The organism is Stenotrophomonas sp. G106K1 (assembly GCF_037969685.1).
Classification (GTDB): Bacteria; Pseudomonadota; Gammaproteobacteria; order Xanthomonadales; family Xanthomonadaceae; genus Stenotrophomonas; species Stenotrophomonas lactitubi.
Window position 1 is genome coordinate 1 of the sequence record NZ_JBBPFR010000029.1, and the last position, 54678, is coordinate 54678.

The 54678-nt window shown below is 67.4% G+C and carries 54 protein-coding genes and 1 riboswitch (1 of these 55 only partly in view); of the genes, 28 read left to right on the plus strand and 26 right to left on the minus strand.

What is annotated here, in order from left to right; translation table 11 throughout:
- The first annotated feature begins 230 nt into the window (after positions 1 to 230).
- From WKB25_RS18970 to WKB25_RS18985, 4 genes are all read left to right on the plus strand, one after another.
- A complete protein-coding gene (locus WKB25_RS18970) occupies positions 231 to 1880 on the plus strand; it encodes a M28 family metallopeptidase (RefSeq protein ID WP_340572361.1) in 1650 nt (549 codons plus the stop codon).
- A 161-nt stretch (positions 1881 to 2041) separates the two neighbouring features.
- Positions 2042 to 3301: a histidine kinase gene (locus tag WKB25_RS18975; RefSeq protein ID WP_340572364.1), complete on the plus strand. Its 1260-nt coding sequence runs from the start codon at positions 2042 to 2044 to the stop codon at positions 3299 to 3301.
- Positions 3291 to 4061, plus strand: coding sequence for a LytTR family DNA-binding domain-containing protein (locus WKB25_RS18980; protein ID WP_100554617.1), 771 nt, complete (start codon positions 3291 to 3293; stop codon positions 4059 to 4061). Before WKB25_RS18975 ends, WKB25_RS18980 begins: the two co-directional genes overlap by 11 nt.
- 32 nt (positions 4062 to 4093) lie before the next feature.
- Positions 4094 to 4438: a hypothetical protein gene (locus WKB25_RS18985; RefSeq protein WP_100554618.1), complete on the plus strand. Its 345-nt coding sequence runs from the start codon at positions 4094 to 4096 to the stop codon at positions 4436 to 4438.
- Between the two features lie 39 nt (positions 4439 to 4477).
- Here WKB25_RS18985 and WKB25_RS18990 read toward each other — a convergent pair whose 3' ends face one another.
- The gene (locus WKB25_RS18990; RefSeq protein ID WP_025878393.1) at positions 4478 to 5092 is read right to left on the minus strand and encodes a hypothetical protein; all 615 of its coding nucleotides are present in this window, start codon (positions 5090 to 5092) and stop codon (positions 4478 to 4480) included.
- Positions 5093 to 5401: 309 nt separating this feature from the next.
- Between WKB25_RS18990 and WKB25_RS18995 the strand changes: the two genes are divergently transcribed.
- Entirely contained in the window at positions 5402 to 6331 is a 930-nt protein-coding gene (locus WKB25_RS18995; RefSeq protein ID WP_340572369.1) for an oxygenase MpaB family protein, read from the plus strand.
- 452 nt (positions 6332 to 6783) lie between these two features.
- On the opposite strand, the gene WKB25_RS19000 is transcribed toward WKB25_RS18995, so the two are convergent.
- Positions 6784 to 8895, minus strand: coding sequence for a M13 family metallopeptidase (locus tag WKB25_RS19000; protein ID WP_340572371.1), 2112 nt, complete (start codon positions 8893 to 8895; stop codon positions 6784 to 6786).
- Positions 8896 to 9069: 174 nt separating this feature from the next.
- Here WKB25_RS19000 and WKB25_RS19005 point away from each other — a divergent pair, with 174 nt between their 5' ends.
- Entirely contained in the window at positions 9070 to 12132 is a 3063-nt protein-coding gene (locus WKB25_RS19005; RefSeq protein ID WP_340572373.1) for an EAL domain-containing protein, read from the plus strand.
- A 68-nt stretch (positions 12133 to 12200) separates the two neighbouring features.
- Here WKB25_RS19005 and WKB25_RS19010 read toward each other — a convergent pair whose 3' ends face one another.
- The gene (locus WKB25_RS19010) at positions 12201 to 13082 is read right to left on the minus strand and encodes a LysR family transcriptional regulator (protein ID WP_340572375.1); all 882 of its coding nucleotides are present in this window, start codon (positions 13080 to 13082) and stop codon (positions 12201 to 12203) included.
- A 94-nt stretch (positions 13083 to 13176) separates the two neighbouring features.
- Here WKB25_RS19010 and WKB25_RS19015 point away from each other — a divergent pair, with 94 nt between their 5' ends.
- From WKB25_RS19015 to WKB25_RS19030, 4 genes are all read left to right on the plus strand, one after another.
- Positions 13177 to 13587, plus strand: a complete 411-nt coding sequence (locus WKB25_RS19015; RefSeq protein ID WP_340572377.1) for a DoxX family protein — start codon at positions 13177 to 13179, stop codon at positions 13585 to 13587.
- Between the two features lie 43 nt (positions 13588 to 13630).
- Complete coding sequence (locus tag WKB25_RS19020; protein ID WP_340572380.1) at positions 13631 to 14440, plus strand: class III extradiol ring-cleavage dioxygenase; 810 nt, start codon at positions 13631 to 13633, stop codon at positions 14438 to 14440.
- A complete protein-coding gene (locus tag WKB25_RS19025; protein ID WP_340572383.1) occupies positions 14437 to 14568 on the plus strand; it encodes a hypothetical protein in 132 nt (43 codons plus the stop codon). Before WKB25_RS19020 ends, WKB25_RS19025 begins: the two co-directional genes overlap by 4 nt.
- Positions 14569 to 14678: 110 nt before the next feature.
- On the plus strand, positions 14679 to 16322 hold the full coding sequence (locus WKB25_RS19030; protein ID WP_100554629.1) for a Na+/H+ antiporter: 1644 nt from the start codon (positions 14679 to 14681) through the stop codon (positions 16320 to 16322).
- Between the two features lie 110 nt (positions 16323 to 16432).
- Here the strand turns inward: WKB25_RS19030 and WKB25_RS19035 are convergent, their stop codons facing one another.
- On the minus strand, positions 16433 to 16684 hold the full coding sequence (locus tag WKB25_RS19035) for a DUF3297 family protein (RefSeq protein ID WP_049466119.1): 252 nt from the start codon (positions 16682 to 16684) through the stop codon (positions 16433 to 16435).
- A 90-nt stretch (positions 16685 to 16774) separates the two neighbouring features.
- Here WKB25_RS19035 and WKB25_RS19040 point away from each other — a divergent pair, with 90 nt between their 5' ends.
- Positions 16775 to 17317, plus strand: coding sequence for a hypothetical protein (locus WKB25_RS19040; protein ID WP_089238429.1), 543 nt, complete (start codon positions 16775 to 16777; stop codon positions 17315 to 17317).
- Between the two features lie 16 nt (positions 17318 to 17333).
- Here the strand turns inward: WKB25_RS19040 and WKB25_RS19045 are convergent, their stop codons facing one another.
- From WKB25_RS19045 to msrB (WKB25_RS19065), 5 genes are all read right to left on the minus strand, one after another.
- Positions 17334 to 17609, minus strand: coding sequence for a DUF4031 domain-containing protein (locus WKB25_RS19045; RefSeq protein WP_089238431.1), 276 nt, complete (start codon positions 17607 to 17609; stop codon positions 17334 to 17336).
- A 13-nt stretch (positions 17610 to 17622) separates the two neighbouring features.
- Positions 17623 to 18132: a hypothetical protein gene (locus WKB25_RS19050; protein ID WP_340572390.1), complete on the minus strand. Its 510-nt coding sequence runs from the start codon at positions 18130 to 18132 to the stop codon at positions 17623 to 17625.
- Positions 18133 to 18265: 133 nt separating this feature from the next.
- Entirely contained in the window at positions 18266 to 19204 is a 939-nt protein-coding gene (gene motB / locus WKB25_RS19055) for a flagellar motor protein MotB (RefSeq protein ID WP_340572392.1), read from the minus strand.
- Between the two features lie 3 nt (positions 19205 to 19207).
- Entirely contained in the window at positions 19208 to 20062 is an 855-nt protein-coding gene (gene motA, locus WKB25_RS19060; protein WP_012509934.1) for a flagellar motor stator protein MotA, read from the minus strand.
- Positions 20063 to 20163: 101 nt separating this feature from the next.
- On the minus strand, positions 20164 to 20631 hold the full coding sequence (gene msrB, locus WKB25_RS19065; RefSeq protein ID WP_089238439.1) for a peptide-methionine (R)-S-oxide reductase MsrB: 468 nt from the start codon (positions 20629 to 20631) through the stop codon (positions 20164 to 20166).
- 137 nt (positions 20632 to 20768) lie between these two features.
- Here msrB (WKB25_RS19065) and WKB25_RS19070 point away from each other — a divergent pair, with 137 nt between their 5' ends.
- Positions 20769 to 21143 carry a classical arabinogalactan protein 4 gene (locus WKB25_RS19070; protein ID WP_340572395.1) on the plus strand — a complete coding sequence of 125 codons (375 nt, stop codon included), beginning with the start codon at positions 20769 to 20771 and terminating at the stop codon, positions 21141 to 21143.
- A 514-nt stretch (positions 21144 to 21657) separates the two neighbouring features.
- Positions 21658 to 21816, plus strand: a complete 159-nt coding sequence (locus WKB25_RS19075) for a lana protein (RefSeq protein ID WP_340572397.1) — start codon at positions 21658 to 21660, stop codon at positions 21814 to 21816.
- 57 nt (positions 21817 to 21873) lie between these two features.
- On the opposite strand, the gene WKB25_RS19080 is transcribed toward WKB25_RS19075, so the two are convergent.
- The gene (locus WKB25_RS19080) at positions 21874 to 22353 is read right to left on the minus strand and encodes an Lrp/AsnC ligand binding domain-containing protein (RefSeq protein WP_340572399.1); all 480 of its coding nucleotides are present in this window, start codon (positions 22351 to 22353) and stop codon (positions 21874 to 21876) included.
- 149 nt (positions 22354 to 22502) lie between these two features.
- Here WKB25_RS19080 and WKB25_RS19085 point away from each other — a divergent pair, with 149 nt between their 5' ends.
- Both WKB25_RS19085 and alr read left to right on the plus strand, forming a co-directional pair.
- Positions 22503 to 23807, plus strand: a complete 1305-nt coding sequence (locus tag WKB25_RS19085) for a D-amino acid dehydrogenase (RefSeq protein ID WP_340572401.1) — start codon at positions 22503 to 22505, stop codon at positions 23805 to 23807.
- Complete coding sequence (gene alr / locus WKB25_RS19090; protein WP_340572403.1) at positions 23786 to 24856, plus strand: alanine racemase; 1071 nt, start codon at positions 23786 to 23788, stop codon at positions 24854 to 24856. Before WKB25_RS19085 ends, alr begins: the two co-directional genes overlap by 22 nt.
- Positions 24857 to 24918: 62 nt before the next feature.
- Here the strand turns inward: alr and WKB25_RS19095 are convergent, their stop codons facing one another.
- On the minus strand, positions 24919 to 25485 hold the full coding sequence (locus WKB25_RS19095; RefSeq protein WP_340572404.1) for a DUF3016 domain-containing protein: 567 nt from the start codon (positions 25483 to 25485) through the stop codon (positions 24919 to 24921).
- Positions 25486 to 25732: 247 nt separating this feature from the next.
- Between WKB25_RS19095 and WKB25_RS19100 the strand changes: the two genes are divergently transcribed.
- Positions 25733 to 27718, plus strand: a complete 1986-nt coding sequence (locus tag WKB25_RS19100; protein ID WP_340572406.1) for an ATP-binding protein — start codon at positions 25733 to 25735, stop codon at positions 27716 to 27718.
- 51 nt (positions 27719 to 27769) lie between these two features.
- The gene (locus WKB25_RS19105) at positions 27770 to 28060 is read left to right on the plus strand and encodes a DUF3247 family protein (protein ID WP_340572409.1); all 291 of its coding nucleotides are present in this window, start codon (positions 27770 to 27772) and stop codon (positions 28058 to 28060) included.
- A 106-nt stretch (positions 28061 to 28166) separates the two neighbouring features.
- On the opposite strand, the gene WKB25_RS19110 is transcribed toward WKB25_RS19105, so the two are convergent.
- The gene (locus WKB25_RS19110) at positions 28167 to 28430 is read right to left on the minus strand and encodes a hypothetical protein (protein WP_049466447.1); all 264 of its coding nucleotides are present in this window, start codon (positions 28428 to 28430) and stop codon (positions 28167 to 28169) included.
- A gap of 156 nt (positions 28431 to 28586) precedes the next feature.
- Between WKB25_RS19110 and WKB25_RS19115 the strand changes: the two genes are divergently transcribed.
- Genes WKB25_RS19115 through WKB25_RS19125 form a run of 3 tightly spaced genes read left to right on the plus strand, consistent with a single transcriptional unit; the run spans position 28587 to position 31035 of the window.
- Positions 28587 to 29657, plus strand: coding sequence for a class I SAM-dependent methyltransferase (locus WKB25_RS19115; protein ID WP_340572413.1), 1071 nt, complete (start codon positions 28587 to 28589; stop codon positions 29655 to 29657).
- Positions 29654 to 30355 carry a 16S rRNA pseudouridine(516) synthase gene (locus tag WKB25_RS19120; RefSeq protein ID WP_340572415.1) on the plus strand — a complete coding sequence of 234 codons (702 nt, stop codon included), beginning with the start codon at positions 29654 to 29656 and terminating at the stop codon, positions 30353 to 30355. Before WKB25_RS19115 ends, WKB25_RS19120 begins: the two co-directional genes overlap by 4 nt.
- Positions 30352 to 31035 (plus strand): HAD family phosphatase, encoded by a 684-nt coding sequence (locus WKB25_RS19125; protein WP_340572418.1) that lies wholly within the window; start codon positions 30352 to 30354, stop codon positions 31033 to 31035. The genes WKB25_RS19120 and WKB25_RS19125 overlap by 4 nt, the downstream gene beginning before the upstream one ends.
- Positions 31036 to 31133: 98 nt before the next feature.
- Here the strand turns inward: WKB25_RS19125 and fabB are convergent, their stop codons facing one another.
- Complete coding sequence (gene fabB, locus WKB25_RS19130) at positions 31134 to 32342, minus strand: beta-ketoacyl-ACP synthase I (RefSeq protein ID WP_089238458.1); 1209 nt, start codon at positions 32340 to 32342, stop codon at positions 31134 to 31136.
- Complete coding sequence (gene fabA, locus WKB25_RS19135; protein ID WP_165376167.1) at positions 32342 to 32857, minus strand: 3-hydroxyacyl-[acyl-carrier-protein] dehydratase FabA; 516 nt, start codon at positions 32855 to 32857, stop codon at positions 32342 to 32344. The genes fabB and fabA overlap by 1 nt, the downstream gene beginning before the upstream one ends.
- Before the next feature lie 191 nt (positions 32858 to 33048).
- Here fabA and dinB point away from each other — a divergent pair, with 191 nt between their 5' ends.
- The gene (dinB, locus tag WKB25_RS19140) at positions 33049 to 34137 is read left to right on the plus strand and encodes a DNA polymerase IV (protein WP_340572425.1); all 1089 of its coding nucleotides are present in this window, start codon (positions 33049 to 33051) and stop codon (positions 34135 to 34137) included.
- Positions 34138 to 34339: 202 nt separating this feature from the next.
- Here dinB and WKB25_RS19145 read toward each other — a convergent pair whose 3' ends face one another.
- Positions 34340 to 35251 (minus strand): MBL fold metallo-hydrolase, encoded by a 912-nt coding sequence (locus WKB25_RS19145; protein WP_340572427.1) that lies wholly within the window; start codon positions 35249 to 35251, stop codon positions 34340 to 34342.
- Positions 35252 to 35349: 98 nt separating this feature from the next.
- Positions 35350 to 35988, minus strand: coding sequence for an NAD(P)H-binding protein (locus WKB25_RS19150; protein ID WP_340572430.1), 639 nt, complete (start codon positions 35986 to 35988; stop codon positions 35350 to 35352).
- Positions 35989 to 36093: 105 nt separating this feature from the next.
- Between WKB25_RS19150 and WKB25_RS19155 the strand changes: the two genes are divergently transcribed.
- Positions 36094 to 37023: a LysR family transcriptional regulator gene (locus tag WKB25_RS19155; protein ID WP_340572432.1), complete on the plus strand. Its 930-nt coding sequence runs from the start codon at positions 36094 to 36096 to the stop codon at positions 37021 to 37023.
- A 127-nt stretch (positions 37024 to 37150) separates the two neighbouring features.
- Positions 37151 to 37819: a phosphoglycolate phosphatase gene (gene gph / locus WKB25_RS19160; protein WP_340572461.1), complete on the plus strand. Its 669-nt coding sequence runs from the start codon at positions 37151 to 37153 to the stop codon at positions 37817 to 37819.
- Positions 37820 to 37906: 87 nt separating this feature from the next.
- On the opposite strand, the gene btuB is transcribed toward gph, so the two are convergent.
- Positions 37907 to 39748: a TonB-dependent vitamin B12 receptor gene (btuB, locus tag WKB25_RS19165; protein WP_340572434.1), complete on the minus strand. Its 1842-nt coding sequence runs from the start codon at positions 39746 to 39748 to the stop codon at positions 37907 to 37909.
- Positions 39749 to 39865: 117 nt separating this feature from the next.
- Positions 39866 to 40087, minus strand: a riboswitch (cobalamin riboswitch).
- Positions 40088 to 40263: 176 nt separating this feature from the next.
- Between btuB and WKB25_RS19170 the strand changes: the two genes are divergently transcribed.
- Positions 40264 to 40842, plus strand: coding sequence for a histidine phosphatase family protein (locus WKB25_RS19170; protein ID WP_340572437.1), 579 nt, complete (start codon positions 40264 to 40266; stop codon positions 40840 to 40842).
- Between the two features lie 84 nt (positions 40843 to 40926).
- On the opposite strand, the gene WKB25_RS19175 is transcribed toward WKB25_RS19170, so the two are convergent.
- Together WKB25_RS19175 and WKB25_RS19180 are read right to left on the minus strand one after the other, a co-directional pair.
- The gene (locus WKB25_RS19175) at positions 40927 to 41289 is read right to left on the minus strand and encodes a TfoX/Sxy family protein (RefSeq protein ID WP_340572439.1); all 363 of its coding nucleotides are present in this window, start codon (positions 41287 to 41289) and stop codon (positions 40927 to 40929) included.
- A complete protein-coding gene (locus WKB25_RS19180; RefSeq protein ID WP_340572441.1) occupies positions 41286 to 41768 on the minus strand; it encodes a GAF domain-containing protein in 483 nt (160 codons plus the stop codon). The genes WKB25_RS19175 and WKB25_RS19180 overlap by 4 nt, the downstream gene beginning before the upstream one ends.
- Before the next feature lie 67 nt (positions 41769 to 41835).
- Between WKB25_RS19180 and bioD the strand changes: the two genes are divergently transcribed.
- A complete protein-coding gene (gene bioD, locus WKB25_RS19185) occupies positions 41836 to 42522 on the plus strand; it encodes a dethiobiotin synthase (RefSeq protein ID WP_340572443.1) in 687 nt (228 codons plus the stop codon).
- Positions 42523 to 42604: 82 nt separating this feature from the next.
- On the opposite strand, the gene WKB25_RS19190 is transcribed toward bioD, so the two are convergent.
- From WKB25_RS19190 to msrB (WKB25_RS19205), 4 genes are all read right to left on the minus strand, one after another.
- A complete protein-coding gene (locus tag WKB25_RS19190; RefSeq protein ID WP_340572445.1) occupies positions 42605 to 44047 on the minus strand; it encodes a PLP-dependent aminotransferase family protein in 1443 nt (480 codons plus the stop codon).
- A gap of 213 nt (positions 44048 to 44260) precedes the next feature.
- Positions 44261 to 44998 carry a peptide-methionine (S)-S-oxide reductase MsrA gene (gene msrA, locus WKB25_RS19195; RefSeq protein ID WP_340572448.1) on the minus strand — a complete coding sequence of 246 codons (738 nt, stop codon included), beginning with the start codon at positions 44996 to 44998 and terminating at the stop codon, positions 44261 to 44263.
- Positions 44999 to 45012: 14 nt separating this feature from the next.
- Positions 45013 to 46776 carry a cytochrome c biogenesis protein DipZ gene (locus WKB25_RS19200; protein ID WP_340572449.1) on the minus strand — a complete coding sequence of 588 codons (1764 nt, stop codon included), beginning with the start codon at positions 46774 to 46776 and terminating at the stop codon, positions 45013 to 45015.
- A gap of 2 nt (positions 46777 to 46778) precedes the next feature.
- Positions 46779 to 47354, minus strand: coding sequence for a peptide-methionine (R)-S-oxide reductase MsrB (gene msrB / locus WKB25_RS19205; RefSeq protein ID WP_340572450.1), 576 nt, complete (start codon positions 47352 to 47354; stop codon positions 46779 to 46781).
- 144 nt (positions 47355 to 47498) lie between these two features.
- Between msrB (WKB25_RS19205) and WKB25_RS19210 the strand changes: the two genes are divergently transcribed.
- Positions 47499 to 48218 carry a response regulator transcription factor gene (locus WKB25_RS19210; protein WP_032976390.1) on the plus strand — a complete coding sequence of 240 codons (720 nt, stop codon included), beginning with the start codon at positions 47499 to 47501 and terminating at the stop codon, positions 48216 to 48218.
- The gene (locus WKB25_RS19215) at positions 48215 to 49687 is read left to right on the plus strand and encodes a HAMP domain-containing sensor histidine kinase (protein ID WP_340572451.1); all 1473 of its coding nucleotides are present in this window, start codon (positions 48215 to 48217) and stop codon (positions 49685 to 49687) included. Before WKB25_RS19210 ends, WKB25_RS19215 begins: the two co-directional genes overlap by 4 nt.
- Here WKB25_RS19215 and WKB25_RS19220 read toward each other — a convergent pair.
- The gene (locus WKB25_RS19220; RefSeq protein WP_340572453.1) at positions 49684 to 51039 is read right to left on the minus strand and encodes an ATP-binding protein; all 1356 of its coding nucleotides are present in this window, start codon (positions 51037 to 51039) and stop codon (positions 49684 to 49686) included. The genes WKB25_RS19215 and WKB25_RS19220 overlap by 4 nt on opposite strands.
- Complete coding sequence (locus WKB25_RS19225) at positions 51036 to 51725, minus strand: winged helix-turn-helix domain-containing protein (RefSeq protein ID WP_340572455.1); 690 nt, start codon at positions 51723 to 51725, stop codon at positions 51036 to 51038. The genes WKB25_RS19220 and WKB25_RS19225 overlap by 4 nt, the downstream gene beginning before the upstream one ends.
- A 346-nt stretch (positions 51726 to 52071) precedes the next feature.
- Here WKB25_RS19225 and asnB point away from each other — a divergent pair, with 346 nt between their 5' ends.
- A complete protein-coding gene (gene asnB / locus WKB25_RS19230; protein WP_340572456.1) occupies positions 52072 to 53973 on the plus strand; it encodes an asparagine synthase (glutamine-hydrolyzing) in 1902 nt (633 codons plus the stop codon).
- 577 nt (positions 53974 to 54550) lie between these two features.
- Here the strand turns inward: asnB and queD are convergent.
- Positions 54551 to 54678: the 3' end of a 6-carboxytetrahydropterin synthase QueD gene (gene queD / locus WKB25_RS19235; RefSeq protein WP_025878441.1), read on the minus strand. The gene runs 235 nt beyond the window's last position; the window shows 128 of its 363 coding nt (coding positions 236-363); the start codon falls outside the window, past its right edge — the gene reads right to left on this strand; its stop codon occupies positions 54551 to 54553.

The window sequence follows — 54678 nt, forward strand, 5'->3', positions numbered from 1 at the left end:
GGGCAGCGTGCGGGGGCGTGAGCCGCATGGATGCGGCGACCGAGCTTACATGGACGTACTTGCAGCGGCCCCCGCACGCTGCCCCACCCCGCCTACCCTCAGGAAACCAGCTTCTGCTGTTGCTTCGGCTGTTGCCGTTGCTTCGGCTGTCGCCGTTGTTTCGGCGGGTCCCGGGCGCCGCCCGGGCGAACCCCTTACACTCCAGAACGATTTCCCTGCTGGAGAGAGCAATGAAGCGAGTAGTACTGGGCGTGCTGGCCCTGTCGGTGTCGAGCGCACTGATGGCGGCCACCCCGAAATTCGATGGCGCGCGGATCTCTGCCGACGTCAAGGAACTGGCCTCCGACGCCTACGAAGGCCGCTCACCGGCCACCGCCGGCGAAGAAAAGACCATCGCCTTCCTCAGCAAGCAGTTCGCCGATGCCGGCCTGCAGCCCGGCGGAGACCTGAAGGACGGCAAACGCCTGTGGACCCAGGCCGTGCCGCTGCGCAAGGGCGACATCGTCGGCAGCCCGCAGCTGTCGCTGCAGCAGGGCAGCAAGACCATCACGCTGGAGCAGGGCAAGCAGATTGCCGTGCGTGCAGCCATGAACGGCGCCACCAACGTGGATATCAGCAAGGCACCGCTGGTGTTCCTCGGCTATGGCGTAAAGGCGCCGGAGCGCAACTGGGACGACTTCAAGGGCGTGGACCTGAAGGGCAAGATCGCCGTCGTGCTGATCAACGACCCGGACTTCGAGACCGGCAAGGGCGATTTCGACGGCAAGGGCATGACCTGGTATGGCCGTTGGCCGTACAAGTACGAAGAAGGCGCACGCCAGGGCGCACTCGGCGTGCTGATCGTGCATGAGACCGCACCGGCTTCGTACGGCTGGGCCACGGTGGCCGGTTCCAACACCAACACCATGTTCGACGTGGTGCGCGACAACCCGGCCGACAGCCACCCGCTGCTGGAAGGCTGGATCCAGCGCGATCTGGCCGTGGAACTGTTCCGCGCGGCCGGGCAGGATTTCGAAGCCTTGAAGAAGAAGGCGCAGCAGCGCGACTTCACTCCGGTAACGCTGACCGGTGCCAGTCTGGATGCGAAGTACGCGGTGAAGACCGAAGTGATCACCTCGCACAATGTGGCCGCGCGCCTGGAAGGCAGCACGCATGCGGACGAGACCATCCTCTACAGCGCGCACTGGGATCACATCGGCGTGGGCGAACCGGATGCACGCGGCGACCGCATCTTCAACGGCGCGCTGGACAACGCCAGCGGCACCGCCTCGCTGATCGAACTGGCGCGCGGTTTCGCCAAGGCGCCGCGTCCGCAGCGTTCGGTGGTGTTCTTGGCAGTGACGGCCGAGGAGAAGGGCCTGCTGGGTTCGGAGTACTACGCAACGCACCCGCTGTACCCGCTGGAAAAGACCGTGGCGATGATCAACATGGACGGCATGGCGCCGTTCGGTCCGTCGCGCGATTTCGGCATCTACGGCGCGGCGCGCTTCGAACTGCTGGACCAGTTGAAGGACGTGGCCAAGGGCTGGGACATCCGCTACACGCCGGACCCGAAGCCGGAGGCCGGCCTGTTCTTCCGTTCCGACCACTTCCCGTTCGCCAAGCGTGGCGTGCCAGCGCTGTCCTGGTCGGCCGGGCAGGACTGGGTGGACGGTGGCGTCGCGGCGGGCAAGAAGGCGTCCGAGGACTACACCGCCAAGCGTTACCACCAGCAGGGCGACGAGTGGCAGCCGGACTGGGTGTTCGCCGGCGCCGCCCGCGACCTGGAAGTGCTGTACACCCTGGGCAACCAGTTGGCCAATTCGCGTGCCTGGCCGAACTGGAGCAAGGACGAGGCGTTCCGCGCCGTGCGTGACGCCAGCGCCGACCTGCGCAAATAAGGGAAGGCGGGGCGCCGCTCCGCCACACCTGGTAGCGCCGGGCCATGCCCGGCGTTTCCGTAAGGGCTTCCATCCACCCTTTCCGGCCCTTCGTCGCACACCGCTTGTTTGCCCGAAGGGCCGCTCTATGCTCGGCTCACCCCTTCCACCAAGGCGCCGCCGTGATCGCCAGCTTCTCCCTCATCATCCGTCACCTGCTGGCCTGGGCCGCGGCGCTGTTCGTTGCCGGCATGGTCTGGAGTGGCATCTTCAGCGGCATGAACGACGGCCCGGGCTGGGTGTTCGGGCTGCTGGTGATGTTCCTGATGATCTCCGCGCTGGGCAGCGCGATCACCCACGTGCGCCGGGTCTGGCTGGTGGCCGGTCGCCTCGATGGCGCCACGCTGTCCGGCCGCCAGCGCCGGCAGATCGAACTGCCGATGGATGCCGGCCAGGCCTTTGCGGTGGTCGAAGCAGCCGTCGGCGAACTGCCACGGGTGGAAGAGGTGGAGAGTTCTGCCGGCAGCCTGCAGGTGCGTGCCTATGTGCGGCGCGTCGACCTGTGGAACGGTCGGCAACCATCGCGCTGGAACCTGCCTGCGCGGCTGGCGATCAAGCGCAACAGCGTGCTGGCCACGGCTACGCCGGGGCAGGGCACCAGCACCGTCACCCTGCTGTTCGAGCCGGATGCTGGTTGGTGGGCCGATCTGCTGGCACTGGATGAAGGCAGCAACTATGAGAACGCCGAAGCGGTGACCCGTGCGATCAGCCGCCGTGTGGCCGACCAGCGCCGCGACGAGCAGGCCGCCGCCGAACAGACCCAGGTGGAAAAGGAACTGTCGGTCGCGCGCTTGAACCTGCTGCACGCGCAGGTCGAGCCGCACTTCCTGTACAACTCGCTGGCCAACGCACAGGTGCTGACCCGCACCGACCCCGCGCGCGCCGAGCAGATGCTGGGCCACCTGATCCAGTACCTGCGCAGTTCGCTGCCGCAGGTGGATGAATCGATGTCCACGCTGGGCGTGGAGCTGGAACGTACCCGCGCCTACCTGGAGATCCTGCGCATCCGCATGGGCGCCCGGCTGGCGGTGGAAGTGCAGGTGCCCACCGAGCTGCACGAGGTGAAGCTGCCGGCGATGGCGCTGCAGACCCTGGTCGAGAACGCGATCAAGCATGGCCTGGAGCCCAAGCCCGGTGGCGGCACGATCTGGATCCTCGCGCGCGGTTTCGATGACCACGTCACCGTGACCGTCGCCGACGATGGGCTCGGCTTCGGCCAGGGCACCAGCGGTACCGGCATCGGCCTGAAGAACCTGCGCGAGCGCCTGCGCCTGACCTGCGGCGAGCAGGCCGGGGTGGCGATCGTGGCCAATTTCCCGAGTGGTGTAGCCGCCACCATGACCCTGCCGCAGTCGGCCAAGGAACCCCGCCATGCCGCTTGAAGCGTTGATCGCCGAAGACGAGGAGCTGCTGCGGCACTCGCTGGTCGAGCAACTCGGGCGGCTGTGGCCGGAACTGAAGCTGGTGGCCGAATGCGAAGACGGTGCCAGTGCGCTGGAACAGCTGGCCGAGAAGCAGCCGGACATCGCCTTCCTCGACATCCGCATGCCCGGCATCAGCGGCATCGAAGTGGCGCGGTCATTGGCCGAACTGAGCCCGCGAACCCAGGTGGTGTTCGTTACCGCCTACGACCAGTACGCCATCGATGCCTTCGAGCAGGGCGCGATGGATTACCTGCTCAAGCCAGTCAGCGACGAGCGGCTGCTGGCCACGCGCGACCGCATTCTTTCGCGGCTGCCATCCACGCGCCAGGACGATGCGGTGCTGGAGCGCCTGCTGCAGCGCCTGGGTGCAGGCCCGGTCGCCAACGATCGGCCACCGCTGGCCTGGATCACCGCCAGCAACGGTCGCGATACGCAGCTGATCATGCTCGACGATGTGGTCTATTTCCGCGCTGACAACAAGTACACCACGGTGGTCACCGCTGCCGGCGAAAGCCTGCTGCGTACACCGCTGCGCGAGCTGCTGGAAGTGCTCGATCCGCAGCACTTCCGCCAGGTGCACCGCTCCACCATTGTCAACATGAAGGCCGTCGCAGCGGTCAGCCGCGATGACACCGGCCGCGGTGTGCTGCGCCTGCGCCAGCGTGCGGAAACGCTGGTGGTCAGCCAGCCGTTCATGAGCCTGTTCCGCGGCATGTAGCCGTGGCTTTTGCCATTCACCGAGGAACGAACATGCGCCGTATCCTGCTTGCAGCTGCCGCCGTGCTGGCCATCGCCGGCTGCGAAAACTCCAGCAACACCTCGATCACCCGCACCAACGCCAATGGCGTGGACACGCTGTACAGCAAGAGCACGGTGGTCGATGGCGTGGCGCGTTTTGAATGCATCGCCAGCAGCAGTGGGCAATGCCATTACCTGGTGCTGGCCCCGGGCTGCAGCACCGACACCGCCTGTGCGACGCCGCCGCTGCGCCATTTCGCGGTGGCCGTAGGCAAGACCGAGCAGGTCAGTAACCTGCCGAAGGACTTCCGCCAGTGCGTCAGCGACGTGCAGAAAGAACAATGCCACCGTGACTGAGCACGGTGGCATTGTGGCTCCCCCCGGATTGCGTTCGGCTCAGTAAGCCGGCTGCAGCGTCATGTCGTGATGGTGTTCGGTTTCACCGACATGATTCAGGCGACCCACCAGTTCGGAGTGCTGCTTCATGCGCCCGATCTCGGTCATGATGCGGATGTCCTCGTGGCGCAGCTCGCGCTTGGCGGTGACCGCCTGCTTGTAGTCCAGCACTTCCGGATAGTGTTCAGCCAGGTCCAGCGCTTCGGCCACGTGCTCGACGCTGTCAGCCTTGGAGGTGATGCGGGCGCGGCTGTTGAAGGCCTTCATCCAGCGCTCGAAGCCGGCGGTGCGGTCGAACATGTTGGCCATGAACCAGATCACGAACAGGATCGAGATCCACGAGCCGAACACCACGACCACACGGGTGAAGGTGATGTGGTAATCGTCGCGCCACAGGTAATTGGTAATCAGGCCGAGGATCAGCAGCGAAGCCGCCTGCCATCCGACGATCGAAGTGATCAGCCATTGGCACTTGGCCTGGGCCAGCACCGCCACTTCATCGCGGATCTGCTGTTCGCTGAGGCTGCGCCAGTGCGCGACCTGTTTTTCGAACGGGCTGCTGTAGAGCTCGTTGTCGCGAAGCAGTAATCCCAAACCCTTGAACAAAGCAATCATGGCTGGCTCCTTGTGGAACGTGCGGCGATCTGCAGTGGACGGTGTGGCGGGTTCAGTTCTAGCACTTCCAGCGAGCGGTGCAATGGCCTCAAGGCCACGCGGCACAAGGGTTGAGCCTGAACAGGTGAATATTGGTGTGGCGCAACATTGCCCGCATGGCCTGCGACAAGATGTCGCAGGGTGAAATGTGCTGCGCGCGCACATGAAACCGACGCTTACCGGCCGGGCTCGCCGTGCCTGTCGTGATCGCCCAGAATCGGGGTGTACCGCGCAGGACGCGGTCCGCCCCTCCGCCGATCTGGACCCGTGATGCCGCCGTTGCTGCACCGTCTTTCCCGCCCCGTCACCGCCCCGATCCGACGCTGGGTACTGGATGCGTTTCCGCGTGGCCAGAGCGGCATCGACTACGACCACCCGCTGGGCGATCCGGGCTGGTTCGGGCCGCACAGCGTGACCTGGCGGATGCACGCCGAACTGCCCTCGATGCTGGCCGGCGGCCTGTGTGCCCTGATGCTGCAGACCCTGCATCCGCGGGCACTGGCCGGTGTCTACGATCATTCCAATTTCCGCCAGGACCTGGTCGGCCGCCTGCGCCGCACCACTGCCTTCGTGGCCGGTACCAGTTATGCGCCGGCGCGCGAGGTGGAAGCGCTGGTGGCCAAGGTGCGGCGCATCCACGCGCAGATCCGCGGGCATACCGCGCAGGGTGAGCCGTATGCCGCCGATGATCCGCACCTGCTGACGTGGGTGCACGTCACCGAGGCCTACGGCTTCCTGCAGGGCTATCGCCGCTACGGACGCGAGGTGCCTGCCGCGATCGCCGACCGCTATTACGACGAGTACCGCTGCGTGGCCGAAGCGCTGGGTGCAGTGGACGTGCCACGCAGTGCAGCGGAAGTGGATGCGTATTTCTGTGCACGGCAGCCGGAGCTGGTGGTGGACGAGCGCTCGCGCGAAGTCCTGCAGGTGCTGTCCGGCGTGCGCCTGCCGGTGCCGGTGCCCGGCCTGTCGCGCGAGATCTTCCTGGGTGCTGGTGCCGCGCTGCTGCCGGACTGGGCCGAGGGCATGCTCGAGCGCAGCACGCGCCAGCGAGCGCAGGCCGCAGCCTCGGCCAAGCTGATGCAGGGCATGGCGCCGTTGTTCCGCCGCGCGCTGCCCGATGGCCTGGCGACCCGCGCCTGCGCACGGGTGGGTGTGCCGGTGGCCGTGTTGCGCGAGTGGCCAGCATTGCCCCGGTAGACGCCGACCTTGGTCGGCGCGCCGCCGCGCGGCGCCGCATCCACGCATGGCGTGGATCTACTGCATGCCCGCGACCCGGGTGAATGCAACGGTAGATCCACGCCATGCGTGGATAGGCACACGGTAGATCCACGCCATGCGCGGATAGGCACACAGTAGATCCACGCCATGCGTGGATAGGCACACAGTAGATCCACGCCATGCGTGGATAGGCACACAGTAGATCCACGCCATGCGTGGATAGGCACACAGTAGATCCACGCCATGCGTGGATAAGCACACAGTAGATCCACGCCATGCGTGGATAGGCACACGGTAGATCCACGCCATGCGCGGATGGCGGAAAGTGCCAACCAAGGTTGGCACCCACCAGAGCGGAGGGGGCTGGATTCCAGCCATGCGTCTACCCATGAAAGCGAAACGGGCGCCTTTCGGCGCCCGTTCGCGTTACATCACCACACCTTGACCCGCTTGTCCGGGGCCAGGTAGAGCTTCTGGCCTTCCTTCACGTCGAACGCCGGGTACCAGGCGTCGATGTTGCGCACCGTCAGCGCACGGAACTGGCCCGGTGCATGCACATCGGTCAGCAGCGAGTTGCGCAGCGCCTGCTCGCGGCTCTTGCTGCGCCAAGCCTGGGCGAAGCCGAGGAAGAAACGCTGGTCCGGGGTGAAACCTTCCAAGGTCTGGCCCGGCTTGCCCTGCAGCGACAGCTGGTAGGCGTCGTAGGCGGTGCCCAGGCCGGCGACGTCGGCGATGTTCTCGCCCAGGGTCAGCTTGCCGTTCACATGCACGCCGGGGAACGGCTCGTAGCTGCTGAACTGCGCGGCCAGCGCGTCACCGGCAGCGTTGAACTGCTTCAGATCCTCGTCCGTCCACCAGTTGTGCAGCTTGCCGGTCTCATCGAACAGCGCACCCGCGTTGTCGAAGCCGTGGCTGATCTCGTGGCCGATCACCGCGCCGATCGCACCGTAGTTCACCGCGTCGTCGGCGGCACCATCAAAGAAGGGCGGCTGCAGGATCGCCGCCGGGAACACCAGGCGGTTTTCCAGCGGCACGTTCATCGCATTGATGGTCTGCGGCAGCATCGCCCACTCGCTGTGGTCGACCGGCTTGCCCAGCTTGGCGATGTTGCGCTGGTACTCGAACAGCTCTGCGCGCTGTGCATTGCCCAGCGGATCATCACGGCGGATCTCCAGGCCGGTGTAGTCGCGCCACTTGTCCGGATACCCCATTCCCACGGTCAGGCCGGCCACCTTGGCCTTGGCGCTGGCCTTGGTCTGCGGTGACATCCAGGCCAGTGCATCGATGCGCTTGGCGAAGGCGGCGATGATGTTCTTCGCCATCTCGTCGGCACGTTCCTTGGTCTTCGCATCGAAGTGCTTTTCGACGTAGCGCTTGCCGATGGCCTCGCCGACCGCATGGTTGGCGTCATCCACCGCACGCTTCCAGCGGTCGCTCTGCTGCGGCGTACCACTCAGAGCGGTGCCGTGGAAGGCGAAGCGCGCATCGGCGAACTTCTTCGGCAGGTAGGCGGCGGCGCGGTCCAGCGCGTGGAAGGTCATGTAGTCCTTCCAGGCATCCAGCGGCTCGGTGGCCACCAGCTTGGACAGGCCGGCTACGGCCTTGGGCTGCCACACGATGAAGTCCTGCTGCTGGCCAAGCTTGGCAGCGTCCAGGAACGCGGCCCAGTCCATGCCCGGGGCCTTGGCGTTGAAGTCGGCCTGGGTCCAGGGGTTGGCGCCCTTGGTCACGTCATTGGTTTCTTCCTGCGTGGCATGCGCTTGGGCGATCTTGGTTTCCAGGGCGAGGATGCGCTGCGCCTTGCCGGCCGGGTCGGCCACGCCGGCCAGCTGCAGCACCTGCGCGATGTAGGCCTGGTACTGCTTGCGCAGCTCGGCCATGCGGCCACCGCCCAGGTAGAAATCGCGGTCCGGCATGCCCAGGCCGCCCTGCACCAGGTACGGCGCGGTACGGTCCGGCTGCAGCAGGTCCACCGACACCCACAGGCCGAACAGGCGGTCGGTGTAGAAGTTGGTGGCATTGAGCAGGTCGACATCGGCGCGCACGTCGCCGCCAAGGGCGCGGGCCAGGCCGGCCTTGTCGGCGATCGCATCGATGTTCTTCAGCTGCGGCTGCACCGGCGCCAGGCCGCGTTGCTCGATGCCGGCCTCGTCCATGTAGGCGGCGTAGTAGTCGCCGATCAGCTTGTCTTCGCCGCTGGCCTGGGCGTTGCCGGCGGCACCTTCCAGGATCGCGCGGGTATCGGCCTGGGTCTTCTCGGCGATCACGTTGAAGCTGCCGAAGCGCGAGCGGTCCGCCGGGATCTCGGTGTTCTTCACCCAGCTGCCGTTGGCGAAGCCGAAGAAGTCGTCACCCGCGGCGATGCTGCGGTCCATGCCACTGGCATCGAAACCAAAGCTGCCCAGCATCGGCTTGGCGGCAGCGGCGTGCGCCTCGGCCGGTGCGGCGGTGCCGGCGGCCGGATCGGCCGGGCGGTCGCAGGCGGCCAGGGACAGGCTGGCAACGATGGCCAGTGCCAGGGTGGGGCGGCGCAGCTTGGACATGGACTTCTCTTGCGGCGGAAAACTCCAAGTCTAATCCGCTGCGGGCCGGCTGGACGTGCCTGTCAGGGCCAGCACTGTGCGTGATCTGGCTGAACACGCAGCGGCGACCTTCACGCGGACATCGGCGTGGTGCATGCTGCGGGCTGGATGTCTGCAGCACCCGGGGGAGGGCGCATGCAGGACGGGTCGAGGCGTCAAGAATGGCGTCCGCCGGCCGTTGAGGTCGGGGATGTGGAGGAATCGTTCGCGCATGAAGCCAGCCGACTGCCCAGGGAAGACCGACCGATGCCGGCGCTGAGACACGCGCTGGCCCGGCCGTTGCGTGCCATTACCTGGGGCGGCGTGGTGCTGGGCGTGCTGCTGGCGCTCGGCCTGGCCGCAATGCTGGCCAACGATTACCAGCGCCGGCTGGAAGCCGCGCAGCGGCAGAGCCGGGCGCTGGCGATAGGCAGCGAGCGCCTGCTGGCATTGGAGCTGCGCAACCTGGAGCGGGCGATGGAGGGCATCGCCGCCGATGCGGCCGAGCTGTTCCGCACGGTGCCTGCGCAGGCACCCGCGCTGCTGGACGCCGCCATCGCCGGTGTGCTGGGCCGGCACGCCGAACTGCACAGCATTGTCGTGCTCGATACCTACGGCCGCGCCCTGACGGCCGGCAAGGGCGACCTGCAACTGCCGCTATGGACCGATCCGCAGCGACGCGGGCAGGGAAGCGCGCTGTACATCGGACCGCCGCAGCGTGCCAACGACGGTGGCTGGGTGGTGCCGCTGGCGCTGCCGATGGAGGGTGATCGCTGGCTGCTGGCGCGGCTGCGCTGCGGCGAACTGCAGCGGATCGTGGGCGGTCTGGATGTGGGACCGAATGGCCTGGCCTCGATCAGCGACGCCGATGGCTACATGCTGGCCCGTGTCCCCGATCCGCATGGCACCGTCGGCCGCCGTTACGCGCTGCCGGCACGCAAGCTTCTGGGCCGGCAGGCCGTGGTTGAACTGGGCAGCATTCCCGGCGCGGTGGACCAGATACCGCGCATCTCCACCATCAGTACCCTCGAACGCAGCCCGCTGGCGGTGCAGGTCGGCCTGGCCGACGAGGATGTGTTGAAGCCATGGTGGCCGTACCTGCATGCGGCAATCGCCATCGTGCTGGCCTACGTCGGATTGCTGGTGGTGCTGCTGTATGCGGTGCGCCGCAGCACTTACCGGCAGCAGTCGATGGCCGAAGAGCTGCGGACCGGCCACGCCGAGCTGCGCCTGGCCCATCAAGTGGGCCGCGTATGTACCTGGTACGTCGACGAAGACGCTGCACTGCTGCGCTGGTCACCGCTGGCGCGTGAGATCTTCGGTGTGCAGACCGATGCGCTGCCGGTGGCCGAATTCTTCGCCCGCGTGCACCACGATGACAGCGCGCGCATGCAGCAGGCCTTCGACCAGGCCTTCGCCGGCACCGCGGTACTCGACGAAGAATTCCGTCTGGTGCTGCCCGGCGGTGCAGTGCGCTGGGTAGCCGCGCGTGGCCAGCGGGTGGCGGTGGCCGACCGGCAGCGGCGCATGATCGGCGCACTGACCGACCTCAGCGAGCGCTACCAGGCGCGCGAGCAGATGCGCCAGGTCGAGCGCCGCTTCCGCCTGCTGTTCGATCGCAACCCTGCGCCGTTCTGGGTGTTCGATCCGGACACATTGCGCTTCATCGAGGTCAACGAGGCAGCCGTGCAGCAGTACGGCTACAGCCGCGATGAATTCCTGGCGATGAGCATCCTCGACATCCGCCCGCGCGAGGGCTGGGACGAGGTCAAGGGCGCGATCGCGCAGGTGCGCAGTGGTGAACTGCAGGACGCTGCAGTGCGCCTGCACCAGCGCAAGGATGGCACGGTGTTCGAAGTGCGCGTGCACCTGTCGCAGCTGGATTTCGATGGCCAGCCCGCATGCCTGGTGCTGGCCGAGGATGTCAGCGAGCGCCTGGCCTACGAGCGCGACCTGGCCTATCACGCGCGCCACAACCCGGCCACGGGCCTGCTCAACGTGCGCGCGCTGAGCGAACAGCTGGACGAGCAGTCCGGCGCCTACACCATCGCCTATGTACAGCTGCGCGGCCTGCAGCTGGTGGCCGATACGCTGGGCCGCGAGATCGGCGATGCGGTTCTGCAGTCGATGGCCTCGCGCCTGGGCGGGCTGGGCGCGCGCTTTGGCCTGCTGGCGTTCCAGCCGGCGGAGGACTTCGTGCTGGCGATCGCGCCGGAACACAACACCCAGCGCGTGCTGGACGATCTGCTGCAGATCGTCTCGGCACCGATGCGCGGCCAGGATTCGCTGCACCAGTTTGAACCCCGCATTGGTGTGGCGGTACATGACGCCGATGCAGGGCACAGTGCGGAACAGGCGATCGGCATGGCCGCGCAGGCGGCGCACGCGGCCCGCGCCGAAGGCAACGTGGTGGCCTGGTTCGATGCGGCGGTGACCACCCGCCTGGCCGACCGCCTGCGCCTGGCCGGGCGCATCCACGCGGCCATCGACAACGAATTCCAGCTGTACTTCCAGCCGATCCGGCACGCCAGCGATGGCAGCCCGGCGTCACTGGAGGCCCTGCTGCGCTGGCCGCAGGCCGATGGCAGTTTCATCCCGCCCAGCGAGTTCATCCAGTTGTGCGAGGACACCGGCCTGATCCTGGCGTTGGGACGCTGGGTGATCCGCGCGGCGGCACAGGCGCAGCGGCGCCTGGTGGAAGCGGGATGGGGCGAGCTGTCGATCGCGGTCAACGTGTCGGCGGTGCAGTTCTTCAACAGCGATCTGGTGGCCGAGTTCGCCCGCGCGCAGCAGGATTTCGGCCTGGCCCGTGGTGCATTGCACGTGGAGCTGACCGAGAGCAGCCTGATGCGCAAGCCGGCACAGGCGATGCAGACCATGCAGCGCCTGCACGAGCAGGGCATCAGCGTGTCGCTGGACGATTTCGGTACCGGCTACTCGAGCATGTCCTATCTGCAGCACCTGCCGCTGGACATCCTCAAGATAGATCGCAGCTTCGTCGCCGACGTGGAGACCAATCCGCGCAACGCGTCGATCTGCCGGGCGCTGCTGTCGCTGGGCCACAGCATGGGGCTGACGATCATCGCAGAGGGCGTGGAGACGCCGGGGCAGCTGGACTGGCTGGCTGCACATGGCTGCGACCAGGTGCAGGGTTACCTGCTGGGGCGGCCGGCACCGCTGGAGAAGATCATCGCGCAGCTGGATGAGGTTGTTGCCTAGGCCGCGCGTCGTGCTCGCCGGGCATGGCCCGGCGCTACGGTGTCATGGGCACGCCTCTGGTAGCGCCCTCACACCCCGGTTTCCACCAGGTAATCGATGAAGCTGCGCACCTTTGGCGCGAGATGGCTGCGGCTGGTGTAGACGGCGAAGATGCCGATCGGCGCGGCCTCCCATTCCGGCAGGATCCGCACCAGGCGGCCATCGGCAAGCGCTTCCTCCAGCAGGAAGTCCGGCTGCAGGATCACGCCCATGCCGGCAATCGCCGCTTCGCGCAGGACGTCGCCATTGTTGGCGCGCAGCAGGGTGGTCACTGCCACCTTCACTTCGCCGCCGGGCCCCTGCAGTGGCCAGTGGTCGCCGGCTGCCCAGTAGCTGTAGCCGAGGCAGGTATGCGTCTGCAGATCCTCGGGTGCCTGCGGCGTGCCGTTCGCAGCCAGGTAGGCCGGTGCGGCACACAGGCTGATCCGTGATTGGCCCAGGCGCCGCGCGATCAGGGTCGGGCTGGGCTCGCGGGTGATGCGGATGGCCACGTCGTAGCCTTCTTCGACCATGTCCACCAGGCGGTCGGACAGCGCCAGGTCCAGTTCGACCTGCGGGAAGCGCTCGCGGTAGCCGGCCAGCAAGGGGCCGAGGCGGGCGATCCCCCAGCTGACCGGCGCATTGATGCGCAACGTGCCGGACGGCTCCAGCGCCTGTGCGCCGATGCTGGCCTCGAGCGCATCGAACTCGGCCAGCAGGCGCACGCACTGGGCGTAGTAGGCGGCGCCGGCACTGGTCGGGCTGACCCGGCGGGTGGTGCGGTGGAGCAGTCGGGTGGACAGGCGTTTTTCCAGCGCGGCGACCTGGCGGGTGACCCCGGCCGTGGACATGTCCAGCGCCTGTGCGGCGGCGCTGAAGCCGTTGCGTTCGACCACCGCGACGAACACGCGCATGGCATCCAGGGTGTCCATTGTTGCGTCTTTTGAAATAAATACGGTCGATTCATCGTATTTATCAGTTAGGAAGAGCGCAATAACCTGTGCCCTATCCCCCCGAGGTGCCCCCATGAACGCTACCGCCGCCCCCCTGTCCCCGCTCGCCCCGTATGCCGCAACCCTGCTGCGCCTGACCCTGGGCGTGTTGTTCCTGGTGCATGCGCTGACCAAGCTGCTGGTGTTCACCCCGGCCGGTACCGCTGCCTTCTTCGAGTCGCTGGGCCTGCCCGGCGTGCTGGGCTACCTCACCATTGCCGTTGAACTGACGATTTCCGCAGCGCTGCTGCTCGGCATCTACGCGCGCTGGATCGGCCTGCTTGGTGTGCCGTTGCTGCTGGGCACCATCGTCACGGTGCATGGCGCCAACGGTTTCAGCTTCGCCAACGCGGGCGGTGGTTGGGAATACCCGGCGTTCTGGGCGCTGGCCCTGGTCGTGCTGTGCCTGCTTGGCGATGGCCGCTGGACCCTGCGTTCGCGCTGATCGTCACCCGGCCCGCCGCCTGTTCCTGTCATTGGAGAAGATCATGTCCCGCCTGCCTTCGCTGTACATCTCCCACGGCTCGCCGATGACCGCCCTGCATCCGGGCGAGGTCGGCGTGCGCCTGGCCGAGTTGGCCCGCGACCTGCCGGCACCGCGTGCGATCGTCATCGCTTCGGCGCATTGGCTGGCCCGGCAGCCGCTGGTCGGCAGCCATCCGCAGCCGCCCACCCTCCACGATTTCGGTGGCTTCCCACGCGAATTGTTCGAGCTGCAGTACCCGGCGCCCGGTGATCCGGCGTTGGCCGAAGACGTGGCGGACCGCATCGCCGCCGCCGGCCTGCCGGTGGTACTCGATCCGCAACGCGGCCTCGACCACGGCGCGTGGGTTCCGCTGCGCCTGCTGCACCCGCAGGCCGACATTCCGGTAGTGCCGCTGTCGATCCAGCCGATGCTGGGCCCGCAGCATCAGTTCGCGCTTGGCCGTGCACTGGCGCCGCTGCGCGAACAGGGCGTGCTGCTGATCGGCTCGGGCAGCATCACCCACAACCTGCACGACTGGGGTCACTACCAGGACGGTAAGGAAGCGCCCTACGTGCGTCCTTTCATCGAGTGGGTGGAGCAGCGGCTGGCCGCCAATGATCGCGAAGCCCTGTTCGACTACCGCCGACAGGCGCCGTTTGCCGAGCGTGCGCATCCCACCGATGAGCATCTGCTGCCGCTGTACTTCGCGATGGGCGCGGCGGGGGAGGGCGGTTTCGGTGCGCAGCGCATCGATGCGGGTATCGATGCCGGCTTCCTGGCGATGGACCTCTACCGCTTCGATGGTGACGGCCGCGCCCGGGACGCGGCATGAGCCGGCTGCTGCTGGCCGGGCTGGAACGCCCTGCACAAGGACACGTGCAGGCCCGGTTGGCAGTGTTGCATGACGACGTGGCCAGCACACCGCCCTCGACCGGCCCGCGCTTGCTGTCGCGGTCCTGACGCGCATTCAGATGGCTGGCCGCAGTGGCGGCCTGCTGTGTTAAGTTTTTTCCCGTCCCCCGGCGCACTCCGGTTTTTCCGGCCCCACGCGCCGCTCTTGTGGAAGAAGCATGCACACCATCGAAGTCGTCCTGGCGATGCTGGTGGCCGTTGTCGCCAGCGGTTACCTGGTTCGCGTCCTGCCATTCTCGTTGCCGCTGCCGTTGGTGCAGATCGGCCTCGGTGCGGTGATCGCCGGGGTGTTCAACCGCGGCCACGCGCTGGAGCCGGAAGTGTTCTTCCTGCTGTTCCTGCCGCCGCTGCTGTTCCTCGATGGCTGGCGCATTCCCAAGCAGGGCCTGTTCCGCGACAAGGGCGCGATCCTCGAACTGGCGTTCGGGCTGGTGGTGTTCACCGTGATCGGCGCGGGCCTGCTGATCCACTGGATGATTCCGGTGATGCCGCTGGCGGTGTGCTTCGCGCTGGCCGCGATCGTGTCACCGACCGACCCGGTGGCAGTCGGTGCGATCGCTTCGAAGGCGCCGATCCCCAAGCGCCTGATGCACATCCTGGAAGGCGAGTCGCTGCTCAACGATGCCTCCGGCCTGGTCTGCTTCCGCTTCGCGGTGGCGGCGGTGATGACCGGCACCTTCTCGTTGGCAACGGCGTCGCTGACCTTTTTGTGGGTGGCGGTGGCCGGCCTGGCCGTCGGCGTGGCGGTCACCCTGGGCGTGTCCACGTTCCAGCGCTGGCTGTGGCGCCGCTTCGGCGAAGAGCCGGGCGCGGCGATGCTGGTCAACCTGTTGATCCCGTTCGCGGCGTACCTGCTGGCAGAAGAAATCAACGCTTCGGGCATTCTCGCTGCGGTGGCCGCGGGCATCTCCATGAGCTACGTGGAAATGACCGGCCGCGTGTCCGGCAGCATGCGCGTGCAGCGTGCCGGCGTCTGGAACATGCTGCAGTTCAGCTTCAACGGCATCATGTTCGTGCTGCTGGGCGAGCAGTTGCCGGGCATCGTCGAACGCGCCACCACCACCATGAACGAGAGCGGCCACCAGAGCGCGTGGTGGCTGCTGGTGTACGTGCTGGTGATCAACGCGACGCTGATCGCGCTGCGCCTGCTGTGGGTGTGGCTGTCGCTGCGCTGGAACCTGCTGCGCGCGCGACGCCGCGGCCTGGAGCATGGCGAGGCACCGAACTGGCGCATCGTGGTGGCCACCTCGGTGGCGGGCGTGCGTGGTGCGATCACCTTGGCTGGCGTGTTGACCCTGCCGTTGTTCCTGCCCGATGGCAGCCCGTTCCCCGCACGCGACCTGGTGATCTTCCTGGCCGCCGCAGTGATCCTGTGCTCGCTGGTCGGTGCCAGCGTGGCGCTGCCGCAGCTGTTGAAGGGCCTGCAGCTGCCGGCCGATTCGGGTGAGCGCAAGGAAGAGGATCTGGCCCGCAAGCTGTCCTCGAAGGCGGCGTTGGCGGGCGTGGAGCGCATGCGCCAGCAGCTGGTGCTGAACCAGAACACCGAGAACGTGCAGCTGTACAACGACGCCGCATCGCGGGTGAGCATGCTGTATCAGCGGCATCTGGACCGCGACAACCCCGACGTGGACCCGGAGAAAGTGAACCGGATGGAGGTCGGCTACCGCCAGCTGCGCAGCGCCGGCCTCAACGCCGAACGCGAGGAACTGTTCCGGCTGACCCGTCGCGGGGTGGTGTCCGATGAAATCGCACGGCGGCTGATCCGCAACCTGGACCTGCTGGAATCGCGCAAGCGCGAGTGATAGGCCTGTTGTGTAGAGCCGAGCCCACGCTCGGCTGAGCTTTCCGTCCAGGTTTCATGACACCTGAGCAGAAAGCAGCCGAGCGTGGGCTCGGCTCTACAAGGCAGCCGTCAGGCTTCCGGCTTCTGTTCCAGGAAATACGCCTCGACCTTGCCCTTGACCTTGATGGTCATCGGGTTGCCGCGACGGTCGCGGGCCTTGCCGGCCTGCACGCGGATCCAGCCTTCGCTGACCGAGTATTCCTCGACGTTGTCGCGCTCGACATCGTTGAAGCGCACGCCGACGCCGCGCTCCAGGGCCTGCGCGTCATGGAAGGGGCTGGCCGGGTTGATCGCCAGGTGGTCGGGAGGGGTATCGCTCATCGCTTCATTCACAGTGACGGCCACCACGGCCGGCTTCAGCGGTACAGGATAAACCGTAGAATGCCCACCTGTTCCCGAGGACGTTCCGCCATGCCTGACAACAGCGACTATTTCGACTTCGAGGAAGACGCCCACGATTTCGACGAGGACGATTTCGAGGCGCGGGTCTGGAACCTGCTCGTGCTGATCAATCCGGGCGACGAAGAGCTGGCCCTGCAGCAGTTCAACCGCTGGCGCGAGCATCTGTCCGAGGACGGCCAGCCGCTGGAAGCCGACAGCGATTGGCTGCCGGCGCTGTTCACCGCCATCGCCTGGCAGTCGGGCTTCGAAGTCGAGCGTGACGACTTCGATTCGCTGCAGTCGGCGGTGAACGAGCTGTCGGCGCGCTTCAACCTGCAGCTGGACTGGGGGGGCGACCTGGACGATGAGGACTTCGCCGCAGATCTGGACGGCGTGCAGCTGATGAGCACCGCCTTCGACCGCCTGCGCGAGCACAACTACACGCTGTGGAGCGTGGACGCCGGCAACGAGGGCTTCAGTGGCTGGATGGCGCTGACCCGCGATGACGACGCCCTGCTGGCGCTGTGCTCGCTGCTGAACGTGGAAGTGCGGCTGGGCAGCGACCCGTTCTGAGATTCACCGGTAGCGCCTACGGCCGGTACTGCGCCCTGGCGTTGGCGATCACCGCTTTCACCTGCACGCGATCCACGTGCCGGGAAATGGCCACCGCGCCCAGCGCGAGCGCCTGCGCACGCAGTTCGGCGGTGACATCGTAATGGGCCCCGCTGGCCTTGTTCTGGAAGGCGCGTGGGGGAATGCCGAGCTGCGCCGCCATCGCGTGCAGCTCGGCCAGGGTATCGGCCATCAGGTGCGCCCAGCGCTGACCGCGCCAGGGATGCACCGCGTCATCGACGTAGACCGACACCGCCGCCGCCGGATCAGGCCTGCGGCTTGCCGTCGGCGTCGGCGGCCGGAGTGGCCTCGGCGTCGGCAGCGCCTTCGGCGCCGGCAGTGTGCGCAGCCGCTTCATCGGCAGCTTCGCCTTCGGCGGCTGCGTCTTCAGCCTGCTCGCTGGCGAACTCGGCCACCAGCTTGTCCAGGTATTCCTCGGCGGTCTGGCCTGCTTCTTCGGCCAGGGTATCGAGCAGCTTCTGCATCAGCTCGGAATATTCCAGGGTGACCTTGCGGCCTTCGGCTTCCTGCACGTTGGACAGGTGTTTGAGCATGGCCAGCATCGGCACCGGGTTTTCGGCATTGCCCATGGTCTGGCCGCCGATGGCCAGCAGCCACTCGCGGCCCTGCAGGCCGATGGCGGCCACGGCCTGGCCGTCCTCGTTGACCAGCACGGCATGGTTCTGCACCTGCTGCTGGGCGTTCAGACGGAGGAACGGGCGCTTGGTCTGCTGCTTTTTGCGCTTGTCGCGCTTGGCCTTGGACAACTTGGACATGGGGGTGTGATCACCTGGAGTCGGAAAGACCGCCATTGTAGCGGCCGCGCGTAGGTGGGGTCAGATCCCTTTCCATGGGAAAGGGATCTGACTCCGATTCAGCGCTGTGCGGACCAGGGCCCGCACCCACAGATTACTTTCCTGGCCCTTGCGCGGCCTGCACGTCCGGGTCCACGGTGGTCGCCGACAGGCCCACCTGCGGCCCGGCGCCGGCCAGCGCTGCTTCTTCGGCAGCCTTGGTCATCACCACGATGCTGATGCGGCGGTTGATCGGGTTCTGCGGGTCGGTCCTGTCGAACAGCACCGATGAAGACAGGCCGACCACGCGGGTGATCTTGCTGTCGTCCATGCCGCCATCGACCAGCGCGCGGCGCGCGGCATTGGCGCGGTCGGCGCTCAGTTCCCAGTTGCCGTAGCCGCGTGCGGCCGAATAGGCGGTGATGTCGGTGTGGCCGGTCAGGCTGATCCGGTTCGGCACGTGGTTCAGGTACTCGGCTAGCTCGTGCAGGATCTGCTGCGTGTACGGCTTCAGGGTGGCGCTGCCGAGGTCGAACATCGGCCGGTTCTGCTTGTCCACGATCTGGATGCGCAGGCCTTCCGGGGTCAGGTCCAGCAGCAGCTGGTCCTTGAACGGTTCCAGCGCCTGGCTGCGGCTGATCGCCTCCTGCAGCTCCTTCATCAGCGCTTCCAGCTGCTGCTTGTCGCGCTGCTGTTCGTCCACCGGCTGCGGTATCGACTCCTGCTGGTTCTGGAAGGGATCGTTGCTGTTGCCACGCGAGACGTCGGTGGCGCCACCCAGCTTGATCATCGAGGTGCTGGCACCGCCCGGCCCGGCCATGCCCGGCGCCGGCGTCGCGCTGGAGCCGACCAGCGGGCTGGGGTTGCGGAAGTACTCGGAAATGGCCGCGCGCTCGGGCTTGCTGGTGCTGGCCATCAGCCACAGCACCAGGAAGAAGGCCATCATCGCGGTCACGAAGTCGGCATAGGCCACCTTCCACGAACCGCCGTGGTGGGCGGCGTGGCCGGCCTTCTTGACCCGGCGGACGATGACGGTGGGCTTGGTCTCGGCCATGGCTTACTTGACCGTCTTCAGGTGCTGCTCGAAGTCGGAGAACGCCGGGCGCACGTTCGACGGCAGCGTCTTGCGGGCGAACTCCAGCGCGATCTTCGGGTTGTAGCCGCGCAGGCAGGCCAGCAGGGCGGTCTTCACCGACTCGTAGATGCGGCTGTCCTGCTCGGCACGGGCTTCCATTGCCGAGGCCATCGGGCCGACGAAGCCATAGCCCAGCAGGATGCCGAGGAAAGTGCCGACCAGCGCGCCGGCCACATGGCCACCCACTTCGACAATGTCGCCGCCGATCGAGCCCATGGTGATGACGATGCCCAGCACCGCCGCCACGATGCCGAAACCAGGCAGGCCGTCGGCGACCTTGGTCAGCACCTGCGACGGCGCCATGGCTTCGGCGTGGTGCTTCTCCAGCTCCAGCTCCAGCAGCGGCTCCAGCTCGTGCGGCTCGATGTTGCTGCCGATCATCAGGCGCAGGCAGTCGGTGATGAAGTCGATCAGGTGGTGATCGGCCTGCACCTTCGGGTAGTTGCCGAACAGCGCGCTTTCGGCCGGGCGCTCGACGTGGTCTTCCAGCGCCATGAAGCCTTCGCGGCGGGCCTTGTTGAGCAGTTCGTACACCAGGCTGAGGACATCGATGTAGTCCTGCTGCTTGTAGCGCGGGCCCTTGAACACGCCGACCATGGCCTGCAGCGTCTGCTTGACCGTCTTGGCCGGGGTGCCGACCAGGAACGCACCCAGCGCGGCACCGCCGATGATGACCAGTTCGTAAGGCTGCCACAGCGCCCCGAGGCGGCCGTGTGCGCCGAGGTAGCCGCCCAGCACGCTGATGATGACGACCAGGAATCCAACGATGATGAGCATGGCGCGACGCAAGGAGGGGGGATATCTCCTTGTCGGCCTGACACCGGTGTTTCTGAAGAGGGAATTCTGTGAAGTCGGTCAGCGGGCCATTTCGGTGGGTCTCAGCCCGCCACACCGGCTTCCGCGCCGCCACGCTGCAGCGGATCGGGCCACGGCTCGCCGTTGCCGGTGAATGAAAGTGAGACCGAGTTCAGGCAGTGACGCTCGTAGGTGGGCGGCGGACCGTCCGGGAACACATGGCCCAGGTGGCTGCCGCAGCGGGCGCAGGTGATCTCGGTGCGCACCATGCCGTGGCTGCTGTCGCGGATCTCGCGCACATGTGCCGGGTCGAACGGAGCGAAGAAACTGGGCCAGCCGGTGCCCGAATCGAACTTGGTGCTGGAGCGGAACAGCGGCAGCGCGCACAGCCGGCAGCAGTAGACGCCCTCACGCTTGTTGTCGAGGAATACCCCGCAGAAGGGCGCCTCGGTGCCGTGCTGCAGCAGCACGCGGCGCTCCTCGGCGCTGAGCCCGGCGACCAGGGCTTCGGTCTGCGTGGCGGTGGGGGGCGTCAGATCGAAAGCGCTCATGCTGGCTCTCCGTGGGGTTGTGGCCTGGGATGCCGCAGACGTGGGGGTGTCAGCGCGCGCTTGCAAGTGTGATGGCCGTTCATGGCCGGCACACAGGGGCAGGCGCAGGGTAAATGTGGACCACCCTGGAGCGCGCCATGAAACCCCGCCTTGTCCTGCTGTTGTCGGCCCTGCTGCCTCTGCTCGCCCAGGCGCAGGTTCCCACCGGCAATCCCACCGCCACCCGCAGCGGCTCGACGCTGGCACCGCCGCCTGTCGCCCCGCCACCGCAGGCATCGCGCCCGCAGCCGCAGGTGCTGCCCTCGCCGCAGCCGGCCCAGCCGATCCGCTCGACCGGCCCGGCCCAGGTCGCCCCCACGCCCGCACCGACGTTGCCGGACAAGGTCTACGACCGCAACGGCCGCATCGTTCCCGGCGTCAAACCGGTCGGCCCCAACCGCGTGTTTGACTCGCGCACCGGCCGCTACTACGACAGCGTACCCACCGGCGACGGCCAGCAGATCAAGCGCTGACCCCAGCGCCCGCAGCCGATCGCGTAACCCAAAGAGAGCGCAGCGACCCGCTGTCGCTCTTTTTTCTTTTTCTTTTCCGTGGCTGGCGCCCGCATGAACCTGTCCAAGGCCGGGCGGGTGGGCTGTGCAGGGGCGTGAGCCGCATGGGCCCGAGGCATGCCTCGGGCGGGTTGGGCAGGACGCCCAACCCCGGTCTTGCCGTGTGCGCAGGACAGCGCACACGAGCAAGCGGCGACCGAGCTTACAGGGACGTACTTGCAGCGTCCCCTGCACAGGCCCCCCCCCCCCCCCCCCCCCCCCCCGCCCCACCCGCAGCGCCGCACCAGGCCCCAGCCACGAGGGGCTCAGCCGTTGGCAGGAAACCCGCCACCCACATGAACGCCGGAAAACAGCCCCCGCCCTGCACGCCCCGCATCACCCGTTTTTCGCCTGCGATTAACCGCACCAGGACCACGGTGGACCTGCGCCGGCATCCCCGCCGTCGCGCTTTCCCTCGTCCCCTTGGAATACGATCATGGCCAACCAGCAGAACCGTCATCCCGGCAAGGAACAGCAGGGCAAAACACCGCAGGACCCGCAGCGCCAGCAGCAACAGCAACAGCAACAGCAGCCGAACGAGCAGCAGAAGAAGAATCCGCAACAGGGTTCCATGAAGAACCCGCAGCAGCGCTGATGCAGCCAGGGGCCAGAGCCCGTCCCACGGGGTCTGGTCCCGCCGCCGCCCGTCGACTCAATCGGGAATCGGCAGCGACCAGGTCTCCTTGACCTCTTCCATCACGATGTAGCTCTTCGATTCACGCACATGCGGCAGGGTCAGCAGGGTGCTGCCAAGCAGCTTGCGATACGAGGCCATCTCGCTGATCCGCGCCTTTAACAGGTAATCGAAATCGCCCGACACCAGATGGCATTCCAGCACGTTGGGCAGCTTCAGTGCCGCCCGCCGGAACTCTTCGAAGATGTCGCCGGATTTGTAGGCCAGGCTGATCTCCACGAACACCAGCAGGCTGGCTTTCAGCGCCGACGGGTCCAGGTGGGCGTGATAGCCGGTGATCACCGCTTCGCGCTCCAGCCGGCGCACGCGCTCGGTGCACGGGGTGGTCGACAGGCCGACCCGTTCGCCCAGCTCGGTGAAGGAAATGCGGCCTTCGCTCTGCAGGATGCGCAGGATCTTGCGGTCGATCTTGTCCAGTTCGCGGGCGCGGGTGGTCATGGCCATCAACCTCGAGGAATGAATCAAAGGAAAATATCCTGCCTGTATTCCTAAAATCAGGCAAATCACCTAGGAACGGAAGAATATACTTCCCCGATTATGGCCCCTGCGCACCCAAACGCAGGGAATGATCGGGTTGGAGAATTTCCATGCGAGTCCTAGTTCTCGGCAGCGGCGTGATCGGCACCACCAGTGCCTGGTACCTGCGACAGGCCGGGTTTGAAGTCACGGTCGTCGACCGCCAGCCCGGTCCCGCGCTGGAAACCAGCTTCGCCAATGCCGGCCAGCTGTCCTTCGGCTATACCTCGCCGTGGGCCGCGCCGGGTGTACCGAAGAAGGCCATCGGCTGGCTGTTTGAAAAGCACGCCCCGCTGGCGATCAAGCCGGGCATGGACCTGGCCCAGTACCGCTGGCTGTGGCAGATGCTGCGCAACTGCACCCACGAGCGCTACGCGATCAACAAGGCGCGCATGGTGCGCATGTCCGAGTACAGCCGCGACTGCCTGAACGAGCTGCGCGCGCAGATCGGCATCGATTTCGAAGGGCGCGACCTGGGCACCACCCAACTGTTCCGCACCCAGCAGCAGCTGGATGCCTCGGCGCAGGACATCGAGATCCTGGCCCAGTACGGCGTGCCATACGAAGTGCTGGACCGTGCCGGCATCATCAAGGCCGAGCCCGCGCTGGCCCACGTCGATGGGCTGGTCGGCGCGCTGCGCCTGCCACGCGACCAGACCGGCGATTGCCAGCTGTTCACCCGCCGCCTGGCGCAGATGGCGGCCGAAGCGGGTGTCGAGTTCCGCTACGACCAGGACATCACCGGTGTGGAATTCGACGGCGACCGCATCACCGGCGCACGTATCGGCGGCAAGCTGGAAACCGCAGACCGCTTCGTGGTCGCACTGGGCAGCTATTCGCCGGCACTGGTTGCGCCGCTGGGCATGCGCCTGCCGGTGTACCCGCTGAAGGGCTACTCGCTGACTCTGCCTATCACCGATCCGGCGATGGCGCCGACCTCGACCATCCTCGATGAGAGCTACAAGGTTGCGGTGACCCGCTTCGACAACCGCATCCGTGTCGGCGGCATGGCCGAAGTGGCCGGCTTCGACCTGTCGCTGTCGCCGCGCCGCCGCGAGACGCTGGAGCTGGTGGTGCGCGATCTGTACCCGAAGGGCGGTGACCTGGCCAAGGCCGAGTTCTGGACCGGCCTGCGCCCGGCCACGCCGGACGGCACGCCGGTGATCGGCGCCACACCGTTCCGCAACCTGTTCCTCAACACCGGCCACGGCACGCTGGGCTGGACCATGGCCTGCGGCTCGGGCCGCTACCTGGCCGACCTGATGAGCGCGCGCCAGCCGCAGATCAGCACCGAAGGCCTGGATATCTTCCGCTACGGCCAGTACCGCCACGCCCCGCAACATGAGAACCGCACATGCGTCCTGCCCGCGCGCTGATCGATCTGGGCGCACTGCGCAGCAACTATCGCCTGGCCCGTGAACTGGGCGGTGGCAAGGCGTTGGCGATCATCAAGGCCGATGCCTATGGTCACGGTGCGGTGCGCTGCGCACAGGCACTGGAAGGCGAGGCCGACGGCTTCGGCGTCGCCACCATCGAAGAGGCACTGGAGCTGCGCCAGGCCGGTATCCGTGCCCCGATCCTGCTGCTGGAAGGCATCTTCGAGCCCGGCGAAATGGCGCTGGTGGCAGAGCATGACCTGTGGTTCTCGGTAGGCTCGCCGTGGCAGCTGGAAGCGCTGGCCGCGTTCGACAGCCCGCGCCCGCTGACGGTGTGGCTGAAGCTGGACAGTGGCATGCACCGGCTGGGCTTGGACGTGGCCGGTTTCCGCGCCGCGCACGCGCGTGTGTCGGCACTGCCGCAGGTGGCGCGCATCGTACTGATGACCCACCTGGCGCGCGCCGATGAGCTGGACAGCGAGCGCACCCATGAGCAGGCCGCGACCTTCGTGGAGGCCATCGAAGGCCTGCAAGGTGAGACCAGCGTCTGCAATTCGCCGGCGCTGCTGGGCTGGCCGGATGTGCGCAGTGACTGGGTGCGCCCGGGCCTGATGCTGTACGGGGCCAACCCGCTGCCGGACAACAGCGAACTCACTGCGCGCCTGCGCCCGGTGATGACGATGCAGTCCAAGGTGATCGCCGAGCGCTGGATCGAGGCCGGTGAGCCGGTCGGCTACGGTGCGCGTTTCGTCGCCAAGGCACGCACACGCGTGGGCGTGGTCGCACTGGGCTATGCCGATGGCTATCCGCAGTTCGCGCCCAACGGTACCCCGGTGCTGATCGATGGCCAACCCGGTGGGCTGATCGGCCGGGTGTCGATGGACATGCTGACCGTGGACCTGACCGCGCATGCGCAGGCCGGCGTCGGCAGCGTGGTGGAGCTGTGGGGCACTGCGCCGACCCTTTCAGAGTTGGCGCCGCGTTGCGGTGTCAGTGCCTACCAGCTGCCGTGTGGTGTCAAGCGCGTGGCACGCGTCTACCAGGATTGACTGGCCCTGGTAGCGGGCGACCTTGGTCGGCGCCGTGAATGCGTGTCGACCAAGGTCGACACCTACCGGGCAGCGGTGACGCGCGAGGTCAGCTGACGCTTCACCCAGTCATCGATCAGGCGCTTTTCATAGCGCAGCGGATCGGTATCGCTCTTCAGGCCGATGTTGTGCAGGTAGCCGCTGTCGCTAAGGCGGGCGTCGCCTTCATCGATGATGCGCCCACTGGCGTCCTTCAGCGTGTACTGAAGGGTGATCCGCGGCGGGTAGATGTCGCGCATGATCCGGATGTCGCTGCCACGCGGGCCGTGCCAGGGCTCGTAGTCGCCCGCGCGCTTGATATCGACCAGGGTCACGTCCAGCGTCTGCCCGGGCTGCAGTGGCTTGGCGGCGCTGGTCTGTACGTAGCGTGCCAGCTGCTGCACCCAGTCACCGCGTTCAGCCTCGAAGCGGTTGCTGCTCTGGCGGAGCTCGGTGAATTTCGCTGGATCATTCCACTGGACGCTGACCGGGCCATCGGCCTGCAGCGCGCGCGGTGCGTCGGGCGCGGTTACCGTGCGCGGCGCGGCGCCCACACTGCCCACGGCAAGCATGCCGGCCAGCAGCAGGGCGGTTGAAAGCGAACCTTTCATGGCAGTCTCCTGCGTCCCCGAAGCGGGGAGGATGATGATCTCGGATCGAGTGTGATCCCGCCGGACGGCCGCAGCAATGGTCAGTAGCGTCAAATGCGTCAACAGTTGCCGCCAATTCATGGTCGTCAACCGTGACTGACGGCGCTTGACGCTGTGAATACGCGCTCTGGAAGATGCTGTACCTCCATCCGGTCTTTCCCCCACGCCCTTGTCCACACTGCCGCCCCTCGTGGAGCGCTCACCCTTGATGGTGCCGACGCCCGAAACTGACCTGCACCATGGCGTGCTTGAGCGCATCCACGCAGGTTTCTGTGTGATCCAGGTCCTGTTCGACGGTGATGAGGCAATCGATTACCGCTTCCTCGAGGTCAACGATGCCTTCGAGCGCCATACCGGCCTGAAGGATGCCTGCGGCAAGCGCATGAGCGCGCTGGAGCCACAGCACGAAGGCGACTGGTTCCGGATCTACGGCGAAGTGGCGCGGACCGGGCGACCGGCGCAGTTCGAGATGGACGCCCGTGCCCTCGGGCGCTCGTTCGCGGTGGATGCGGTGCGTGTCGGCCGGCCGGGTGATGACCTGGTGGGCGTGCTGTTCTTCGATGTCACCGCGCGCAAGCAGATGGAAGTGGAGCTGGGCGAGAGCGAGGCCCGTTTCAGTGCGCTGGCCGATGGCCTGCCGATGCCGGTGTGGGTGCTGGACGAGCGCGGCCACGCCCGCTTCGTCAACAGTGCCTTCAGCGAGTTCTTCGGCGGCGACGAGAACCGCGTGCCGGAAGATGTCTGGCGCGGCCTGGTGCACCCCGACGATGCGTCGGTGTTCGAATACGAACTGCAGGAAGCCCTGAAAGCGCAGCGTTCGATGCATGCCCTGGTACGCGCCCGCCGTGCCGATGGACAGTGGCGCTGGCTGGAAATGAACGCCCGCCCGCGCTTCTCACGGATGGGCCGTTTCATCGGCCTGGCCGGCAGCAGCCCGGACGTCACCGAGCGTCGCGAGATCGAACTGGCGCGCGAGGAGCTGCTGCAGTCCGAGCGCGCCGCGCGCAGTGCCGCGGAGAACATGGCGCGGCTGAAGGATGAGTTCCTGGCCACGCTGTCGCACGAGCTGCGCACGCCGCTGACCACGATCCTGGGCTGGAGCGAACTGCTGCTGCAGCGCGTCGATGCCACCAGTCCGCTGTACAAGGGCCTGGGCGTGATCGCCAACAGCGCCACCGCGCAGAAGCGGTTGATCTCGGACATGCTCGATCTCAGCAGCATGCTGCTGGGCAAGGTGCAGCTGGAAGTGGAAGTGCTGGACCTGCGCGACCAGTTGAACGAAGCGATGGGCGCGCAGGAGCTGGTGGCCGAGGGCAAAGCGCTGGACGTCACCCTGCAGCTGCCGACGCAGGCCTGCCAGGTGCTGGGCGATGCCACCCGGCTGCAGCAGGTGTTCTGGAACCTGCTGTCCAACGCGATCAAGTTCACCCCGGCTGAGGGCCGCATCGACGTGCAGCTGCAGGCCGATGGCAACTACTGGACGATCACCGTGCGTGATACCGGCGACGGCATCGCGCCGGAGTTCCTGAACCATCTGTTCAGTCGCTTCCGCCAGGCCGACGGCACCACCACCCGCCGTCATGGCGGTCTGGGCCTGGGCCTGGCCATCGTGCAGCAGCTGGTCGAGCTGCACGGCGGTACGGTCAGTGCGGCCAGCGATGGGCATGGTCATGGTTCCACTTTCACCGTGCGCCTGCCGCAGCACCTGCCCGATGCCGAACGGCGTCCGCTGCGTGAGGTCGTCAGCGGTCCGATCCTGGAGCCGATGGTGGTCGAACCGTACCCGTTGCGCGGCCTGCACGTGCTGGCGGTGGAAGACCAGCCTGAAGTGCTGGAGTACCTGCGGCGCATGCTGGAAGAGCAGGGCGCCAGCGTGTCTGCGGCCAGCTCTGCGGGCGAGGCACTGGCGCTGCTGGCCGACAATGGCCACCTGCAGTACCACGTGCTGCTGACCGACATCGGCATGCCGGGCATGGATGGCTATGGCCTGGTGAGCACGCTGCGCGAGGACCTGGGCGTGGATGCCGCGGCATTGCCTGCGGTGGCGGTGACGGCGCTGGCGCGTGCCGATGACCGTCGCCGTGCGTTGGCCTCGGGCTTCCAGGAACATGTGGCCAAGCCGTACTCGGTGGCCCAGTTGGTGGGTGTGGTGCGGCGCGTGCAGGCCACGCGCGGGGACAGCCTGCTGCACTGAGCATTCACGGCCAATCGGCGATCCTGCTCGCCTGCACGCAGGAGGTTGTCGATGTCCCGTATTGCTCCCCGAGTCCATACCGATGCCGCGCAGATCGCGCGCCTGGAAGCCCTGCTGCCGCAATTGCACGGGGAAACCGAAGTGCAGCTGACCCTGCACGATGGTCGCCGCCTGCTTGGCACCGTGGCCGTGCAGCCAACGTTGCAGCAGTACCGCAATGAGGCCGGCGACGAAGGCAGCAATGGCCAGCTGCGGCTGGACGATCTCGATACCCCGGTGCAGCAGCATCACGTGTGGCTGGATGAAATCGCCAGCATCCGCGAGCTACCGCCGAGGCTCTGACGCCCTCTGCGGATGGCTGCATCCACGCATGGCGTGGATCTACTCCGACCGCATCCGCAGATGGCATGGATCAACAGTAGAGCCACGCCATGCGTGGTCGCGACGGTCAATGCTCGAACAGCGTTGCCGTCGCCTCGAACCTGCGCGCATAGGCGCGCTCCTCGGCCACCCGCGCCACTTCATCGTCTGCCAGATCCGGTGCCCCATACACGGCGTAGGCCACGCTGCCATCGGCGCCGTGGCCGACCTGGTGCAGGCGGTAGCGGGAGTGGCCGCCACCGGTATCCTCCGGGTAATGCACGGGGGGATGGCTGCCTTCCAGGTCCATTTCACTGTTGTCGACAACACCTCCGACGAACAAGGCACGCATGCAGGATCTCCAGGAATTGCGGGGGAGCTTCTACCCTGAACGCTGGCATGTTGCTGCGGCATCAAAGCAACGTTGAAGTTTCGCAAAGCGGTGACCGGGGCCGGGCCGGACAAGCCGGTACAATGGACGGCCCTCACGCTTCCAGTACCCGCGCCGATGGCATCCAGCGACGACGCCCCCCTGCAGACCCTGTTCCTGCCGTTCTCCAGCGGCGCCCTGCGCTGGCCGGAGGGTCCGGTGGCTTTCCTGCGCGCCCGTGACGGCTGGCCCCTGCGCGAGCAGGCCGGCGGCCATGAGGTCGACTGCGAGCAGAGCTTCGCTCCGTTCGCGCAGCCGCTGCAGCAGGCCGCTGGCTGGACCGTCAGCGGCCAGCTGGATGATGTTGCCGGCCGCGGCCGTTACCCGCTGGTGCTGGTGCTGCCGCCGCGCCAGCGCGAGGAAGCCCGCGCGCTGTTCGCCCGCGCCCTGGCGCTGGTCGCCGAGGGTGGCCGCATCGTGGCCTGCCAGCACAACAACGAAGGCGCCCGCTCCGGCGAAGGCGACCTGAAGCAGTTGGCCGGCCTCGGCGGCAGCCTGACCAAGAACCATTGCCGCGTGTTCTGGACCGCTCCGCTGCAGGGCCAGCATGATGCGGACGTGGCCAAGCGCTGGGGCAGCCTGGACGCGGTGCGGCCGATCGTCGGCGGCCGTTTCCTCAGCCGCCCGGGCGTGTTCGCCTGGGACCGCATCGACCCAGCCTCGGCGCTGCTTGCCGAACATCTGCCGGCCGACCTGGCCGGGCGTGCGGCAGACCTCGGTGCCGGTTACGGCTACCTGTCGCGCGAGCTGCTGGAGCGCTGCCCGAAGATCACCACACTGGACCTGTACGAGGCCGAGAAGCGCGCGCTGGACCTGGCCGAACTCAATCTGGCGCCGCCGCCGCGCCCGGTGCCGCTGCGCTTCCTGTGGCGCGACGTTACCGCCGGTATCGAGCCGGACTACGACGTCATCATCAGCAACCCGCCGTTCCACACACCCTCGCGTGCGGATCGCCCGGACATCGGCCAGCGCTTCATCGCCGTGGCCGCGCAGGCACTGCGCCCGGGTGGGCGCCTGTACGTGGTGGCCAACCGCCATCTGCCATACGAATACACGCTCAATGAGAGCTTCGGCGCGGTGCGCGTGGTTGCCGAGCGCGATGGCTTCAAGCTGGTCGAGGCGGTGAAGGGCAAGGGGAAGGGACGGTGAAACTGGTCAAGCACATCGCCAATCTCGGCTACGGCAGCCGCAAGCAGGTGCAGTGGATGTTCCGCGAAGGCCGCGTCACCGACGCCGACGGCGAGGTGCTGTATGCCGACGACCAGGTGCCGCATGAAGCGGTGCGCGTCGATGGCGAGCCGCTGGACCCGCCGGTGGGCCTGTCGCTGGCGATGTACAAGCCGGCCGGCTACACCTGCTCGACCAAGGACAAGGGCCGCCTGATCTACGACCTGCTGCCGCCGCGCTTCCGCGACCGCGACCCGGTGCTGTCCACCGTCGGCCGCCTGGATCGCGAGACCAGTGGACTGTTGCTGCTGACCGACGACGGCAACCTGCTGCACCGGATCATTTCGCCGAAGTCGAAGCTGCCCAAGGTCTACGAGGTGGAGCTGGCTGAGGACCTGCGCGGTGATGAGGCGGCGCTGTTTGCCAGCGGCACGCTGATGCTGGAAGCGGAGAAGACGCCCCTGCTGCCGGCTGAACTGCAGGTGCTTGGGCCGCGCAAGGCGCGCCTGGTACTGCACGAAGGTCGCTACCATCAGGTACGCCGCATGTTCGCTGCCGCAGGCAACCACGTGCAGGCACTGCACCGCAGCCGCGTCGGTGGCCTGGACCTGGAGGGACTGGCCGAAGGGCAATGGCGGCTGCTGACCTCCACCGATCTGGATACGCTGTTCGCTCCATGACCTCCATCGCTGCGCTGCCGTTCCTGCCTGACGCCGTCATCTTCGACATGGACGGCCTGATGATCGACAGCGAGCGTGTATCGCTTGCGTGCTGGAGCGAGGCGGCGGAAGAGTTCGGCCTGCCGCTGGATGCCAGCTTCTTCGTGCGCATGGTCGGCCTTGGCGACCGCGACAGCCAGGCGCTGCTGCGCCAGCAGGGCATCGAAGACAGCATGATCGAGGCGATGGCCGCGCGCTGCCATGATCTGTATGAAGAGCGCACGCAGACCGGCTTGCCGCTGCGCCCGGGCATCCTGGAACTGCTTGAGTTGTTGAAGTCGCACGCGGTGCCGCGTGCGGTGGCGACCTCGACCCGGCAACCGCGGGCCAACCGCAAGCTGGCGGCGACCGGGCTGCTGCCGTACTTCGATGCGGTGGTTGCCGGTGGCGACGTGGCGCGGGCCAAGCCGGCACCGGACATCTACCTGCTGGCCGCGCAGCGGCTGGGCAAGGCACCAGAACGCTGCCTGGCGCTGGAGGATTCCCCGGCCGGCACGCGTGCCGCACTGGCTGCGGGCATGACCGTGATCCAGGTGCCGGACCTGGTGCATCCCGATGAAGAACTGCGTGCGCTGGGCCACCGCATCGTCGGCTCGCTGGTGGACGCCCACGCACTGCTGCTGCCGCTGTTGCCGAGGTAGCTGCCAACCTTGGTTGGCACTGAGCCGAGCATGGGCTCGGCTCTACATCCATGGCTACCGCTCTGGTAGGTGCCAACCTTGGTTGGCACGCTTTCAGATCACACCCTGCCGAACACCAGCGCCGCGTTGGTGCCGCCGAAGCCGAAGCTGTTGGACATCACCGTATCCAGCTTCTGCTCGCGGCTTTCGCGCAGGATCGGGAAGCCTTCCACCTTCGGGTCCAGCTCGCCGATGTTGGCCGAACCGGCCACGAAGCCGTCGCGCATCATCAGCAGGCAGTAGATCGCTTCATGCACGCTGGCAGCGCCCAGCGAATGGCCCGACAGCGCCTTGGTCGAGGACAGCGGCGGAATCGCATCGCCGAACACCTCGCGGATCGCCCCCAGCTCGGTCACATCGCCCAGCGGGGTCGAGGTGCCGTGGGTGTTGAGGTAATCCAGCGGACGGTCAACGTTCTGCAGCGCCATCTTCATGCAGCGCACGGCGCCTTCACCGGACGGCGCGACCATGTCGGCGCCATCGGAGGTCACGCCATAGCCGATCAGCTCGGCATGGATGTGCGCGCCACGCGCCACGGCGTGGTCGTAATCCTCCAGCACCAGCATGCCTCCACCACCGGCGATGACGAAGCCATCGCGGTCCTTGTCATACGGGCGTGAGGCGCTGGCAGGGGTGTCGTTGAAGCTGGTGGACAGTGCACCCATCGCATCGAACATCACGCTCATCGACCAGTGCAGGTCTTCACCGCCGCCGGCGAACATGATGTCCTGCGCGCCGTGGCGGATGAGGTCGGCAGCCGCGCCGATGCAGTGTGCGGAGGTCGCGCAGGCGGCCGACAGCGAGTAGCTGACGCCCTTGATCTGGAATGCGGTGGCCAGGCAGGCCGACACGGTCGAGCACATCGTGCGCGGCACCATGTACGGACCGACCTTGCGCACGCCGCGGCTGCGCAGCAGATCGACCGCACCCACCTGCCATTCGCTGGAGCCACCGCCGGAACCGGCAATCAGGCCGGTGCGCAGGCCACTGACCTGTTCCGGGGTCAGGCCCGCATCGGTGATGGCATCGGCCATCGCCAGGTAGGCGAAGGCGGCGGCATCGCTCATGAAGCGCTTCTGCTTGCGATCGATCAGCGCGTCCAGGTCGAGGTCGACGCGACCGCCGACCTGGCTGCGCAGGCCGGCTTCGGCGTGGTCGGCCAGCGCGGTGATGCCGGCGCGGCTCTCGCGCAGGGCGGCCGAAACGGTATCCAGATCATTGCCGAGGCAGGACGTGATGCCCATGCCGGTGATGACGACGCGACGCATCAGAAGCTCCCGGTTTCAGTGAACAGGCCCACGCGCAGGTCGCGGGCGTTGTAGATCTCGCGGTCGTCCACGTACATGCGGGCGTCGGACTGGGCCATCACCAGCTTGCGGTTGATGACGCGACTGATGTCGATCTCGTAGCGCACCAGCTTCGCGTCTGGCAGCACCTGGCCGGTGAACTTCACTTCGCCGCAGCCCAGGGCGCGGCCCTTGCCGGGCGCACCCAGCCAGGTGAGGAAGAAGCCGGTCAGCTGCCACATGGCATCCAGGCCCAGGCAGCCGGGCATCACCGGGTCGCCGATGAAGTGGCAGCCGAAGAACCACAGGTCCGGACGGATATCCAGTTCGGCGCGTACCATGCCCTTGCCATGCGGTCCGCCGTCCTCGCGGATGTCGGTGATGCGGTCGAACATCAGCATCGGGTCGTTGGGCAACCGGCCGGCGGCAGCGCCGAACAGTTCACCGCGTGCGCTGGCCAGCAGCTGGTCGCGGTTGAACGCGTGGAGACGAGTCATGGAAAGCGCAATCCTGGAAGCGAAAACAAGGCAACGAGTTCCCGAGGATGCACGACGGATCAGGCGGATATCAAACCGCGTCTCCGTACGCGTGCGTAGTGTTTTCAGCTGAAACCACGCATCCCGTTGATGCACAACGACCATACTTCGGCGTCTGGACCGGTACGGTGCAGGTATCATGTGGGCCAACCATGAACGCACTGCGCAAGATCATCCACGTCGACATGGACGCCTTCTACGCGTCGGTGGAGCAGCGCGACGATCCGTCACTGCGTGGCAAGCCGGTGGTTGTGGCATGGCGCGGCGCGCGTTCAGTGGTGTGTGCCGCCTCGTACGAGGCGCGCGTGTTCGGCGTGCGTTCTGCGATGCCGGCCCTGCGCGCCGAGCGCCTGTGCCCGGACGCGGTCTTCGTGCCGCCGGACTTCGCACGTTACAAGGCGGTGTCGCGCCACGTGCGCGAGATCTTCCTGCGCCATACCGACCTGGTCGAGCCGTTGTCTCTGGATGAGGCCTATCTGGATGTCACGGTGCCAAAGAGTGACATCGTGCTGGCCACCGACATCGCCCGCACCATCCGCGCGCAGATCCGCGAGGAAACCCACCTCACTGCTTCAGCCGGGATCGCGCCGAACAAGTTCCTGGCCAAGATCGCCTCGGACTGGCGCAAGCCTGACGGCCAGTTCGTGATTCCGCCGCAGCGGGTGGATGCGTTCCTGCTGCCGCTGCCGGTGAACCGCGTGCCCGGCGTCGGCAAGGTGATGGAAGGCAAACTGGCAGCGCGCGGCATCGTCACCTGCGGTGACCTGCGGCAGTGGACGCTGCCGGATCTGGAAGAAGCCTTCGGCAGCTTCGGCCGCAGCCTGTACAACCGCGCACGCGGTGTCGACGAGCGGCCGGTGGAGCCTGACCAGCAGGTGCAGTCGATCTCCTCCGAAGACACCTTCGCCGAGGACCTGTTGCTGGAAGACCTGGCTGAAGCGATCGTGCAGCTGGCCGAGAAGACCTGGCATGCCACGCGCAAGACCGAACGCATTGGCCACACCGTGGTATTGAAGCTGAAGACCGCGCAGTTCCGCCTCCTCACCCGCAGCTTCACCCCGGAACGCCCGCCCGAGTCGATGGAAGAACTGCGCGACATCGCGCTGGCACTGCGCGCCCGCGTTGATCTGCCCGCCGACACCCGTTATCGCCTGGTCGGCGTCGGCCTCGGCGGCTTCCGTGAGAAGGAAGCCGTGGTGCAAGGGGAGTTGTTCGAGCACACCCAGACCGATCGTTCCTGATCGTTCATCCACGCATGGCGTGGATCCAAGTGTCGACCAAGGTCGACACCCACCAAGAGCAGGCCATGCCATCCAGACAGGTTGCGGAGATCTGTCGAAGGCGGACCCACCCCGCCAACCCACGGAATGCCCGCTTTTGCCGTTGCCGTTGCCGTCGATTCGGCAGGTGCAGGGCGCAGCCCTGCAAAAGAAAACCCCTACCTTACGGCCACTGCATCTCGCCCTTGGCCACCTTCGCACTCAACTCCAGCGACGCCACACCCGCCAGCTTCGGATAGCGCGCCTGCATCGCCTTCACCAATGCCGCACTGTCCTTGGCCTTGGCTGATTCAACATCGAAGGCGCGGATGTAATCCGCCGTAAAGCGCAACGCACTGGCATCCAGTGCCGCACCCTCCGCGTAATGACCGGGCACCACCACCTTCGGCTGCAACGCCTGCAGCTGCTGCAGCGTGCGCAGCCAATCGGCATGCGACTGCGGCGTCTGCGTATCAGCCATCCACACATGCTCGCCGGCCACCACCGGAATGCCACCGACGATTGCGCGCAGCGACGGCACCCACAGCACGCTGCGGTCCGGCGTCGGGCCATCCAGCCCGATCAACGGCAGGCGCTGGCCTTCCAGCTGCAGTGCATCGCCTTCCAGCACTTCAGGCACCACGATGCGTGCGGGAACGTCGGCGCCCATCTTCGGCCCCCAGTACGCCAGCTTGCCGGCCTGGGTTTCACGGATGTGCGCCACGGTCTGCGCGGTGGCGACGATGCGCGCCTGCGGGAACGCATCCTGCACGGTGGCCAGGCCGAAGTAATAGTCCGGATCGCCATGGCTGATGTAGATGGTGGTCAGCCGCTTGCCGCTGGCGCGGATCTGTTCGACCAGCCGGCGTGCATCGCCGGCGCCAAACTGCGCGTTGACCAGGATCGCGTCGTTGCGCCCTTCGATCAGCACCGAAGACACCGAGAACATCGCCTGCGGGCCGGGATGGAAGGTCTGCAGGCGCAGTTGCGATTTAGCGGCGCTGGCAGGCGCAGGCGCGGCCGGTGCGGCCAGCAGCGGGGTGCTGGCGAAACCTGCAGCCAGCGCGAGGGGGAACAGCAGGGCAGCGGTACGCATGGGAGGTGTCCTTTGGGATATTGAGCCGAGCATCGGCCCAGCGGGGGAGGTAGCGCCGGGCGACGCCCCGCGGGCATGAAACCCGGCGCATGCCGCGATCAGTACGCTGCAGTGATGATCTGCTTCGGGTACTTGCGCGCCTCCAGTTCGGCGACGAACGCAGCGCCGTAGTCGGCGTAGCTGATGCGGCTGTGGCCGCTGGCATCGGCGAGGAAGGCCCTGGGCTGCACGCGATACTGCCCACGCTCGTCACCCGGGCCGATTTCGGCGGCCGGCGAGAAGAAGGTCCAGTCCAGGTCATCCACTGCCTGCAGGCGGTTGAACGCTTCACGGTGGGCCAGCGCGTACGGCTTGTACGCCTCCGGGAAGGTGGGGGTGTCGACCAGCTGCACGCCGGGGGCGACTTCCAGGCTGCCGGCGCCACCGACCACCACCAAGCGCGGCACGTTGGCCTTGCGGGCGGCGTCGGCAAGCTGCGCGGCAACCTCGCCGACGCGGCCGATGTCGTCGCCCGGGCGCGGGCCGTAAGCGCTGGCCAGCACATCGTGGCCGGCAATGGCGGCGACCAGGGCATCCTGGTCATCCAGCGAGGCGATGACCGGATGGGCGCCGGCCAGCTCGGCCGGCAGGTCCTGCGCGCTGCGCACGATGACGGTCAGTTGGTGGCCGTTGGCCAGCGCGTGGCGGGCGATCTGGCGGCCGATGTTGCCGGTGGCACCGACGAGGGCGATCTTCATGGCAGGACTCCGTGGGGTAGGGCTGGGGAATGAGGCCACTGTAGGCCGCTGCAGTCGCTCGAAAAACAGCGTATAACGCGCTTGTTTGTTGCATGGATCGAGCAGATGGACCGATTGACCGCCATGACCGTATTCGTCGAAGTCGCCGAGCGCGGCAGCCTGACCGCCGCCGCCGAGGTGCTGGACATGTCGCGGGCGATGGTCAGTCGTTACCTGGCTGAGGTCGAAGGCTGGCTGGGCGCGCGGCTGCTGCACAGGACCACGCGGCGGGTCAGCCTGACCGGGGCCGGTGAAGCCGCGCTGGCGCGTTTCCGGCAGATGCTGGCGATTGGTGAGGAACTGCAGGGCGAGCTGGCCAGCGACGATCCCGAGCCGCACGGCACATTGCGCATCACCGCCAGCGTGTCGTTCGGACAGAGCCATCTGGCGCGCGCAGTGGCCGCCTTCGTGCAGCGCCATCCGGCCGCACGCATCGAACTGCTGCTGGTCGACCGCACGGTCAACCTTGTGGAGGAGCGCGTCGACCTGGCGGTGCGCATCGCGCGGCAGATCGATCCCAGCCTGATCGCACGCCGGTTGGCGATCTGCCACTCAGTGCTGTGCGCGACACCGGCCTATCTGCAGGTACGTGGCACGCCGACCGCGCCCGAACACCTCGCCGCGCACAACTGCCTGACCCATCACTACGTCGGCAAAAGCCTATGGCAGCTGCATCGTGAAGGGCGTTCGCTGTCGGTCGCGGTGGGCGGCAACATCAGCGCCAATGAAGCATCGCTGCTGCTGGAGGCCGTGCGCGCCAATGCCGGCATCGCCATGTTGCCGACCTACCAGGTCGCACCCTTGCTGCGCAGTGGCGAACTGATCGAACTGCTGCCCGAGTACAGCCTGGACGAGCTCGGCATCCATGCGGTGTATGCGTCGCGTCGACAGCAGCCCGCTATCATGCGGCGATTCCTGGACTTCCTCGCCGAGTGCTTCGCGAGCCCGGCGTTCCAGGATCTGGACTGGCGCCCTTCGGGCAAGGAGAACACATGAACCATGGACAGGCGTTGATCGACCGCAACCGTGCTGCCTGGGACCGCCAGGCCACCCGCGCACGCCGGATCGGCTGAAGGCGCGGGCGTACAATGGACGGCCCCACGTTGCACGAGTGAGCCGTCCCTTGTCGTATCCCTATCCGCTGGTCGTGTTCGACCTCGATGGCACGCTGGTCGACAGCGCCGCCGATATCGCCGAAGCACTGAACCGCACGCTGGAAGACATCGGCCTGGCGCGCGTACCCGAAGCCACCGTGCTGGGCTGGATCGGCGACGGCGTGCGCCGGCTGGTCGAACAGGCCGTGCAGGCTGCCGGGCGCGAAATCGACCTGGCAGCGGTGATGCCGACGTTCATGGTCCACTACCGCGAATGCCTGCTGCGCAGCCCGCAGCTGTTCGATGGCGTGGTGGAAGCGCTGGCAGGATTGCGCGCGTTGAACGTACCGCTGGCGATCTGCACCAACAAGCCGGCCGCGCTGGTGCCGCCGTTGCTGCAGCACCTGGGCATCGCCGAGGCTTTCGCGCTGGTGCTGGGCGGTGATTCGCTGCCGCAGCGCAAGCCCAGCGGCGAGCCGTTGCGGCATATCGCCGCGCATTTCGAACTGCCCGTTGATGCGTGCCTGATGGTGGGCGACTCGCTTACCGATTACCGCGCCGCCGAAGACGCCGGCATGCCGATCGCCCTGGTGCGTTACGGCTATCCGCGCGGACTGGACCTGGACAACGCGCACGCTGTCGCGGTGATCGACGACCTGCGCGAATTGCCGGGCCTGGCTGCAGGCATTCCGGTGTAGAGCCGAGCCTGCGCTCGGTTCTACAAGTAGATCGACACCATGCGTCGATGGCATCTGGGGGCGCCGGGCAATGCCCGGCGCCCCTTTTCACTTCGGCTGGTAACGCACGCTCAGCTGGTACTCGCGGCCGGGCTGGTTGAACCACGCCACGGTCTCGTACGCGCGGTCGAACACATTGGCCACCCGCGCCAGCACCGACCATGCCGGGGTCAGCGCGTATTCGGCGCGCAGATCCAGCGTGCCGTAGCCGCCGACCTTCACCGCGTTGGCGGCATCGTCGTAGCGCTTGCCCGCGCCCTGCACGGTCAGCCCGGTGCGGAAATCACCGAAGCGGCGGTCGATGTCCAGGCGCGCGGTCTGCTGCGCACGGCGTGCCAGCCAGTTGTCGAACTGCGCGCTGCCGCGGGTGCGGTTGCGCGGATCGGTGAAGCTGAGCTGCGCGTTGATGTCGAAGCCGGCCACGGTGGCGCCGCCGGTCAGTTCCGCACCGCGGATGCGTGCCTTTTCGACCTGCTGCATGCGGAAGGTGGCCGCGTCATAGGTGATCAGGTCATCGATGCGGGTCTCGTACACGTCCAGGCCCCAACGCCAGCCCTGGCCCTGCTGCGAGATGCCGAGGTTGGCACTCTTGGACTTCTCCGGGTCCAGCGCCGGCACGCCGCTCCACGGGTCGTACAGGTCGCTGAAGGTCGGTGCCTTGAACGCGGTGCCGTAGCTGGCGTTGACGCGCAGGCCATGGCCCAGCTCCATCGCCCAGCCGAGGCTGCCGGTGGCGTGGTTGCCGAACTGCTGGTTGTCGTCGTTGCGCGCGCTGACCTGCAGTTGGTGACGGCCGAAGCGCGCCTGGTACTGCAGGAACACACCGGTATTGCGGCGGCTGTCGACCAGGTAACCTGCGCTGCTGCCGTCCAGGTTGTCTTCGCTCCAGTCCACGCCGGCGCTGAGCAGCTGGCCTTCGGCCACACCGAGGTCGGCCTGCAGCGAGGCGCTGTCGCGGTGCGTCTGTGCGCTGCCGCGTGCACCGAAATCACCGACGTTGTCGGACTCGTTGTCGCTGCGGCCGACATTGGCAGTCAGCGTCAGCTGCTCGGACGGGGTGTAGCGCACCTTGCCGGCCAGCACCTGCTGGCGGGTCTCGGAGTAGTTGTAGTAGCCGTCGTAGTGGTTCTTGCCGTCGGCACGCAGGGCGCTGCCTTCCACGGTCCACTGGTCGCTCAGGTTGTAACCACCGCGCAGGCTCTTGGACAGGTTGCGGTAGCCATCGCGGTCGGGTTCATCGGCAAAGCAGCCGGCAAACAGCGTGGCCGAGCCGCGGCAGGCATCGATGCCGTCCGAATGCTGGTAGGCGATGTCGGCGCCGAACCAGCCGCGTTCGGTGCCACCGCCGATGCCGCCACTGGCTTCACGCAGGCCGTTGCTGCCGCCGCCCAGCTGGAAATGCGGAGCGAATTCGCCCTGGTTGCGGCGGGTGAAGATCTGGATCACGCCACCGATGGCGTCGGCGCCGTACAGGCTGGATTGCGGGCCGCGCACGATTTCCACGCGCTCGATCTGCGCCAGCGGCAGATCCTGGTACATCGCCAGGCCGAGGTCGGCGCTGTTGATGCGCACGCCATCGACCAGCACCACGGTATGCGAGGAATTGGTGCCACGCAGGAACAGCGAGCTCTGCTTGCCCAGGCCACCGGCATTGGTCAGATTGATGCCGGCGCGGCCCTGCAGCAGTTCCTGCAGCGAGGTGGCCTGGCTGGATTCGATCTGCGCACGGTCGATCACCTGCGCAGGCGCGATGCTGTCCTGCAGGGCGATCGGCGTACGGGTGGCGGTGACCAGCACCTGATCGAGGTCGGCGGCGCCATCATCGGCCAGCGCCAATGCAGGAAGCGCGGCCAGCACGGCCAGGGAGAGCATTCGGGACTGCAGTTTCATCGGGGGGACTCCTGGTGCCGCGCACGCCCGCGCAGCGAAGGGGAGGAGTCACAACAGGCAGGCACGCGCCGATGCCGCGGCCATCGCCGCAGACAACCAGCGCCATGCCCACCGCATCGCGACCTGAGGCTTCCGGGCCGGTCTCCGGGCTCGCCGCCGGGTGGCCCGAGGCCACCGTCCAGGCGCCTTCCCATGCCTGCGGCACAGTGGCGGGTTGCCTGGAACTGACGTGCTTACCGTTGCGGGGGCAGCGCCGGCATGGCGTGTTGTCACGCGTCACCGGCTTCCCGTTTCAACCTGCCGGCAGGGCCGCAGGTCACCTGGAAGTGCGCGCAGTCTACGGCATCGCGGCCGGCCCGTAGCGTCGAACCTGCACGACTGAAGAGGCGCGGATGCACCTGCACGGTGCAGCAGACCTGCGCCAGCGCCTAGAATGCAGCTCGAATTATCGTGGTGCCGTTGCCGATGTCCGTCTGTTTTCCGCTGTTCCCGCGCCGCCCTGACTGCGTACGCGCATGATCCTCGACCTGGTCCGCCATGCCGGCAACGGTCGCGATGAGTTCCTCGATGGCCGCAGCGATCCGCCGCAGCTGGCCCGCCTGCCGCAGGAGCTGGTCGATGCCTATGCCGGGCAGTCGTGGGAACGGGTGATCAGTTCGCCGCGCCTGCGCTCGCTGCATACGGCGATGGCACTGGCCACACCGCGCGCGCTGGACGTAGAGGCCGACGAGGAGTGGGAAGAGCTGGATTTCGGCGACTGGGATGGCCAGTCATTGTTCGATCTGCCGGAAGAGGCGCTGGCCGCCTTCCACGCCGATCCGCACGCGTTTCCGCCGCCGCATGGCGAGAGCTGGGGTCATTTCGAACGACGCATCGCACGGGCGCTGGACCGACTGCTGGATGACGACGACCCGGCGCCGACGGTAGTGGTCAGCCACGGTGGTCCGCTGCGCATGGTGCTGTCGCAGGTATGCGGCTTGCCGATGTCGCTGTGCTGGGCGCTGCGCATCGACCACGGCACGCGCCTGCGCGTGTGGGTCGAGCGTGGTGAAGCGGGGCTGGTGGGCGAGCTGCTGGAGCTGCAGCAACCCTGACGAATCCGGTGGCGCCGGGCCATGCCCGGCGGATTCCACATCACCCGCGCTACGCGCTCGCCGGGCATGGCCCGGTGCTACCGATCAATCCTCGTCGGCGCTCTCGGCCGCGCTGTCTTCGCCGTCGTCCTCGGCGTCGAAGCGCTGCTCATGCACCGGGCCCGATGCCGGACCTGCCGCCTTCAGCGGATGCACGGCGATACGCGCTTCGTAGTCGTGCACCAGCGCGGTGCGCTGCGGTTCGCTCAGTTCCTGCCAGTGGCAATCCAGCAGCGCACCTTCCAGCGAATACAGCAGGTTGAGGCTGGGCTTGAAGCCGGCACGCTTGACCTTGACGAAGGCGCCGACGGCACCGATGGCAACCAGGTCCTCGCGGCTGCGCAGGCCCACCTGGCGCAGCCATGCCGCACTCTTCGGGCCGATGTTGCGCAGCTTGACCGCGCTCACGCCAACGCTCCGACGAACACGCGGGCGATGGCTTCCAGACCGGCCTGGTCTTCAGCATCGAAGCGGCCGACGACCGGGCTGTCGATATCGAACACACCGATCAGTTCCTCACCCCGCAGCAACGGCACCACCAGCTCCGAGCGCGATGCGGCATCGCAGGCGATATGGCCGGGGAAGGCCTCCACGTCTTCGATGCGCTGGGTCATACGCTGGCTGGCGGCCGCACCGCACACGCCCTTGTCCAGCGGAATGCGCACGCAGGCTGGCAGGCCCTGGAACGGACCGACCACCAGTTCCTTGCCGTCATACAGGTAGAAGCCCACCCAGTTCAGGTCGGGCAGGGCGTGGTAGACCAGTGCAGCGAGGTTGGCCGCATTGGCGATGCGGTCGGACTCGCCGTAGACCAGGCCACGGGCCTGTTCCAGCAGCTGGGCGTATTGTTCCGGCTTGCTGCCGGTGAGCGAGGCGTTGGCGAACATGGCCGCAGTCTAGCAAGCGTACCGGGCCAGCGATAATGCAGGCTCTGTTGCCCTGCTGGAGCCTGTGATGTCCCTGCCTGCCACGTTGCCGACGGCCCTGTTCGTCACCGGCACCGATACCGAGATCGGCAAGACCGCCGCCAGTACCGCGCTGCTGCATGCGCTGCGCCGGCGCGGCCTGCGCGCGGTGGGCATGAAGCCGGTGGCCAGCGGCAGCCACGATCTGGGGCAGGGGCTGCGCAACGACGACGCGCTGGCATTGCAGGCCGCCAGCCTGCCGGTGCCGGACTACGCCGATCTGAACCCCTACGCATTGCGCCAGCCGTTGGCGCCGGAGCTGGCGGCAGCAGAAGATGGCGTGCGCATCGAGCTGGCCCCGATCGTGGCGGCCTTCGAACGTCTGCGCGCACAGGCTGACGTGGTGGTGGTCGAAGGCGTGGGCGGCTGGCTGGCGCCGCTGTCGGCGCAGCTGGACCAGCTTGATCTGGTGCGAGCGCTGCGGCTGCCGGTGGTGCTGGTGGTCGGCATGCGCCTGGGTTGCGTCAACCACGCGCGGTTGACCGCGCAATCGCTACTGGCCAGCGGCGTGGACTGCCTGGGCTGGATCGGCAACCACATCGATCCTTCGATGCAACACCAGGATGAGAACTTCGCGACCTTGCAGCAGCGCCTGCCGATGCCCTGCTGGGGACGCCTGCCGCATCTGCCGGGCGCCGATGGAGAAGCGTTGAGCACGTACCTGCACGACGCGTGAGGGTAGCGCCGGGCCATGCCCGGCGAGCGCGCAGCGCGGCAGGCAGAGAAGCCGCCGGGCGTGGCCCGGCGCTACCGATCCATCAACGTGCCACCAGCTCCCGCGCGATCGCACCCAACCGTTCCACCGCACCGATGAAGCGCGCGTCCAGGGTCTGGCAACACGACAACCGCAGGCAATGCCGGTACCGCGGGCCACGCGAATACACCTGGCCCGGCATGAACACGATGTCCTCCGCCAGTGCGCGCTCGAACAGTTCACGGGTGTCCACACCCGGCAGCTCCAGCCACAGCAGGAACCCTCCCTGCGGCTCGGTGGCGCAGGTGCCGGCCGGGAAATGTTCGGCGACCAGTTGCCGCAGGCGACCGACCTGCTCGCGGTACAACCGGCGCATGCGATGCAGGTGGTGCTCGTAGCTGCCTGCTTCCAGGTAGGCGGCCACCGCATCACCGAGCAGCTGCGGTTCGCCGCCGGTGGACTGGAATTTGAGCAGCGCGATACGTTCGGCGAAGCGTCCGCCATCGAGCCAGCCGATCCGATAGTCCGGTGCCAGCGTCTTCGAAAAGCCGCCGACCACCATCACCCAGCCATCGCGGTCGAACGCCTTCAGCAAGGGGGCCGGCGGCTCGCAGAACTGCAGTTCGGCATACACCGCATCTTCGATCAGCGGCAGCTGGCGCGCGTTGACCAGCTCGGCCAGGCGTTGCTTGTCGGCGATGGGCATCGTGCAGCCCAACGGGTTGTGCACGGTCGGCATCACCACCAGCGCCGCCAGCGGTGTGTGCTCCAGCAGTGCGTCCAGCGCATCCACGTCCAGGCCACGCTGCGGATGGGTGGGCAGTTCGATCGGTTGCAGGCCGAGCGTGGTCAGCAGCGGGTACAGGTTGAAGTACGAGGGCGCCTCGATGCCGACGGCATCACCGGCCTGGGTGACCGCGCGCAGGGCCAGCTGCAGCGCCTCCATCGCGCCATGGGTCAGCAGCAGGCGCTCGGTATGGGTATGCAGGCCCAGCCGTGGACCGCGCCGCACGATCTGCGCCAGCAGGCGTTGCGAACCGTTGGGGCGGGCGTAGGTTTCGACGGTCTGCTGGCCATGTCGCAGCACCTGTGCGGTATGCCTTGCCAGCTGCGCACCCGGGTAGAACTGTCGTCCGCGCGGGCCGGCAAAGGCCAGGTCGACCACGCCGGGGCGGCGCTGTGCTTCCAGCACGCGGGCCATCAGCATCTGCTGCAGCGGCGCTGTGGGTGCTGACGGCGCATCGCGCAGCGAACGCTGCGGTGCCGACAGTCGCGGCGCAACTTCGAAGCCGGCCTTCGGCCGCGGAATGACCAGTCCGGCGTCTTCCAGCTGGCGATAGGCCGCAATCACGGTGTTCAGGCTGAGCTGGCGCTGCGAAGCCATCTGCCGCAGCGACGGCAACCGGCTGCCGACCGGCAGGCGTCCGCCATGGATGGCTTCAGCCAGTTCGTCCGACAGCCGCTGGTAGCGGGGTGGGATCATCGTGGTGGTGTCTTCTGTATCCATCGACTCGACCCGCATCTGGTTCTGTACCCATGATGCCGACGAGCCTAGCATGTCGTTGTCGGCCGGGCCTGATCGGGGCCGGGTCGATACTTTCCAAGCGCACGGCCCTGTGGCCGTGCGTCTTTTTCTGTTGTGTGTAGAGCCGAGCCCATGCTCGGCTGCTCTTCCGCCAACAGCAGCCGAGCATGGGCCCGGCTCTACAGAAGAGGGGTGTCACCGCATCGGCACCAGCGCCGGATCGCGGCGATACAACGCCGGGAACTGCTTGCCGAGCGCGGCCAGCTTGGGCGCGTCGTAGTAGCGGATGTACGCGGCCTGCGGGAAGTTGCTCATGTAGTTCTGGTGGTAGCTCTCGGCCGGGTAGAAGCGCTGGCCACTGCCCACCTGGGTAACGATCGGCGCACGGTAGCTGCCCGCCTGGCCAAGCTGGCCGATGTAGGCGCGGCTTGCTGCCTGCTGGCGCGTGTCATCGACGAAGATCGCCGAGCGGTACTGGCTGCCGTGATCGGGCCCCTGGCGGTTGAGCTGGGTCGGGTCGTGCACCACCGAGAAGAACACCTGCATCAGCTGCCCATAGCTGACCTGGCGCGGGTCGTAGTCCACCTTCACCGCTTCGGCGTGGCCGGTGCGGCCACCGCTGACGCGCTCATAGCGGGCATCGGCGGCACTACCCCCGATGTAACCGGACACCGCGTTGCTCACCCCTTTGACGTGCTGGAACACGCCCTGCACGCCCCAGAAACACCCACCGGCGAAGACCACGCTGGCGTGGCTGGCGTCATCGCGGAACGCCGCGTCGCCACTGGGCACTGGCAGCGCCTGCACCTGTGCCGTGGGCTCGGCCGCTGTGGCCACCGCACTGCGGTCCACCAGCAGCACACCCGCGACCAGCGCGGTGGCAACCAGGCCGGCGACGCCGGCGGCAATGCCCTGTTCGAAGGAGAGTTTCATCATGTGCTCCCGGTTCAACCGAAGGTGAAGGCGTAGGCCTGCACGCCTGCGTCGAGGAATTCGATCTCGAAACGATGCGGACCGATCGTGCCGCGCTGGCGGATCAGCTGGTACAGACGGTGTTCGTTGACGGTACCGGTGCCATCGGCGGCCACGTCCGCGCCGGCATCGGCCGCTGGCAGTGGCTTGCCATCAAGCAGCACGCGGAAGCGCACCGGCGTTCCGTCCTCGCCCGGTGCCAGCACCAGATGCAGGTCGCGGGCATGGAACTGGAAGGCGATGCGCCCGCTGGCCTGCCGCAGCTGTGCCGCTTCATCGTTGACCAGCCACTGCCCGGACAGGCCCCATTGATTCAGCGCCAGGGTGGACGGCAGCGCGTAGCCAAATGCTGCGTCGGCGCGCTGCCCGCCCGGTGAGGCGAACTGCTCGGCACGTGCGTGGCCCAGGTAGGTTTCCGGCGAACGCAGGTTGCCCATGTCGGCCTGCGTGGCTACGCCCTGCAGGTCGGTCGCAGCGGGGTCCGCAGGCGGTGGCAGGTCGGTCTGCCCGGCTTCCACCAGCAGGCGGCGGATCACCTGTTCGGAGTGCGCGTAGTTGCCCTCGCCGAACTGATGGCCGCGGATGTTGCCCTGCGCGTCGATGAAGTAGTGCGCCGGCCAGTAGCGGTTGTTGAACGCGCGCCAGATCGAATACTGGTTGTCGAGCGCGACCGGATACTCGACCTTCAGCTGCTGCACGGCCTTCATCACGTTGCGCGGGTCGCGCTCGAACGCGAACTCCGGCGTATGCACACCGACCACCACCAGGCCATGGTCGCGGTAACGCTGCGCCCACTCGTGAACGAACGGCATCGCGCGCAGGCAGTTGATGCAGGAGTAGGTCCAGAAATCGATCAGCACCACCTTGCCGCGCAGCTGTTCCGCACTCAGCGGTGGGCTGTTGAGCCAGCCGGTGGCGCCGCTCAGCGAAGGCAATGTGCCTTCCACCGGCAGCGGCGCGCCTGCCTGCCCGGCTGCCATCATCATCATCGGCGGTGCCGCGGGTTGCGCGTCGGGCACGGCATCCAGCAGGCCCTGCTCGATGCGCGCGGTACTGACCGCGGACAGGCGGGTCAGCAGGCCGGTGTCCCAGCCCAGGCCGATCGCCACCACCGCCAGCAGCGCGGCCACACCCAGCACCCGGCGCACCACATTGCCCAGGCCGAGGCGGGCTTGCAGGGCACGGAACACGCGGCCACCCACCCATACGGCCAGCGCCAACGCGGTGACTGCGCCCAGCGCGTAGGCCAGCAGCAGCGAACTGGTGCCGACACTGGCGCCGTTCAGGGCGGCGCCGGTCAGCACCAGGCCGAGAATCGGGCCGGCGCAGGGCGCCCACAGCAGGCCGGTGGCGACGCCGATCAGCAGGGAGGTCCAGGCGCCGCCACGGCCGGCCGCATCAGCAGCATCGGCACGCGCGCTCAGCCGCGCACCGATGCGCTGGAACGGCGCCAGCAGATGGTCGGCAAGGGTCGGCCATAGCAGCGCGACGGCGAACACGGCCATCAGCACCAGTGCCACCCAGCGGCCGATCTGGTTGGCCTGCGCCACCCACTGGCTGCCGACCGCAGCCAGGCTGGCGACCACGGTGAAGGTCAGCGCCATGCCCAGCAGCAGTGGCAGGGTGCTGCGCAGGAAAGGACGATCGGCGCGTGCGAACACGAACGGCAGCACCGGCAGGATGCACGGGCTGAGCAGGGTCAGCACGCCCCCGAGATAGGCAAGCAGCAACAGCAGCATCATCATGCTCCCGAAGTGGGGGAAGAACCGAGTGGCACGCGCCAGCCGCCAGCGGCGTCCTGTTGTGCAGCCCCGGGGATGAACGTCATCGCCGCGCCGTTCATGCAGTAGCGCAGTCCGGTCGGGCGCGGGCCGTCGTTGAACACGTGGCCGAGGTGGCCGCCACAACGGCGGCAGTGTGCCTCCACCCGCAACATGCCGAAGGTGGTGTCACGGTCCTCGCCGATGGCGTTGTGCAGCGGTGCCCAGAAGCTGGGCCAGCCGGTGTGGCTCTCGAACTTGGTGGACGAAGAGAACAGCGGCAGCGCGCAGCCGGCGCAGGCGAATGTCCCCTGCCTGTGTTCCTTGTTCAGCGGGCTGCTCCAGGGGCGCTCGGTGGCCTGCTGGCGCAGCACGGCGTACTGCGCCGGGCTCAGCAGCCGGCGCCACTCGGCATCGCTGCGGGCGACCTCGAACTGTCGCGAAGGCCGTGCCTCGGCAGCGGCGGGGGCAGCGCGGCCGCATGCGCCCAGTCCCAGCAGGCCGGCGGCGGTGACAGCACCGCCCAGGCCCAGCAGATGGCGGCGGGTGAGGGACATGGCGGACTCCTGGAAGGGGCGACGGGGCCATGCTGCGCCCCCTCCGGTCAACGAATCCTCACGCAGGATTCAATTTTTCGTGAGGTATCCACGTCGCTCCCGCGCCACAATGCGGGCAGCCTCCCCACTGGCCCGACTCTGCCGATGTCCGCCAAACGTGTCCTGATCGTTGAAGACGATGCCCATATCGCCGACCTGCTGCGCATGCACCTGGGTGATGAGGGCTATGAAGTCGCACACGCCGCCAGCGGTGATGCCGGCCTGCGCCTGATCGAACAGGAAGGCCCGTGGGATGCGCTGGTACTGGACGTGATGCTGCCGGGCGTGGACGGCCTGCAGGTCTGCCAGCGTGCACGCGCGATGGCGCGCTATGTGCCGATCATCATCATCAGCGCGCGCGGCAGCGAAACCCAGCGCATCGTCGGCCTGGAACTGGGCGCGGACGACTACCTGGCCAAGCCGTTCTCGATGCCGGAACTGGTGGCGCGCGTGCGTGCACTGCTGCGCCGCGCCGAAGCCATGGCACAGAACGCGCGCATCGATGCCGGGGCGATCGAACTCGGTGGACTGCGCCTGGACCCGGTCGCGCGCACCGCCGCCGTCGATGGCAATGCACTGGAACTGACACCGCGTGAGTTCGAACTGCTGCTGTTCTTCGCTCGCCACCCGGACCAGGTCTTTGCGCGGATGGAACTGCTCAACCAGGTCTGGGGCTACCAGCACGATGGTTACGAGCACACGGTCAACACCCACATCAACCGCCTGCGCAGCAAGATCGAAACCGACCCGGGCAACCCGCGGCGTCTGCTGACCGTATGGGGGCGCGGCTACAAACTCGTCGACCCGGCCGGGGCGGCCACATGATCAAGCCGAACCTGTGGCAGAAACTGGCGCTGGTGATGTCGGCGCTGATGCTGACGTGCTGCCTGGCGCTGCTGGCCTGGCAGATGCGCACCAATACCCGCCATGAGCAGGAAGTGGTGCAGCGCCTGTCGCTGGGGTTGGCCGAGCACATCGCCCAGCGCAGTGAGCTGATGGACACCAGCGGCATGCGCGACGCGGCGGTGCGCGCTTTGTTCGGCCAGCTGATGGCGGTCAACCCCAGTGTCGAGGTGTACCTGCTGGACGACCAGGGCCGCATCCTCGGCCACGATGCGCCCAGCGGCCACCTGGTGCGCAGCCGGGTGGACGTGGCACCGCTGCGGCGCCTGCTGTCCGGTGCGCCGCTGCCGATCCTCGGTGACGATCCCCGCAGTGCCGATGGCCGCAAGGTGTTCAGTGTCGCGCCGCTGGTGGTGCAGGGGCGGCAGGCAGGTTACGTGTACGTGGTGCTGGTGGGGGAACACCGGCAGATGCTGGCCGACGATCTGGCCGCCGGCAGCCAATGGCGCACCACACTGTGGTCGGTGCTGTTGATCGGCGGGCTGGGCCTGCTTGCCGGCCTGGTGGCCTTCTACTGGGTGACCCGGCCGCTGCGCCGGGTCACCCGGCGCATACAGGCCTTCGACATCGACGCACCGACGCCGCTGCCCGCGCCGGTACCGCTGCGTGCGGGTGAGCGCGATGAACTGAAGATCCTCGAACATGCCCATGCACAGATGGCACAACGGCTGGGCGAGCAGTGGCAGCAGCTGCGCCAGCAGGACCTGCAGCGCCGCGAACTGGTGGCCAACATATCGCATGACCTGCGTACGCCGTTGTCCTCGCTGCACGGTTACCTGGAAACGCTGGCGCTGAAGGAAGCCACGCTGTCGCCGCAGGAGCGTCGTCGCTATCTCGGTATCGCGCTGGCGCAGAGCGCCAAGGTCGGCCGTCTTGCCCGCGCGCTGTTCGAACTGGCGCGGCTGGAACACGGCGAAGTGCGGCTGGAGTGGGAAGTTTTCGCGCTGCCGGAACTGCTGCAGGACGTACTTCAGAAATTCGAACTGGCCGCGCAGGCACGTGGGCAGCGCCTGCATGCTGAGTTCCCGCCGGGCCTGCCGCTGGTACGCGCCGATCTCGGTCTGGTGGAGCGCGTGCTGACCAACCTGCTCGACAACGCGCTGCGGCATGCACCGGACGGTGGCCGCGTGCAGGTGCAGCTGTCGGCGCTGCCCGACAGTGTGCAGGTGGCGGTGCAGGACGATGGCCCCGGGGTCCCGCCAGCGCTGCGTGGGCAATTGTTCCAGGCGCCGGCGGCACTGGGTGCGCAGCGTGGCGAGAACGGCGGGCTCGGCTTGCTGATCGTGCAGCGCATCGTGCAGTTGCATGGCCGCCGTATCGAACTGCGCGACAGCGAACAGGGCGCGCTGTTGGTGTTCGCCTTGCCACGCGCGGATGCGGAGACGAACTAGACGTCTTCTGCTGGTGGCGCCACGCTGCTTTCCATCGGCAGCAGCAGCCGGATGCAGGCACCACCGAGCGCCGAGTCAACCACTTCCACGTGGCCGCGATGCTTGTCCGCCACCACCTGCACCAGCGCCAGGCCCAACCCGAAGCCCGGGCTGGCCTGGTCCAGCCGCACGTAGGGCTGCAACACTTGGCTGCGCAGTTCGACGGCGATGCCGGGGCCGTCGTCCTCCACCTGCAGGCACAGCCATCCCTCGTTGAGCGTGCTGACAATGCGGATCTGCCGGCGCGCATAGCGCAGCGCATTGCCCAGCAGGTTGCGCAGCGCCAGTTCCAGCATGTGCCGGTTGACGTTGACGTTGACGTTGACCAGCCCTGCCGGTGACAGGTCCAGCTGCACCGGGATCGTCAGTGGTGCGAACTGGTCGACCACCCCGCGTACCAGCGCGGCCAGCTGCAGGCGCTGGCGGGTGAGCTGATGGCAGCGGCCGAGTGCGGCGTACTCAACGCCGGCGTCGGTCAGGTGCTGGAGCCGGTCCACATCGATGCGCAGCCCGGACAGCGCATCGCGCTGGGCGTCGTCCAGTCCGGTGTCTTCCAGATCGGCCAGGCCGAAGCGCATCCGCGCCAGCGGCGTGCGTACTTCGTGGGCCACCGCCTGGGCCAGCACGCGCTGGCTTTCCAGCAGCAACTGCAGTTGTTCGGCCATGTGGTTGAACGCCTTGGCCAACGGCCGCACCAGCGCGGTACCGGCACGCGGCGCACGGCTGTCGAGCTGGCCATCGCGCATCCGTCGCGCGGTCTGCGCCAGCTGCGAGACATCGCGCCACAGCCGGTAGACCATCACGTACATCGGCAACGCCACCGCCACCATCAGGATCAGCAGGATGATGGCCACGCCGGACGCTTCGCTGTCCTGCCAGCCTTCCTCGGGCAGGGCCTGGTCCAACGGTCCCAGGATCAGCGCACTGCTGCTGTTGCCGACGCGCTGCAGGCTGCGCATGCTGTCCAGTTCGATCTGCACGTGACCGTTGTACAGGCCCTGGCGCTGTTTCGCCGGTAGTATCGCGGCCGCGTCGGTCAACGGCATCAGCTGCAGCGGGTAGGCGAAATCGCTGTCGAGCTGGCGTGCCAGGGCGGGCCACTGCGCGGCGGGTGTCTCGGCGAATCGATGCTGCAGCATCGCATGCGGGCCGCGCATTTCCGCCTGCAGGCTGGCCTCGGTGCGGTCTTCCAGCAGCGCATCCCAGGCCCATAACCCGAGCACGATCAGCAGCAGATGGGCGACCAGGAAGCCGATGCCGTAGCGCAGGAAGTGGAAGGCGTGGCCACGCATGGCCGACGATGGATGCTTCATCCCCATGCCGATCGGCTGAACAGGTAACCACGGCCGCGCACGGTCTTGATCCGCTCGGGCTGTTCCGGGTTGTCGCCCAGCTTGCGCCGCAGCCGCGAGATGCGTGCATCGATCGAGCGGTCCAGGCCATCGAAGGCGATGCCGCGCAGGCCGCGCAGCAGCGCATCGCGGTCGAGGATCTGGCCCGCGTTGCCGGCCAGCAGGAACAGCAGGTCGAATTCGGCGGTGGTCAGTTCCAGCAGGCGGCCCTGCAGATGCACGTTGCGGGTGGACGGATCAATGCTCAGTTCACCGAAACGCAGCGCTTCATCGCGTGGCTCGACCCGGCGGTGGCGGCGCAGATGGGCGCGCAGCCGGGCCAGCAACACCCGCGGTTCGATCGGCTTACCGATGTAGTCGTCGGCGCCCAGTTCTAGCCCCAGCACCTGGTCGATGTTGTCGGTACGGGCGCTCAGCACGCAGATGATCCCGTCATAGTGGGGCCGGATCTGCCGACACACTTCGAAACCATCCTGGTCCGGCAGGCCAATGTCGAGCAGGACCAGCGCCGGCTTCTCGCTGAAGATCCGGGCGATCGCGCGCTGGCCGCAGCGCTCATGGGCGACCTGGTAACCGTGGCGCTGCAGGTAGTCGCTGACCATCGTGCCCAGCCGAGCGTCGTCTTCAACCAGTACGATATCCAGCATTTTGCAAGGCCTCCGGGGCGCTTCCGTACCGCCGTGGCACGAGCGCGGCGATGCTATCCCAGCTGTCGGGCCGCCCGGGTCCTAGGGGAGGGCGCCATTCAGCCGGGGTTGCTGGCGCACGGGCCGGGTCTCAGGCCGGGCAATGACTTGGCTGCAGGGTAGCAATCCGGTTGTTACAAAACGTTACGCAAGGCGCGCCTGCGGTGACGGTCGCTGACAACGCTACGACTGACGTGGCGCTCGGCGGGGCCGAGCATGGCAGCTCTCCCCATCCGCGTGCCGCCTTCATGCCGTCCGCCTCCTGCCCCGTGCTTTCCCTTGATTGCCATTGCCATGGAGGCCAGCGATGAGCGGCGTGGTCGGGGCCTGGCTGCCGCCGGCCGACGACGAGCAGCTGCTGCAGCAGTTGGCGCCGATGCTGCGGGCGCTGCAGCAGCGCGGCCGCGGTCGCATCGGTTACTGGACCGATGCCGACGCAGGGCTGGCCCTTGGTCATTGCCGTGCACCGACCGACATGCCGCTGCAGCCGCTCAGTTCCAGCTGTGGGCGCTATGTGCTGTGCCTGGATGGACGTATCTACAACAGGGCGGCGCTGCAGTCACAGCTGCGCGATCTGCCGCGCAGCTGCACCGATGCACGCCTGCTGCTGCAGGCCATCGTCGAGTGGGGCGTGCAGCGTGCGCTGTCGCGCATCGAAGGGGCGTTTGCGTTCAGTGTCTGGGACCGCCATGCGCATGAACTCTGGTTGGCGCGCGATCCGGTCGGCGAACGGCCGTTGTATTACGGGTGGTACCAGGGCCAGTTCCTGTTCGCTTCGGAGTTGAAGGCGCTGCAGGCCTTCGCCGGGTTCGCTCCCAGCATCGACCAGGATGCATTGAGCCTGCTGCTGCGCCATGACTATGTGCCCGCGCCGCATACCATCTATCGCGGCATCCACAAGCTGGTGGCCGGGGCGATGCTGCGCGTGGACCTCAACGATCATGCCGCCGGCGGATCAACGCAGGCGACGCAGGGAGGCCATCGCTACTGGTGCGCGCGCGATGCGATGCAATCCGCGTTGCAGCAGCCGTTGCAGCCGGCGCCCAGCCTTGAGCAGGCCACCGACCAGCTGGAGGTGGTGCTGCAGCAGGCGATCGCCGCGCGCATGCATTCGCCCGTGGCCTGCGGTGCGTTCCTGTCCGGTGGTACCGATTCGTCGCTGGTGGTGGCGATGATGCAGGCGCAATCGGCGTTGCCGATCGAAGCATGGACGGTGGGGTTCGACGACCCCGGCCACGACGAGAGCGACTGGGCCTCGCAGGTCGCCCGCCATCTGGGCGTGCAACATCACCTGCACAGGATGGACAGCCGGCAGGGCCTGGACCTGCTGCAGCGCTTGCCGCAGGTCTGGTGCGAACCGTTCGCCGATGCCTCGCAGCTGCCCACCCTGCTGGCCAGCGAACTGCTCGGCGCACGCAAGCCGGTGGCGCTGACCGGCGACGGCGGCGATGAACTGTTCTTCGGCCATCCCAGCTACGGCCGCGCGTTGCGCAATGCGCGCCTGTGCGGTGGCCTGCCGGACTGGGTGCGTGACCTCGCGCGGCGTGGCAGCAGCCGCTTGAACGTCGAGCGGGGTCGGCTTGGCGGTTGGCGGGCACTGGTGGCCGAAGTGGCGGCCAACGATGTGGAGGGGCATTACCTGCAGCGCGTCACCCGCTGGCGGCAGCCGACCCAGGTGGTATTGGGCGCACGCGAGCCGGCGACGATCTTCCAGCAGCAGGACACCGCACTGCCGGCAGAAGCACGCATCCAGCTGCTGGATTTCCGCATGGATCTGGCCGAAGGCATCCTTGCCAAGGTCGATCGTGCCGGCATGGCGGCCGGCGTGGAAACGCGCTCGCCGCTGCTGGACATGGAGGTGGTGCGCCTGGCCTGGCGCCTGCCGCAGCACCTGAAGTACCACGACGGTGAGCACAAGCGGATCCTCAAGCATCTGCTGTCGCGCTACCTGCCCGCGCCGCTGGTCTATCGTCCCAAGCGCGGTTTCGGCCCGCCGATGGCGCGCTGGCTGGCTGGCCCGCTGCGTGACTGGGCGGAAGCGCTGCTCGATCCGCAACTGCTGCGCAACCAGGGCTGCTTCGATGCGGTGCGCGTGCGCGCGATCTGGGAGGCGTTCCTGCGCGGCGAGCGAAAATGGCATACGCACCTGTGGAACGTGTTGATGTTCCAGGCGTGGTACCAGCACTGGCACGGCAACCGCGGGCGCTAGCCGGGAGCGATCCTTACGGGCACGGCGAATCTTGCTGGCGCAGGGCGGAGGCCCTTGCGTGCGAATGTCCTCCGGCGCCGGCCTGTGGCCGTCACCTCCCCCTTTACTTCGCACGCAAGGGCCTCCGCCCTGCGTGGGGAGATCTTCGGTGGCCTCAGGAAAGCAGCGATCTGCGCGCCTGGTGCCGCAAGCCGAGTCTCGTCGGGGCGGGTGGGGGTTTGGGCAAAGTAAAGGAGGAGGTGACGGCCACCGGCCGGCGCCGGGGGACATTTGCCCAAGCCCCTGCCTGCCCCGACGGGGCCCTTCAGCTCGCAGGGACCCGGACGAAGACGCGCTCCATAATCCAGACGCCAGGCAAAAAAAGACCCGGCAGAGGGAGGGATCTGCCGGGTCCGGATTGCATGGGGGGAGGGACCCATGCAATGAGCGTGGGCGTCGCGCCAGTGGCTGTTGCCAGTCGCATCCGCCGTGCATTTGCGTTGATGCAATGCAGCATACGCCGATCATGCGGCAATGCAACAAAAAATACGAAGGCGCCGTTTCCGGCGCCTGGATTCCTTTCAGATCAATGGGTTGATCAGGCAGCAGGGCCGCGGTAGCGGCAGCCCGAGGTGCAGGTTTCGTGCACGGTGATCTCGCTCAATGCCGGCAGGGTGGGCTTGAGCTCGTTCCAGATCCACACCGCCAGATTCTCGCTGGTCGGGT

Excerpts from the sequence above, each read along its gene's own strand:
- WKB25_RS18970 (WP_340572361.1), top strand. The coding sequence starts at position 231 with ATGAAGCGAGTAGTACTGGGCGTGCTGGCCCTGTCGGTGTCGAGCGCA.
- WKB25_RS18980 (WP_100554617.1), top strand. The coding sequence starts at position 3,291 with ATGCCGCTTGAAGCGTTGATCGCCGAAGACGAGGAGCTGCTGCGGCAC.
- WKB25_RS18985 (WP_100554618.1), top strand. The coding sequence starts at position 4,094 with ATGCGCCGTATCCTGCTTGCAGCTGCCGCCGTGCTGGCCATCGCCGGC.
- WKB25_RS18990 (WP_025878393.1), bottom strand. The coding sequence starts at position 5,092 with ATGATTGCTTTGTTCAAGGGTTTGGGATTACTGCTTCGCGACAACGAG.
- WKB25_RS18995 (WP_340572369.1), top strand. The coding sequence starts at position 5,402 with ATGCCGCCGTTGCTGCACCGTCTTTCCCGCCCCGTCACCGCCCCGATC.
- WKB25_RS19000 (WP_340572371.1), bottom strand. The coding sequence starts at position 8,895 with ATGTCCAAGCTGCGCCGCCCCACCCTGGCACTGGCCATCGTTGCCAGC.
- WKB25_RS19005 (WP_340572373.1), top strand. The coding sequence starts at position 9,070 with ATGCAGGACGGGTCGAGGCGTCAAGAATGGCGTCCGCCGGCCGTTGAG.
- WKB25_RS19010 (WP_340572375.1), bottom strand. The coding sequence starts at position 13,082 with ATGGACACCCTGGATGCCATGCGCGTGTTCGTCGCGGTGGTCGAACGC.
- WKB25_RS19015 (WP_340572377.1), top strand. The coding sequence starts at position 13,177 with ATGAACGCTACCGCCGCCCCCCTGTCCCCGCTCGCCCCGTATGCCGCA.
- WKB25_RS19020 (WP_340572380.1), top strand. The coding sequence starts at position 13,631 with ATGTCCCGCCTGCCTTCGCTGTACATCTCCCACGGCTCGCCGATGACC.
- WKB25_RS19025 (WP_340572383.1), top strand. The coding sequence starts at position 14,437 with ATGAGCCGGCTGCTGCTGGCCGGGCTGGAACGCCCTGCACAAGGACAC.
- WKB25_RS19030 (WP_100554629.1), top strand. The coding sequence starts at position 14,679 with ATGCACACCATCGAAGTCGTCCTGGCGATGCTGGTGGCCGTTGTCGCC.
- WKB25_RS19035 (WP_049466119.1), bottom strand. The coding sequence starts at position 16,684 with ATGAGCGATACCCCTCCCGACCACCTGGCGATCAACCCGGCCAGCCCC.
- WKB25_RS19040 (WP_089238429.1), top strand. The coding sequence starts at position 16,775 with ATGCCTGACAACAGCGACTATTTCGACTTCGAGGAAGACGCCCACGAT.
- WKB25_RS19050 (WP_340572390.1), bottom strand. The coding sequence starts at position 18,132 with ATGTCCAAGTTGTCCAAGGCCAAGCGCGACAAGCGCAAAAAGCAGCAG.
- motB (WP_340572392.1), bottom strand. The coding sequence starts at position 19,204 with ATGGCCGAGACCAAGCCCACCGTCATCGTCCGCCGGGTCAAGAAGGCC.
- motA (WP_012509934.1), bottom strand. The coding sequence starts at position 20,062 with ATGCTCATCATCGTTGGATTCCTGGTCGTCATCATCAGCGTGCTGGGC.
- msrB (WP_089238439.1), bottom strand. The coding sequence starts at position 20,631 with ATGAGCGCTTTCGATCTGACGCCCCCCACCGCCACGCAGACCGAAGCC.
- WKB25_RS19070 (WP_340572395.1), top strand. The coding sequence starts at position 20,769 with ATGAAACCCCGCCTTGTCCTGCTGTTGTCGGCCCTGCTGCCTCTGCTC.
- WKB25_RS19075 (WP_340572397.1), top strand. The coding sequence starts at position 21,658 with ATGGCCAACCAGCAGAACCGTCATCCCGGCAAGGAACAGCAGGGCAAA.
- WKB25_RS19080 (WP_340572399.1), bottom strand. The coding sequence starts at position 22,353 with ATGACCACCCGCGCCCGCGAACTGGACAAGATCGACCGCAAGATCCTG.
- WKB25_RS19085 (WP_340572401.1), top strand. The coding sequence starts at position 22,503 with ATGCGAGTCCTAGTTCTCGGCAGCGGCGTGATCGGCACCACCAGTGCC.
- alr (WP_340572403.1), top strand. The coding sequence starts at position 23,786 with ATGCGTCCTGCCCGCGCGCTGATCGATCTGGGCGCACTGCGCAGCAAC.
- WKB25_RS19095 (WP_340572404.1), bottom strand. The coding sequence starts at position 25,485 with ATGAAAGGTTCGCTTTCAACCGCCCTGCTGCTGGCCGGCATGCTTGCC.
- WKB25_RS19100 (WP_340572406.1), top strand. The coding sequence starts at position 25,733 with ATGGTGCCGACGCCCGAAACTGACCTGCACCATGGCGTGCTTGAGCGC.
- WKB25_RS19105 (WP_340572409.1), top strand. The coding sequence starts at position 27,770 with ATGTCCCGTATTGCTCCCCGAGTCCATACCGATGCCGCGCAGATCGCG.
- WKB25_RS19110 (WP_049466447.1), bottom strand. The coding sequence starts at position 28,430 with ATGCGTGCCTTGTTCGTCGGAGGTGTTGTCGACAACAGTGAAATGGAC.
- WKB25_RS19115 (WP_340572413.1), top strand. The coding sequence starts at position 28,587 with ATGGCATCCAGCGACGACGCCCCCCTGCAGACCCTGTTCCTGCCGTTC.
- WKB25_RS19125 (WP_340572418.1), top strand. The coding sequence starts at position 30,352 with ATGACCTCCATCGCTGCGCTGCCGTTCCTGCCTGACGCCGTCATCTTC.
- fabB (WP_089238458.1), bottom strand. The coding sequence starts at position 32,342 with ATGCGTCGCGTCGTCATCACCGGCATGGGCATCACGTCCTGCCTCGGC.
- fabA (WP_165376167.1), bottom strand. The coding sequence starts at position 32,857 with ATGACTCGTCTCCACGCGTTCAACCGCGACCAGCTGCTGGCCAGCGCA.
- dinB (WP_340572425.1), top strand. The coding sequence starts at position 33,049 with ATGAACGCACTGCGCAAGATCATCCACGTCGACATGGACGCCTTCTAC.
- WKB25_RS19145 (WP_340572427.1), bottom strand. The coding sequence starts at position 35,251 with ATGCGTACCGCTGCCCTGCTGTTCCCCCTCGCGCTGGCTGCAGGTTTC.
- WKB25_RS19150 (WP_340572430.1), bottom strand. The coding sequence starts at position 35,988 with ATGAAGATCGCCCTCGTCGGTGCCACCGGCAACATCGGCCGCCAGATC.
- WKB25_RS19155 (WP_340572432.1), top strand. The coding sequence starts at position 36,094 with ATGGACCGATTGACCGCCATGACCGTATTCGTCGAAGTCGCCGAGCGC.
- btuB (WP_340572434.1), bottom strand. The coding sequence starts at position 39,748 with ATGAAACTGCAGTCCCGAATGCTCTCCCTGGCCGTGCTGGCCGCGCTT.
- WKB25_RS19170 (WP_340572437.1), top strand. The coding sequence starts at position 40,264 with ATGATCCTCGACCTGGTCCGCCATGCCGGCAACGGTCGCGATGAGTTC.
- WKB25_RS19180 (WP_340572441.1), bottom strand. The coding sequence starts at position 41,768 with ATGTTCGCCAACGCCTCGCTCACCGGCAGCAAGCCGGAACAATACGCC.
- bioD (WP_340572443.1), top strand. The coding sequence starts at position 41,836 with ATGTCCCTGCCTGCCACGTTGCCGACGGCCCTGTTCGTCACCGGCACC.
- WKB25_RS19190 (WP_340572445.1), bottom strand. The coding sequence starts at position 44,047 with ATGGATACAGAAGACACCACCACGATGATCCCACCCCGCTACCAGCGG.
- msrA (WP_340572448.1), bottom strand. The coding sequence starts at position 44,998 with ATGAAACTCTCCTTCGAACAGGGCATTGCCGCCGGCGTCGCCGGCCTG.
- WKB25_RS19200 (WP_340572449.1), bottom strand. The coding sequence starts at position 46,776 with ATGCTGCTGTTGCTGCTTGCCTATCTCGGGGGCGTGCTGACCCTGCTC.
- msrB (WP_340572450.1), bottom strand. The coding sequence starts at position 47,354 with ATGTCCCTCACCCGCCGCCATCTGCTGGGCCTGGGCGGTGCTGTCACC.
- WKB25_RS19210 (WP_032976390.1), top strand. The coding sequence starts at position 47,499 with ATGTCCGCCAAACGTGTCCTGATCGTTGAAGACGATGCCCATATCGCC.
- WKB25_RS19215 (WP_340572451.1), top strand. The coding sequence starts at position 48,215 with ATGATCAAGCCGAACCTGTGGCAGAAACTGGCGCTGGTGATGTCGGCG.
- WKB25_RS19220 (WP_340572453.1), bottom strand. The coding sequence starts at position 51,039 with ATGAAGCATCCATCGTCGGCCATGCGTGGCCACGCCTTCCACTTCCTG.
- WKB25_RS19225 (WP_340572455.1), bottom strand. The coding sequence starts at position 51,725 with ATGCTGGATATCGTACTGGTTGAAGACGACGCTCGGCTGGGCACGATG.
- asnB (WP_340572456.1), top strand. The coding sequence starts at position 52,072 with ATGAGCGGCGTGGTCGGGGCCTGGCTGCCGCCGGCCGACGACGAGCAG.